Consider the following 57,671-nt stretch of genomic DNA (forward strand, 5'->3'; position numbering starts at 1 on the left):
GGTCTTGTTCACCTGCGCGGACATACCCTTTTCGTTCGTACATCTCAATCAGCCACGGATGCTTATCCGCTGTTCCGAGTGAGACAAACGGAACCTTTAACGTATCTCGGAGGATTGTTTCCTCCAGCCATTGAAGCAGCTTTGTTCCGATTCCTTTTTTACCGGTGTCAGGGTCCACAGCGAACCACCAGATATGCGGAACGCCATACGGTCCCGGCTGCTGTCCCCATGGCATTCTTAAGGAGATGGTCGCGATGATCCGCCCGTCTTCTTCCATGACGTAGCAGGCGTTTTTCCGGATATTTTTCAGCACCAAATCCAAATCCGCATGAGCGGCGGCAAAACGAATGCCGAGCTTTCGAATCGGTTCATAAGCCCGCAATGTCAGCTCGAGAAGCTGTTCAGCATCACGTTCAACTGCAAGGCGATATTGTGGCTTCATCTAGCGTTCCTCCTTACTTTGCATAGCGGTTGACCGGCTTTTCCAAACCGAAGTGCTCTCTTAATGTTGTGCCTTCATATTCTTTTCTGAACACGCCGCGCTCCTGTAAAATCGGAACCACTTGATCAACAAACACTTCAATTCCTTCTGGTAGAAGCGGAGGCATGATATTAAACCCGTCACACGCTTCCTTATCCACCCATTCCTGCATCTTGTCAGCGAGCTGCTCCGGCGTGCCGACGAAGATATGGTGTCCTCTGGAGCCTGCAACGTATTTGTAAAGCTCGCGTATCGTCATATTGTCCCGTTCAGCCATTTCCTGAACAAGCTTGAAGCGGCTCTTCACCGCATTGGAAGCTTCTGCGTCAAGCTTCGGCAGCGGCCCGTCAAGCGGATACGCAGACAAATCAATTCCGCCTAAATAATTTTGGAGAATTTGCAGACCGACGGATGGAATAATCAGGTCTTGAAGCTCCTTGTATTTGGCTTTCGCTGCTTCTTCGGTATCAGCAATGATCGGGAAAATACCCGGCATGATGGCGATTTTCTCTGGATCACGTCCGAATTCCGCAGCCTGTTCTTTAATGGATTGATAAAATTCTTGAGCGGATTCCAGGTGGTTTTGCGCTGTGAAGATCACTTCTGCTGTCCTGGCAGCCAGCGCTTTTCCGTCTCCTGATGATCCTGCCTGGATAATGACTGGCTGGCCCTGCGGCGTTCTTGAAACGTTCAGTGGCCCGCGAACCGAGAAATATTCTCCTTTGTGGTTCAGCTCATGCATTTTTTCCTTCTCAAAGAATTCACCTGTTTCTTTATTGCGGATAAAGGCGCCCTCTTCCCATGAATCCCAAAGCCCCTTTACAACCTCGACAAATTCCTCTGCCCGCTTGTAGCGCAAATGGTGTTCAAGGTGTTTTTCACCGCTGAAATTCAGCGCTGTTGATTCAATCGATGAAGTGACGACGTTCCATCCGGCACGGCCGTTGGACAGATGATCCAATGACGCAAACTGTCTGGCAATGTGAAACGGCTCGCTATATGTAGTGGAGGCTGTTGCTGTCAGTCCGATTCTTGATGTGACCTGCGCCAGGGCAGAGAGCAAGGTGAATGGCTCAAACCTTGTTAATACATTTGGATGTGATTTACTGTCAATTGATAGGCTATCTGCTAAAAACAGCATATCCAGCTTGCCCCGCTCCGCTGTTTTCGCAAGCTCTTTAAAATAATCCAAATTCATGCTCGCATCTGAAGGCGCGTCAGGATGCCGCCAAGACGCGACGTGATGGCCTGTGCCTGCTAAAAATACCCCTAATTTGATTTGTTTCTTTTTGCTTGTCATGGCGATACTCCTTTTATCATGTTTTAGGCTGAATAATCCGAAAAATAAACTCCTATATTCCTAGTCGTTTAATATGAATAAATCAAAATGTACCTTTGTCTTGGACGTTTGTCAATGAGTTAAGATCAAATTTTTCTTTTTAAGCTGAAAAGAATCTCGCAGCATCATGGAGCGGCATTTGTGCAACCTGTATCCTTACAAAACAGCCTGATGATGCTGAGACTCGTTTTGATTCAAAGTTTTATATAAATGCATATCTGTACTTCCGACCATACGCGTTTTGCCGCCGCTTTTGCTCTTTGCTAATAAACGCACGTGATCGCCGTCGCAGATCGGTCCACTTTGACTCATTCAGAAGCTGAGACATCGCATAAAAAAATGAGCTGATCCCGGATTCATACCGAAATCAGCTCATTGTATCTTAATTAAGTTCTAGAATACTTTCTTCCGCTTTAGCAGAAAACACTTTAGGCTCAAGGCGGTCTAGGTCTTCATGAAATAAACTTACTTTTTGGATTTGCCGATTGTCGTAGTGGTGAAAGTAGTAGTTTCCCGTGTCGCTGCACATCACAGAAGTGTATTGCGTATAATCAATTTCGTCTTCTTCCGTTATCACAACACCCTTGGGTATCGCCATGTTTGCCAAAAGCTGAAAAGCTGCTGATACACCTTTCGTTTCATCTGCCGCAGGCTCTAGATGTTCTTTCAGAAAACAAGCTCTGACAAACCGTGAAGGCGGTGTATAATCTCCCGGCAGCCCCACTGTACCCGAGCCTTGGCCAAAAGCGGACAGCATCAATCCGCCCAACTCCTTGCTCTCGAATTGTTTCGGCCGTAATCCTATATATTGCCGAAGATTGGCCACATGCCATAAAAAGTCGGGGCTGTTCGTCATGACACCTGGTTGATTGTCATAGATTTTGATGCCGTCTGCTCTCGGTTCGATCGTCAGGCTGCGTCCCGTCCGGTCTGACAATATCCAGTGCAGCGGTAAAACGGTATCCAATAGATCTAATTTCTTCTCCACAATCGTTAAAGAGTGGATCTTTTCTTTTACGTCATCCAAAGACTTACAAACTGATAGCGCCCATGTTACAAATTCATGCGGGGCAATATGAACGCCGTCTCCCCGAAGCGTTTTTTCGTACTCCGCATATCCCATAAAATAAAGCGTCGCACAAGATAAACCGCTTTCATTAACTCCGTCGGCAAATAATATATTTCCAAGTTTTCTCCCCATACCGATAAACGCGTACTGTGTTTGATGCACCTTTCCGTCAGCTTCACTCTTCCAGCTGTAACGGCGCGGATAGAGAATGACCTCCGTCCCCAGCTGAAATGCAAAATCCATTGTTCTCGCTAATAAATGATTCCGGTCAGCAGTTTCCAATGTAAGACTTGTGCACATCTGATTCAGTCCCCTTTCCATTCAGGCTAAAATCATACATTTTGTGAACAACTTGTTTTATCAGCATAACGAAAGACAAAGAGATTCGTCAAAAGATTGACATCACCTTCCAACATAAAGACGAAGAGATTCTTTCAATGTACTATGCTGATGTTTATGGTGAAAGCTTCCTTTTTATTTTTACTAGCCCCTGCTGTATCAGAGCCAATCAGAAAAGTTGCAGTTTCATGATCAATCGCTGATATTATAAGGCAGCAGGAAAAGAAGTTGTAGCGTCCATTCCGCAAAAAGGCCTCATGGCGCTTACAGACCGGCCGGGCACAACATAACAAAAAATCCAGCCTAAAAGGCTGGATTTCATTATTATTTCGCCAAAACAAGCTCGTGAATCGCATGCGCGACACCATGTTCATTATTGGAGCGTGTTTGAAAGTTCGCGGCTTCCAATACTTCTGGGATGGCGTTTGCCATGGCCACCCCGCAGCCCGCCCATTCGATCATTGTCAGGTCATTCCCGTTGTCGCCTATGCTCATGACTTCAGCCTGCTCGATTCCGAGCAGCTGTGCCAGCTGGCGTACAGCATTTCCTTTGCTGGCTTCCGGGTGCAGAATTTCGTAAAAGAACGGCGCGCTTCTGACCATTGTATATTTTTCACTCACGTCTTTTGGAATCGACGTAATGACGCGGCTTAAGTTCTCCGGTTGATCAATAAACATCACTTTCGGGATGAGGATATCTTTAGGCACCTCGTCAATCTTGCGGAAATGAAGCGGCACCTGTGTCACATAGGATTCGTATACGGTAAATTCGCTAATATCCCGGTTAGGCGTATACAAATGAGATGAATCAAAGAAATGCATCGGCGTCTTCAGCTCTAAGCTCAGGTCATATAATGAAGCCAAATCATCATAGCCGAGAGACAGCTCTGAGACCACTTCATTTGTATGCGTATTTTGAACAAGCGCTCCATTATACGCGATGACATAGTCGCCTTCTTCAATTAAATTCAGTTCATCTAAGTATCTCCGCACACCCCCGATAGGCCGGCCGGTGCAAAGCACGATTTTGACACCTTCCGCTTTTGCCGCGTGAAGCGCGTCGCGGACCTCCTCTGTTACTTCATGATGATCATTTAAAAGTGTTCCATCCATATCAATTGCAATGAGTTTGTACATCCTGCATCTCCTTCATGTCGTTTTCAGTCTATAGTCCCATCATATCGTTTTTCCTTTTTGATATTCAACCGGAAGAGATGGTTTTCTCCGGATTCTGTTTAGACGCCGCCCTTGTCTTCGGATACGTTTTCGTGGTTCCCGCTTTCTTTCTGTTTTCACGACGTTTTCTGCTTTTTTCTGTTTCATCAGCATAAAGCCGGCAGCTATAAACGGAATGCCGGTTATATTCAAGATGGCAAGCTTCACACCCGTCGCGATGAAAAAGAACCCCCATGAAGATGCAGGATTCCGTCTGATCATAACGTAAGCCGCCATTTCCAGAACGATCAGGATGGCATGAAGCACGATGCCATAAATAAGCAATACAAGGGCAAAAAACAACACATAATTCACGATTGCCCCTGAGTACACCATAGCGCGCATCATTTGTATAAACGATAAGGACTGCATGGAGCCGCTGATAACATTAGGGTTATAGATCGTATAGTCACTAAATAAATGTTTGACCTTGAGAAAAGCCCATAATATAAATATCCACTGAATGATATGTAAAACAAGTCCCGCTGCCACCAGTCTTTCAGCTTTTTTATTTCTCATCTTTTTCCTCCCTGCCGGTCTTTGATTCGATTCTTGTCATCGTTTTTGTCTGTCCATTTTGCTCCCATATCAACGTCCCGTTTTCTCCTCTTTTCAGTGTGCTTTTGAGCGGATAATAGGGGCCGAGATACTGAATCTCGATAGACCCGTCAGCGCTTTGGGAAATCACCTTGTATGCCATAAAAGGCAGCTGAACCTCTCCTCTTCCTTCCATCACTTCCGTTTCCACAACCTCGTCTTTGGTAAATGTGACCGTTGCTGATTTCACGCCGTCCGTTGGCCCGGGAGCAATTCCCTCATCCCACGTTCCGTAATAAAACGGCGTCTCTTCTTTTTGCTGCTGGCAGCCGGATACCATCATGCATACAGCAATAAATAACAAAATGCCATATTTGTTTTTCAAGGAGATCCCCATCCTTTCCTCCTTTTTTTAGGCGAATGCCGTGGCACTGTGCCAATGACTACATAAGTTATAAGGAATTCACCCACAAGGAGATTGATCATAATGAACCCTTATCAATATTACAGCCCACAGCTGCCTCAGCAGGAACCTTACTATAGCCACTATGAATACAGCCCTTATCCACAGCAGGATATATACGAGCCATACCAAATGGAAAGACAGCCTGCATTGGAAAGAAGAATCGCAGCACTTGAACGGCAAAATGAACAGCAGTCGAGAGAATTAACCCGTCTGACAAACGAAGACCGCCGTCAAAATCGGGAAATTGCACGGATTGCCGAACAGGTCAATCAGCTAAGCCAGGCTGTTGAACGCCATACACGCCGCTTAAATCGGCTCAATCAGCGCCTCCGCACAGTAGAAAACAGACTGAATATCCCATTTACTGCAGGAGAAGGCGGTTTCTGAGCAAACGAAGAAAAAAAGCGGAATACGATTCCCCCATTTCAGGGTTTCGTTTTCCGCCATTCTTATATGTTAAAACGGAACATTTACATAAAAAGGGTTTGTACCCAGTATACAATCTTTACCGTTTTCATTCAAAGACAGAGGGGCCGAGGAAAATAATTGTAGTTCCTCTTTTACAGAATTTCTTTTCATGCCAGTTGCATGATAATACCGACTCACGTCAATCGATCACATGGAGGAATGATTTATGCATCATACACAACACGGCTTGCAGCAGCTGAACCAATGCCGCCAGACTGCTCAGCAGCTCATTCAGCAAACACAGCAAAGCAGCCAGCAATACCGCCAAATGCTTCACCAGGAGCAGCAAAACATCCAAATGCTGCAGCAAATTCTAAACCACGAACAACAAGCAGCACATACGATTCAACAAGCGCTGCACGGACATGACATGGCGATTCAAAAATGCCAGCAGGTTGTCAACATGTGCAACCAAATGCAGCAGGAACTTACTGGACAATCCAGCGTGATGAATACGAATGTGTCTACACTTCCATTCGGCCAAAATACGCCATTTCAACAGCAATCCTACCAGCAGTAGGATAGAAAAAGCTCAACACAATGCGAGTGTTGAGCTTTTTTCTTACTGTTCTTTGCGAATATGTATATCCTGAATAGACTGTTTCGGCGCATGAAATCTGCTTTCGGCTTCACTTCTTGCCTCGGCAAAAGCCCGTGCCTCCACATGATCCTTGTAGACATCCAGCTGAATCAAATATAGCGGGCGCACTTTAAAGCCGTGAATAATGGTCGCAGCCCACAACGGGATCACAACAAAAACACCGGGCAGATCGGGCAAAACAAAACCAAACGCAAAAATGAAAAAATAAATGATTCCGTACATAATCCACTTTCTATTTCTAACCTTGATGCCAATAAATAAAAAGGCAAAAAAACTGGTAATGGCAAAAGGCATGAAAATAAACAGCATCCACCAGCTATGCAGCCATTCCCAAGCGGCACCTCTTTTTGTAATTCCCATATTTTCCTCCTCCTATTTACCTATAATAATCGATTAGGCATACCGCGTCACCTATAAATGAAAAAACGTTCTTCCTTGAAAATAGTGATAGACGGAGAATGGGTTTCTTGCTATATTATTAATTGATAATGATAATCATTACTAATCTATTTACATACATATTGGGAGGGTTTTTGATGAAAAAGAACACATTGCTCGTGGGCATGCTTGTGCTGCTTCTCATGTTTGTCAGCGCTTGCAGCGGCACGGCTTCTAAAGGGAGCTCAAGCGATTCTGCTTCCGAAAAAACAGAAATGAGAACATACAAATCACCTAAAGGGAACGTCAACATTCCTGCACATCCAAAACGCATCGTCACTGATTTTTATGCCGGTGAATTGCTTTCTGTCGGGGCCAATGTAGTCGGCTCAGGCTCGTGGTCATTTGATAATCCGTTTTTAAAATCAAAGCTGAAAAATGTGAAGGATGTCGGTGATCCAATCAGCGTTGAAAAAGTGATGGAGCTTCAGCCTGACCTCATTGTTGTCATGAATGATGAAAATGTCGATAAATTAAAGAAAATCGCTCCGACTGTTGTCATACCTTATAACACAGCGAAAAACGTCGAGGACACAGTCAGCATGTTCGGAGATATCGCAGGTGCGAAAGACAAAGCAACCTCATTTATGGCTGACTTTAACAAAAAAGCGGACGCGGCTAAAAAGAGAATTGCCGGCGTCATCGACAAGGATGCGACCTTCGGCATTTATGAAAACACAGACAAGGGCGAATTCTGGGTGTTCAATGACAATGGCGGACGCGGCGGCCAAGCTGTATACAATGCGCTCGGGTTAAAAGCGCCTGAAAAAATTGAACAAGATGTCATCAAAAAAGGAGAGATGAAACAGCTCTCTCAAGAGGTGATTCCTGAGTATGCCGCAGATTATATGTTCATTACGGACTACAACCCGAAAGGCGAAAGCAAAACACTCGACAAGCTGGAGAATTCCTCTATTTGGAAGAACCTTGACGCTGTTAAACATAATCGCGTGTTTATCAATGACTTTGACACGTTCTACCCGTACGATCCGATTTCTGTCAGCAAACAGGTGGATATCATCGCTGACATGCTGATCAAACGGGCCGAAGAAAATAAAAAGTAAAGAAAAAGGCACAGTCATGAGGGACTGTGCCTTTTTTATGATTCATTTTAATGCTGACTGTGCGGAGCCCGGCATATCTTCAAACCTGACTTCTTCCCAAGTCTCGACATACTTTCCTTTCGCCTTCACCTTCAAATACGCGTTCTTCCGAAGCTCTTTGCCGGCGAAAAAGGTCACTTCTTCTTTTTTCCCGGATGCATTGTATCCGTCTAATGTATATTCAGTACCGCCCGGGCTAAGATGTCTGCCATCTCGATCAATCTGCACATAGACATCTTGCTGGTGAATAAACGGATTAAATCGGTCTGTAACATCATTATGAAAAAAGAGAAGACCGCATATTACGGCAGCAGCCGCCAAGACGGCCAGGATCGCCAATGCTTTTTTCATCTTTGCACTCCCCTTACTTGTTCATTTTTTTCAAATAATTTGATCGCACCACGAGGAAGAACAAAAGCTGAAAAATGAAAAACCCTCCGATCGTGAGACTGAGCGGCCCCGCTACATCGGAATAGCCTTCGACGGCCAATGTTCTCAGGGCAAACAGCGTATGCATGACGGCAATGACAAATGGAAAGAAAAAGAGAATCGCCAATTGTATCGTCACGCTTTGTGACATTTCACGCTCACTCAGGCCGATTTTGGCCAGTGAACGGTAGCGCTCCCGATCTTCATCTAAATCGGTGAACAGCCTGAAATATAAGAAACTTGCTGCCGCAACAAAGAAGACGATCGCGATAAACAGCCCGATGAATAAACTCAAGCTCGGCAACTGCACCGTATCATAGTAAGTACCGGCTTTTGCCATAAAATCAGAATGCACGTCGATATAGTTGCCGTAAATCTCATTTTTCAAGGATTGGCTGATCCCAAGACTGTCTTTCCAATGATCATAGCTGTAGCCGTATAATGACGCTTTATCACCTAGTGATTTAAGCTGATCAAAGGTTTGATCGTTCACCGCGATGATGGCATTCAATGAAATCAGCGGTTTTTGGACTTCTTTTACCGACAGTTTTTGGTCAGACGGCTTGCCTTTTTGGTTCAGCAGCTTCAGCTGATCCGGCGCTTCATTTTTGAAATTGCGGTCATACGTTCCCGGGAAATAGACAGCCTCATCATTTTTCAGGCCGTTCAGCTTAACATGGAAGTATTTTGATACATCCGATTCGCTGATCATGTAAACAGGGGGAACAGTTTCTCCTTCCTGATAGCGAACATAGGAAACATCTATTTTGTCTTTCTTATACGTAAAGCCGTGTGTTTTCAGTTCATGGTCAATATCTTTCAAATGAGTCTGTTCTTTTGGATTGTTGCTGAAAGATATATACTCCATCTCATAAGCGGACTCTTCAGCCCCGACGGTCGATTTGTACATGGCGAGCACGCCTGTCGCCGTAAACGCAACCGCGGAAATAATGCTGACAATAAAGAACAGGCGGGCGTTGTCTTTTAAACGATAGACAAGATCAGAAACCCAAATGACATTTTTCCCGCGCAAATAAAAGGTTTTCCACTTCTTCAACGCGCGCAGAATCCAGATGCTGCTTTGGCTGAAAAAGAAATACGTACCGATGACGGTGAGCAGTAAAATGATAAACGGTTGAGTCCCGTGAACATTGCCTTTCAGAACCATTCCGTACCCGCCGCAAAGGCAGGCGATGCCGAATAAGGACAGAAGCACGGACGGCTTCGGCTCCGGCTTAATCTTGTCTGTGCCCTTTATTAATTTGATAACGGTATTTGATCTGACAAAAAGGATTGTGAACTGCGATAAAAGGAAAAATAAGAGCAGAAATCCGCCGGCCGTAATGCCGAGCGCTTTCCAAGGCATATACAGAGGCAGCGCGTCCATTTCTAAAATATAAGCGCCGACCGTAAAGAACGTCTTTGAAAAAATGAATCCTCCGATAATCCCGGCTGCAATCGACATGACGCCAATGATCATGTTTTCCGCTGTAATGAGCTTTCTCAGCTGCACCGGCGTAATACCCTGCATAAGCAAAATGCCGAATTCTTTATTTCTCGATTTCAAAAATGCATTAACCGAATACAGAACAAATAAGAAAGAAAAAACAAAGATCATCCATTCCGCAGCAGTTAAGCCTTTTTTGGCGATGTTATTCAGGTAGCCTTCCTTTAATGCCGGATGAAACAGGAACATCGCAAAGGTAAAGAAAATCAAAACGGAAAAGGCGCTGCTTAAAAAGAATGCAAGATAGGCTCTTTTGTTTCTCGTGACGTTTTTATAAGCGAACTGAAGAAAGGTCATTTGCGTTTCCCCCCAGCATAGACAGCACATCAAGAATTTGTTCATAAAAGACTTGGCGGTTTTCTCCGCGGTAAATCTCATTAAACAATTCGCCGTCTTTTATAAATATGACGCGGCGGCAGTAGCTTGCCGCAACCGGATCGTGGGTCACCATCAAAGCCGTGACATGATCATCCCGATTCAGGCTCTGCATCGTTTCCATGACGTCTTTTGACGCTTTGGAATCAAGGTTTCCCGTCGGTTCATCAGCCAGAATGAGTGATGGCTTATGAATGACCGCTCTTGCAATGGCGGCCCGCTGACGCTGGCCTCCGGATACTTCAAACGTCCGTTTGTTAAGCAGGTTTTCGATACCGAGCTTTGCCGCGATGGCGTGCAGTTTTTCTTCCATGACAGACGGCGCTTCTTTTTCAAGCGTTAACGGCAGCATGATATTTTCACCGATCGTCAGCGTGTCCAGAAGGTTGAAATCCTGAAACACAAATCCGAGCTGCTTGCGTCGGAAATGAGCGAGCTTTGTCCGCTTCAGGCGATGCGGGTTTTCTCCGTGAATCAGGATATCGCCTGAATCTGGACGGTCAATCGTTGAAATGATATTCAAAAGCGTTGTTTTTCCGGATCCGGACGGCCCCATCACCGCCGTGAACCCGCCTTCTTCTATTGAAAATGAAATTTGTTTTAAAGCTTGATAGGACACTTGTCCTTTATAGGTTTTATTTATATGTTTGACTTCAAGCATATTCGCCATGAGAATCCTCCTTATGATTTTATTCTTGTTGATCTGGGCTGCTTTCATGTAGTGCCGGGGCATTTAACATAAAAATCCCCTTGACGTAAATCCATGTTATCAAGGGGAAACAAAACGAGCTATGTTGTTTTCTTAACGCAGCCTTACATTTTTGTAAGAAATGAAAATCGAACCGATGTCCCTTCACCGGGAGACGAGCTGATGTCCACCGTATGATTGAGTTTGTCCGTAATTTCTTTGACGAGATGGAGGCCGATTCCCGTAGATTCTTGGTAACGCCGCCCGTTTTCGCCGGTATAATATGGGTCAAACACCCGCTTGATGTCTTGCGAGGGAATGCCGACACCGTAATCTTTAACTTCAAGCACCGTCCTGTCTTCATCGCGGAAGACATTCAGCTCCAGTCTGTCACTCTTGCCTGCCGAATACTTGACCGCATTTGTAACCACTTGGCCGATCGCAAATTTGAGCCATTTTGCATCAGTGTATATCTGATGGTCATCGCGAATGTCCATTTTCGGATAAACGCGGTATTGAATAAAAAATCGTTTATAGCTTTGAATGACTGATTGGAGAAGCTCTGATAAGGAAACCGCTTCGACTTTAAAATCCCGCTCAAACAGGTCGAGCCTTGATGAATAAAGAAGCGTCTCCAGCCCGAATTCAATCTGCCGAACCTCTTTTTTGATTTGTTCAAAAACGGGTTCATCCTCTTCCTGAATGATTAAATTAATGACCGACAGCGGCGTCTTCACTTGGTGCACCCATTGATTCATATACGTCACTCGCGCTTCCAGCTTAGCTTCGGTCTCATGGAGCTTCTGGTGCTGCAGCCGGATTAGCTCCATCTGCTTTTCATATAGCTCTGAACAAAACACTGAAGAACCGAGATACGGGATGTCCGTCCCTTCCTGCTCCGAGCTGAGCCAATGATACACACCGCGGTCTTTGTACCAGCGATAGGCAAGATAGCCCGCCAAAATAAGAAGCTGCACGCCCAATATGTAAAACAGGTGAGAAAAAGAATGAAGACCTGCAAACCAGTAATAAAAGAAGACAAACAGCCCTTGAAGGAGAAAAAGCAGAATCAGCACTGCATGAGACCGGAGAAACAGCTTCATGACTGCGCCCTCAGCTGGTAGCCTTCGCCCCGCACCGCTTCAATAGAAACAGGCGCATTCAGCTCCCGCAGTTTTTTTCTGAGCCGCGTGATATACACGTTAAGTGTATTATCATCGATGAATATGTCGGTGTCCCACGTCTTTTCCATGAGACGGTCCCGACTCGTCACCTTTTCTCCCCGCTCCAGCAGCACTTCCAAAAGCTTGCTTTCTTTTTTAGAAAGCTCGCTTTTTTCATCCTGAAAACGCAGTTCAAAACGTTCCACAAAGAGCTGGACGCCGGCATATTCAACCACTTTCTCCCCCTGCTTTGCGGCGTACTCTCCGTACGCCCTCCGGATCTGGCTTTTGATTTTCGCCAGCACAATATCGTAGGAAAACGGTTTTTCGATATAATCGTCTCCGCCGTTTTCAATCGCCATCACCTGATCCATTTCCCCGCTTCTGGCTGAAATGAAAATGATCGGGCTTGTGGAGTGCTGGCGGATCTGGCGACACCAATAATAGCCGTCATAGGACGGCAGGTTGATATCAAGCAGCACCACATCAGGCTTTTCCCGCAAAAAGACATCAAGAACAGCCGTAAAATCCGCGGCTACTACTGTTTGATATCCGTATTTTTCAAGGTAATTCTGCAATAGTCCGCGAATGTCTTCACTGTCTTCCACAATCATGATTTTATTCAAACTGAACCACTCCCGTTTCTTACACTGCTGCCATCATCATAATCGTTTTGGGCGTACGGACGCAACACCGCGCAAAAAAACCGCCATCCCGGCGGTTTCTGGTCTCTTCAGCCGACCTGCTGCTTAGCTGCTTTACCGGCTGATCCGAACTCTCTCATTTTGCTTCGCACTGTCTCTTCCACGGCTTCAATGCCGGGTGTCATATAGGCGCGCGGTTCGTACAGATCGCTGTTTTCCTGAAACATGCGGCGTGTTTCGTCTGTCCAGGCGACCATACATTCCGTATTGATATTGATCTTCGCGTGGCCGAGCGTGATGGCTTTTTTGATCTGATCCTGCGGAATCCCGGATGCCCCGTGAAGAACGAGGGGAATATGAGTCATGCGGGAGATAGCCTCCATTTCCTTAAATCCGAGATTCGGCTCACCCTGATATTTGCCGTGTACAGAGCCGAGGGCAGCGGCCAGCGCGTCGATATTGGTTTCTTTGACGATCCTCTCACATTCTTTGATATCGGCATAGCGGACCCCGCCGACCAGGCCGTCTTCCATTCCGCCGACCGTGCCGACTTCAGCTTCTACTGACACGCCGTGCTTTGCGGCATAATCGGTGACTTCTTTTGTCATCGCGATATTCTCGTCAATCGGCTGATGGGAGCCGTCGATCATCACTGAGCTGAATCCGGCGTCAATGGCCTGTCTGCAGCGTTCCGCACTGCTTCCGTGATCAAGATGAAGCACCACGGGAACGGTAATCGCCATGTCCTCCATTAACGCGCCGACCATGGCGGCAATCGTTTTAAATCCGCCTAAATAGTGGACCAGTCGATCGGAAGCCGCGGCGATGACTGGTGATTGCTCCTTTTGCGCCGCCTGCAAAATCGCCTTCGTCCACTGCAAACCGTTGATATTAAACTGGCCGATCGCATAATGCTCCCGCTTTGCATCTTCAAGAAGCTCTTTCATCGATACAAAAGCCATGTCCACCCCTCCTTTTTCCATTAGATATTGAAGTATTTTGATACGACGTCCACTGTTGTTTGTTTCGCTGTTTGAATGGCTTCCTCAGCATCCAGCTTATAGTATTCAGGGCGGAAGAGCTCAACCGATACAACATCTGAAAAGCCGATTTCTTTCAGTGCTGATAAGTGGGCATCTAAGTCAATCGCCCCTTGTCCCGGCCAGACGCGGTCTTCATCCGTTAAAAAGCCGATCGGGAAATCTTCGGTATCATCGATATGATAGATGAAGATTTTCTTTCCGTCCGCCTGCTTTAAGCTCTCAATATTTGAACCCATGGCATGGAAGTGAAAACTGTCAAGGACAAGCCCGACATTGTCACGGTTGACTGTGTTTATGATGTCATACGCCTGTTCAAACGTATTGACTGTACATTGCGGGTGGCCGACAAATTCAAGCGCGATTTTTACGCCGTACGGCTCCGCGATATCTGAAAGCTCAGTCAGCACCTCTACACTGCTCTTTTTGATCTCTTCTTTTACAATCTTCTGCTCTGTCACAAGCGGAACGGCTACCACATAGTTCACACCGAGTGTTTTGCACGTTTCCATCATGCCTTTAAACTCAGTGATGATCTCATTATGGCCCTTTTCATCACGATTGTTGAAGAAAACAAGTGCATTTAAGGCAAGCGGCTTGATGTGATGAGTTTGAAAATACTCCGCAAGCTCAGCCAGTGAATGGTCTTCTAAGTACTCCGGCAGCTTATCCATTGTGCGGATTTCAATATAATCATAGCCGTGCTTTTCGCATAGCTCTAAATCCTGTTTAAGGTTTGAGTTTTCCAATGTTGTGGCTTCATTAAAACAAAGTTTCATGTCAGACTCCCCCATCTGCGTGTTAGATATGAAGGGAGTTCGGCAGGAAGGCTGTTCGCCATATCCCGCCGAACTCCATGCTCAGCTTATGCCAGACCTAATTCTTCTTTCATTTTTTTAAGCATAAATCGGCTTGATTCATCCGCTCTTTCGTCGACCCAAGCAAATACGGCATTCGTCGCAATTCCGTCGAACTTCATCTCTCTCAGCTTTCTGAAAATCGTTTCAAAATCAACCTCGCCTTGGCCAATGTCCAAATGCTGGTGAACCGTTACTTTCGCGTCAGGCGGATTGACGATGTAGCGCAAGCCATGAGCCGCTTTATGATTATAGGTGTCTGCAAATAAAACATGTGTGAGGCGGTCCCCGGCTTCGTCAAACATGGTCTCAATGTCGCCTTTGCCGTCATCATAGAAGAACGTATGCGCAGTCGAGTAGACAAGATTGATCCAATCCTTGTCAAGCGCGCGGATCATATCCATCGCACCTTTGTGCGTTTCGATAAAATCGTATGGGTGGGCTTGAAGGTTGAGTTTCATGCCTTCTTTTTCAAAGACTGGGAGAAGCTCATCCATGGATTTGATAAATTTTTCTTCACTTGTTAAAGGATCATACTTTGATCCGCTGAATTCGCTGTTCATCAAATCTACTTCAAGTTCAACCGCAATTTCGATCGCCCGCTTCCAATTGCGCACCGCTGCCTGCCGGCGGTCTTCATCAGGACCCGCCCAGTGGTAAAGCGGAAGAAGCGATGAAAGCTTAACACCTGTATCCCTTAAAAGGCGCTTTAATTGTTTGATCTTTGCTGAATCGACTTTCGGATATTTATAAAACGGGCAAAAATCCTCACGCGGAGACAATTCGATATATTCATAGCCAAGCTCTGCCGTTTTATAGACCGTTTCCTCCAAAGTTAAATCATCACGATACATGGATGGATCTAATGCTAACTTCATATTTTCACTCCTCTGTTTTTTAGTTTTGAACGGTTGTATAAGATTGATAGAATTCCGGTTTTTCTTTCAATTCAACCTTTTCTTTTTGTCCGGATTCTTGGGCCTTCACACAAGCATCCGTTGTAACAGCGGCAATATAGCCGTCCCATGCCGTCGGTCCGCTGACCTCGCCTTTCTTTTGAACCGAATCAATAAAGTCTTGGATTTCCACATCGTACGCAGCCACAAAGCGTCTCTGCCAATCCATCAAAATATCAGTGCTGAATTTGCCTTCTTTTCTCAAGCTGATGCTGGATGGTTCAGGAAGCTTGATGATGCCGTCTTCTCCGACGATTTCGCATTGAATGTCATAGCCGTATTTACAGTTCACATAGATTTCAGCATTGATGACGATGCCGCCTTTTGTTTCAATCACCACGATTTGCGGATCTTTTAAATGCGGAAGCGCGTTTTTTGATTTTTTCGGATAGATGACTTGAACGGACTCGTAGTCATCATTGACGAGCCAGTGGAGTACGTCAATTTCATGAACAAGCGTGTCGACTACAGCCATATCCGTTGTATAGTTATCTCCTACAGTCGGGTTGCGGTGCGCGCAGTGGATCATAAGAGGCTCGCCGATGACATGATTATCGAGCGCTTCTTTCAGCTGTACGTAACCGCTGTCATAACGGCGCATGAAGCCGACTTGAACAAGGCGTTTGCCCACTTTGATTTCTTCTTCGACGATGCGCATGCATCCTTCAGCCGTTGTCGCGAGCGGTTTTTCACAGAATACATATTTCTGGGCTTTAATCGCTTTCAGCACGCTTGACTCATGCGCAGGCCCCCAGCTTGTCACTAAGACAGCGTCTACATTTTCGTCTGCAAGCAGGCTGTCATCATTCGGATACACCGTCGCGTTTAATTGGTATTGCTCAACGACCTTTTGTGCAGCTTCTTGATTAACATCCGTTACAGCTACGATTTCTGCGCCGGACAGCTTGTTCGTAATGCGATTAATATGTTCTTTTCCGATTGCTCCAGTTCCAATTACGCCAATACGTAAACTCATTGACAGCCACTCCTTCTGTTGGTTACATGATTTTGCTTTCTGTTCCTTGCTTTACTTGGCTTCGAGGAGATCCGTAGAGTTCCTCTTGAATTTGTTCAAGCGACTTGCCAGACGTATTCGGCGCAAAGAGCAGCCCGATGATCATGCTGGCCGTCACACATCCGAGTAGAATTGCAGCCATCGTTCCAATGCCAAAATTGGTGATAATCATTGGGACAAACAGACTCCAAATCCCTATTGAAATACGGACAAGGAAAAACATCAGTCCCTGTGCGGAAGCACGATATTGCGTAGGGAAGATTTCACTCGCCCATAACTGATAGTTCGCTTGCTGCCCGGCCCCGTTATTAATGCCGATCACAACAATAAACAGGAGCAGAATCGGCAGGCCTTCAACCGGCAGCAGAAACAGTGTCCAGCCGATCACCGCCATAAAAGCGGCGATTCCAAATACGGTTTTTCTATGTTTGTCGGCAAAGGGCATGAAGATCAAAGCGACCCCCAATCCTGTGAAAATAAACAGCCCCATTTGCAAAAGATTGGCCATGTTGGCAGAAACACCGCCGACCTGCTGATAAATGTATGGCATAAAGAAGCCCATGACCCCGGCGGCTAAGTTCCAAATCAAGTACACACCCATCAAAAACAGGATGCTTTTGAGATACATAGGCTTGAGCAAATCAAAATACGATGTCTTATTCAATACAGCCGCCTTCTCTGTTTGAGCATCCTCCGGCTGATTTTTTGACTGCCAGGCATCTGACTCCGGAAGCCTGATTCTCAGGATGTACGTAATCAGCGCAATCACAAGCAGATGGGCAAATACGATTTTATTCCCCAAGAGGCCCAAATCACCAACCAGTACAGAGAGAAGCAGCACAACAACTGCCCCCGCAGCCCAAGCGACTTGTGCCACGCCACAATGACGGGCCCGATTCTTCTTTGGCGCATTTTCCGCAATAATGGTCCATGATGCGGTAATATCAGCTCCTACCGATAAACCGATAATCATGTAACCGCTTAACAACATGGGGAAATTAACCCCAAATAAAACCAAACAAATCCCTAGTGCATAAACCAGCAGACTATTGGTGTAAACAGCCTTCCGTCCGACTTTATCAGCCAGAAACCCGCCGAGCAGCGCGCCGACAGCAGCAGAAATCGCGTTTGCGCTCAGGGCGCCGAGCAGCCCGATCTGCGCATCGGACAGCTCAAGGTAACTGACCCATAACGATAAACCGGCAGAGCCCGCCACAATTGAACCGGCATCAATATAGTTGGCTAACGCTGCCGCGATTGTCCGTTTATTGAAGGCTGAATCTCCATTGGTATTGCCCATATGTTCAGTCCCCATTAAGCCAAATCCAACAACTGCTGATCAATATAGTTTCTCGCGATCAATGCATATTCAAGCGGGTTTGCCACATCGGGGTCCTGTTCAGCTTCAATGACAATCCATCCGGAATAACTGTGCTTTAACAGCAGCTGATATACTTCTCTAAAATCAATGCAGCCGTCACCGGGAACTGTAAACATGCCTTTTAAAAATGATTGCCGGAACGATTGCCCTTCAAGCCTGCATTGTTCCATGACGTTCAGGCGGGCATCCTTAAAGTGCACATGCTTAATGCGGCCGATATGCTTCACAAGCAACCCCATGTAATCGCCGTCAGAAATATACGCATGGCCTGTATCATAGAGGAGGTGCACATGCGCAGGGTCTGTTCCTGTCATCAGGCGGTCCACTTCTTCCGCTGTTTGGACACCAGTGCCGAGATGGTGATGATAGACAAGCTTCAAGCCATGCTGATCGGCAATTTTGCCAAGGTGATTCAGCCCTTCGCAAAGCCGCTCCCATTCATCATCTGTAAAGTGCGGCTTCTCTGTGAACACGTTTTTCTCCAAGCTTTGCACGCTGTAGGTTTGTTCAGAGACAACTGCGACATCCGCGTTTACTTGCTGCAAATACTCACAATGCAGGGTAAAGGCCTTTGCCGCTTCACCAAGTCCGTCACGCAAAATAAAACTGCTGAACCATTTGCCTGCAATGCGTAAATTCCGAAGCTTCAGCTCTTTGTTCAGGATGGCAGGTTCGGGGAAAAAGCCCCCGACCTCCGTGCCTTGAAAACGTGCGACAACGATATCACTTAACAAATGCTGAAGTGTATTTCCCGCTCCAATTTCAGGCATGTCATCATTCCGCCACCCAATGGGAGCGATCCCCCACAGGATTTCATTTTTGCCCATCTATGGTGCCTCCCCTCTAATACTGCTTCGCAGATTCCAGCTTTTTCTCTTTTGCTTCGTAGGCTTTCTGAACGCTTTCTTGTTCAGATACCTCTGCCACTCCGACATGCCACCAGCTGTCATATCCGTCCGTCATTGTTTTTGGCAGAACCTTCATTTCTATTAATGTTGATACTTCCTGTTTCTTCGCATCCTCTAACGCCGCTTTTAATTCTTCTACTGTGTTCGCGCGGTAGGTTTTCGCGCCGTATCCCTCAGCGACTTTCGCGTAATCGACATTCAGGATTTGGTTGTCGTCTGTGCGGAACTCGCAATAGTAGCTGCCGCTGCCGTGATCCATTTGCAGGTTGTTGATGCATCCGAATCCCGAGTTGTCAAAGAGCAGCACATTGATTTTCTTGTTGTACTGAATCGCCGTAATCAGCTCGGAGTGAAGCATCAGGAAGCTGCCGTCTCCGACAATGGAATACACTTCTCTGTCAGGATGAGCCAGTTTAAGACCGAGTGTCCCTGACACTTCATAGCCCATGCAAGAATATCCGTACTCCAGGTGATACGTATTCGGAACATTAGAATGCCACAGACGCTGCAAATCTCCTGGAAGTGAGCCTGCTGAACAGATGATGACGCTGTCTTCAGGAATCGTCTCATTGATTGTCAGCAATGCCGTTGTTTGCGGAAGCTCAGTATTCAAGGCGTCGGCATATTCATTCAGAACCTCTTGAGAGAAATGATGTTTGATTTCCGGATCAAATGCTTCCCGCTTAAACGTCACTTTGCTGAGGCGTTCGCGTTCAGCGAGCCATTCGTCCTTCAGCTCCCGGATCGTTGTGCCGAACACGCTCTCATAGCCTGCAAGCAAGCCGTGCAGTTTGCTAAGCGTCACTTTCGCATCCGCTACCACTTGGAATGCATCAAGTTTATACGCCTGCATTCGGCTGACATTAATGTTCAAAAACTTCGCTTTATCAAAATCAAAAGCGGTCTTAGAGGATGTCGCAAAATCTGTATACCTTGTGCCGATGCCGATAATCAAATCAGCTTGGCGGGCCGCTTTATTTGCTGCAAGTGTACCTGTGATGCCCATTCCGCCAAGGTTGTTCGCAAAATCAGCCTCAACAGTAGACTTTCCTGCCTGTGTTTCAACTAACGGAATGTTATAGGCTTCAGAAATGGCAACCAATTCATCCCGCGCACCGGAGTATTTTGCGCCTCCGCCGACGAGGATCACAGGTTTTTTGCTGGATTTAATCAGCTCGGCCGCACCTTGAAGCTCACGCTCGCTCGGCTGCATGCGATCAATATAGTGAACCCGTTTGACGAAGAAACTTTCATCAAAATCGTATGCTTCCCCTTCAACATCCTGAGAAATACAAATCGTTGCCGGACCTGCTTTTGCCGGATCAGTCATGACTTCAAACGCGCGCAGCAAACTGCTCATGAGCTGCTCAGGGCGCGTAATGCGGTCCCAATATCTCGATACAGGTTTCAATGCATCGTTTGTTGTAATCGCCGCACTGTATTCTTGCTCCATTTGCTGCAGTACAGGGTCTGGCTGTCTTGTCGCAAATGTGTCTGCCGGAATCAAGAGAACTGGGATATTGTTTGCCAATGCAGTACCGGCTGCCGCCACTAAGTTAGCCGCTCCCGGTCCGACGGATGTAGACACCGCATATATTTTTCTTCTCAGCATTTGCTTGCTGTACGCCATGGCCGCATGCGCCATTCCTTGTTCATTTTTCCCTTGATAGACTTTCAAATGGCCTGCATCCTGCTCAAGCGCCTGCCCGATCCCCAATACGTTTCCATGGCCGAAAATCGTGAAAATCCCTTCGACAAAAGGCTCTTCTTTTCCATCAACATGGATGTACTGCTGGTTTAAGAATTTAATCAGCGCCTGTGCTGTTGTTAAGCGAATTTTCTTACCCACAAACGATCCCACCTTTACTCGATCTTTTTCAATTATGACTGTGCTTCAATAAGCTGTACGATTTCATCCGCAGTCGGCATCGCTTCTGACGAACTGTGCTTGCTCACCACAATGGAAGCTGAAGCACTGCCGTATTTCAATGCCGTTTCGATGTCTTTTCCGGTGACAAGGCCATAGATAAAGGCTGACGCATAGGAGTCACCGGCTCCAAAGGTTTTCAGCACTTTTGTCTTGTACGCTTGGGCGCGGAATACCTCGCCGGATTTGCTGTATGCGTAAGAGCCTTCGACGCCGTGTTTGATGACAACGAGGTCGGCTGAATGGCCAAATAAATGATTGACGGATTCCTCATTGCTTCCGCCTGTGCGGTTTTCCATCACATCAAATTCATCACGTGTGCCGATGACGATATCAGACTGCTCGGCAACCAAAGTGTAGTAAACGGCTGTTTCATCCGCTGACTGCCACGTATATGGCCGGTAATCCAGTTCGAATACCACCTTGACCTGATGCTTTTTCGCGTATTGAACAGCTTTTAACACCGCTTCCCGTGACGGGCTTTTGGCGAGCGCTGTCCCGGAGACAAGCAGCATTTTCGCATTTGCGATATAGTCCTCGCTTACCTCTGAAGGCTCAAGATAAAGATCCGCCACATCATCGCGATACATTAAGATGCTGCATTCTTCAGGGCTGAGGATTTCTGTAAATGCAAGGCCTGCTTTGTGTCCATCTTGATCAACAATCATCTGTGTAGTATCCACGCCGGTCTTTCTCATATAGGACTCTATGAATCTTCCATGCTGGTCATCTGGAATTTTGCCGATGAAGCCCGCTTTTAAGCCAAGCTTCGCGCTGCCGATCGCGATATTCGCAGGTGAACCGCCGACATATTTCGAAAATGTCATCGTTTCTTCCATTGGGCGGTTGTATTCGACTGCGTTCAGATCAATACATGCCCGGCCGATGGCAACAATATCAAAAGCCTTCTCTTCATTGAATATATACTTCATCGTAAACAGCCACTCCTCACTTGTTAACGTTCTAAAATCCACTCATGCGCCGGGTCATTATGAAACTTCCATTTCCGCGTCGGCCCTGCCATGACATTTAAATAGTAGGATGTGTATCCGTCCGGCACACCTACCGGGTGGTATCCCGCAGGAACGATGACAACGTTTTCATTTTCTACAGTCATTGTCTCATCAATAGAACGGTCATCTGTGTATACGCGCTGAAACACAAAGCCCTGCCCCGGGTCTAACTCATGGTAGTACGTTTCTTCTAAGAAAGATTCTTCCGGCAAGTTGTCTTGATCATGTTTGTGAGGCGGGTAGCTGGACCAGTTGCCGCTGTCTGTATAGACTTCAACCACTAATAGGCTGTTAGCTGAAGGGTCTGAATCCGGAAGAATGTTATGAACAGTACGTTTGTTTGAAAACTTCCCGCGATGCTCAATTCCGTTGTCTTCCGCTTTGATTAGCTTTGTCGGCAGCTGTTTTTCCGATGGAGAATAGCAAAGCGCCACTCTTGCGTTGCTGACCGCTGTAATCTCAAATGCACGGTCATTTGACATATAGACGCTGTCTGTCGGTTTTCGTTCGAATACGCTTTCACGCGTGCCGATATTCTCAAAAGTCGACTCATAATCCGTCACTGTAATTTTTCCCGTTACCGCCACAATACAGATTTCTTGTTTTTTCAATTCTTCTGCATAGCTGGAACCGGAAGCTAGATCTAACACCTTAAACTCTACATAAGTGAGATCAGAGTTGGATTTCGTTACTTCGTGCACCAATTTGACTCCATTAGACACTTCATGCGACTGCGGCTTACGCAACAAATAACTCATAGTGAAGCCCTCCTCTTTCTATTGGCAGAATGAGTCCGAACAGCGCACATGGACGCCGTTCGGCTTTTCGTCGTTTAGTTGAAATCAGGTTCCGGATATCTCGCCGTAACCACTTTTTTACGCGTATAGAAGTCGACGCTGTCTTTTCCGTTCGCATGCAGCGTCCCAAAGAATGAAGACTTCCAGCCTGAGAATGGGAAGAATGCCATTGGAGCCGGCACACCAAGGTTGATGCCGAGCATTCCCGCATCAATGTTTTCACGGAAATAGCGGATTGCGTTTGCGTTGGATGTAAACAGGCAGGCGCCGTTCGCAAACTCAGACTTATTGGCAATTTCAATCGCTTCTTTCAGGTTTTTCACACGGATGATAGATAAAACCGGAGCGAAAATTTCATCTTTCCAGATCGTCATCTCTGTTGTGACATTGTCAAAGATCGTCGGGCCGACAAAGTAGCCGTCGTCAGACACATTTTCACGGCCGTCACATACGAGTCTCGCGCCTTCTTCAAGGCCTTTTTCGATATAGCTGAGCGTGCGTTTCTTGTTGTCTTCGCGAATCACCGGTCCTAAGAACACACCGTCATCAAGGCCATTGCCGATTTTAATGTCCGCCACTTTTTCCTGCAGCTTCGCCATAAATTCATCAGCGATACCTTCTTCAACCGTCACAACCGCACAAGCCATGCAGCGTTCACCGGCAGAACCGAAGGCAGCACCGACGATGTTTGTGACCGTGTCTTCAAGATGCGCGTCGTTCAAGACAATCGTATGGTTTTTCGCGCCGGTCAGAGATTGAACGCGTTTTAAGTGTTCGCTTCCTTTTTTGTAGACGTATTCGCCGACCGGCTTGGAGCCTACGAATGAAATCGCTTTAATTTCTGGATGCTCGAGGATGCCGTTCACAACGTCATGCGCACCGTATACGACGTTGAATACCCCTTTCGGAAGGCCCGCTTTTTCAAAAAGCTCAACCAACTTCTCTGTTAACAGCGGTGTCCGCTCTGATGGTTTTAAAATAAATGTGTTGCCGAGTGCGATCGCCATCGGGAACATCCAGCAAGGGACCATCATCGGGAAGTTGAATGGCGCGATTCCGCCGACAACTCCGATGGGGTAGCGGTAGTTGGCCGCTTCAACGTCCGTTGCGATGGAAGCAAGCGAATCACCCATCATCAGAGAAGGTGCTCCAGCGGCGAACTCTACGTTTTCAATCCCGCGTCCCACTTCACCTAAAGCTTCTTTTGTGTTTTTTCCGTTTTCAATGGTAATCAGATGAGCCAGTTCTTCTTTATGCTGGGACAGCAGCTGCTGGAAGTTAAATAGAATTCTGGCGCGGCGCGGAACCGCCACCTTTGACCATGTTTTAAATGCTTCAGCCGCTGTTTGCGCTGCGTAATCAATATCCTCTTTTGTAGAAATCGGCACTTGGCACAGTACTTCTTTCGTCGCCGGGTTGACGACATCTTCATATTGATCTGTTTTGCTTTCAACCCATTCACCGTTGATGTAGTTTTTTAATTTTCTGATTTCTGCCATTCTTATTGCCTCCTTCATTAGTAAACACATACACTTGTATGGATGGTTCAGAATAGATTCGTATCAATATCCACTTTTCAGTAAGCCAAGAATTAAACGCTTTCAAAAAAACCAAAAAAATAAATGGCGGATGTATATTTACATACAAGCAACCATTTCATGCACATCAGGTTACTTTTTGGTCATTTCTTGGTTATATTCTAATCGTATAATACCCATAAGTCAATCATAAACACTACATTTTTTCATTATTTTTATGATATTAATCTTTTAATCAATGAGAAGAGTGACGAGAAGTCCATCGAATCTTGCGAAAGATATATAACGATGTTATCATTTTTTAAGCAACTATTGATTAACTTTTGGTTTTTATTATATATTTATGTTACGTAAAGATTCAAGAAGGAGTTTTTGATATGAAACTGATGCGGATTCAGGAAATGGAGGAGTACATTTTATCGCATGGCACTGTTTCCTTAGATGAGCTGTGCCAAGTGTTCAATGTCTCCAAAAACACAGTCAGACGTGATATCAACAAGCTAACAGAAAAGGGTGCGATAGAAAAAGTATATGGCGGCGTAACATCTATTGAAAAAACCGCATTAGTTCCTTTTGAAAATCGCACCATTCAGCACCAGGATGAAAAAACAAAAATCGCCCATTATGCTTCCCGTTTTATTGAAGATCACGATTTGGTCTTTATTGATTCAGGAACGACGACAAAGTCTATTCTTGATACGCTTGACCCTGCCAAAAATGTCACCATCTTAACCAACAGTTTAGACATTATCAATGCGGCATCAGCTTTGAAGAATATCAACTTAATCATTATCGGAAACAACTATAAGAGAAAAACCCGCTCCTTTGTCGGCATGGACGACCCGGCTATGCTTGATAAGTACAATATCAACAAAGCCTTTATGTCCGCTACCGGAACGACGCTGACACACGGTTTGACCAATTCAGATCTGCTGGAGTATGAAATTAAAAAGAGGATTTCAGAAAAAGCAAAAGAAGTGTATCTATTGGCTGACCATTCTAAATTTGGAAAATCAACGCTTCTGACGTATGCACCGTTTGACAGGCTGCATTGCATTGTGACCTCTCAGCCATTAGACGACGAGTACACGCAATACTGCAATGAGCATCAAATCGGCATTCATCTGGCCTAACGTTTACAATAGTGTTGAGAGTTTATCATCCATTTTATTCTAGGAGGCAGATCATGAAAAAAGCGAAGCTCGGAAAATCAGACTTGCAGGTATTCCCTATCGGATTAGGAACAAATGCTGTCGGAGGACATAACCTCTACCCGAACCTGAATGAAGAAACCGGAAAAGAATTGGTGCGCGAGGCGATTCGTAATGGCGTGACCATGTTAGACACCGCTTATATTTACGGGATCGGCCGTTCCGAAGAATTAATCGGTGAAGTGCTGCGTGAATTCAACCGTGAAGATGTTGTCATCGCAACAAAAGCCGCTCACAGAAAACAAGGCAATGACTTTGTCTTTGATAATTCACCAGCATTTCTTAAAAAATCAGTTGATGAAAGCCTGAAGCGCTTGAATACCGATTATATCGATTTGTTCTACATTCACTTCCCTGACGAACATACGCCGAAGGATGAAGCCGTTAACGCACTTAATGAGATGAAGAAAGCCGGAAAAATCCGCTCCATCGGTGTATCCAATTTCTCTTTAGAGCAATTGAAAGAAGCAAACAAAGACGGTTTGGTAGATGTATTGCAAGGCGAATACAACCTGTTAAACCGTGAAGCGGAAAACACATTCTTCCCGTATACGAAGGAGCATAACATTTCATTTATCCCTTACTTCCCGCTCGTATCTGGTTTATTGGCAGGAAAGTATACAGAAGATACAACGTTCCCTGAAGGCGACCTGCGCAACGAACAGGAACACTTCAAGGGCGAGCGTTTCAAAGAAAATATCAGAAAGGTCAACAAGCTTGCGCCGATTGCTGAAAAACACAACGTGGATATCCCTCACGTCGTATTGGCTTGGTATTTAGCAAGACCGGAAATTGATATTTTAATCCCTGGAGCAAAACGTGCCGATCAGCTGATTGATAACATCAAAACAGCCGACGTGACGCTTTCTCAAGAGGATATTTCGTTTATTGATAAGCTGTTCGCATAAGAGAAAACAGCCTTCCATTGGGGAAGGCTGTTTTTTTGCGCGATAAATTCCTAGAAGCAAAATCTTACAAAAAGAGCCATACATCCGATAAAATAAAGGTAGTTGAATCTCAGAAAGAAAGTGATGAAAAAGCAAAAGCATACAATGTTAATCTCACCTAGAAATATAGACTCATATCAATCAAAAAAGCTGATCCAGCTTCTTTGATTCGCAGCTCAGAATAGCGGGCCGTTTCGGCGGTCTATGGAGGAAACAGAATGAAACTTAAATATGTAAAAGCCTTAGTCGCAGTAATTGTTGCTTTAGGTGTACTGCTGCCATCAACGATTTCTCATGCAAAAAGCTTTAGCGGCCGCTCATCATCTAGTTACAGCAGCCGAAGTTCAAGCTCATCATACAGCGGAAGCTATAAATCCAGCCCGAAGTCAAGCTACAGCTCAGGATCAAGCTCCTCAAGCAAAAAATCCAAGACGTCTGATGATTCATCATCAATTTCACTGAAAAAGAAGCCTTCGGAAAAGGCAAGCTCATCAAGCGCTAAAAAATCGTCAGGCACCTTTTCCGGCGCTACATCAAAAGTAAGCGGAAAGACATACAGCGGGAAAACGACTAAAGCCTATGTTGGCGGACGATATGTTTCAGTCAATCATTACTATCACGCAGGTTTCGCGCCATCAGGATGGTTTGGATATTATAGCGGATTTACAATGGGGATGTTCATGATCAGCATGATGCACCCATGGGGTTACACCTATCATCCAGTCGGAGGCCCAGGCTATGTTTCTTATGGCGCTTCCCCCATTGCCTGGATCGTTGATATCATCGCTTTAATCATTATTTTCATCATTGTCATCGCACTGATTCGCGCATTTAAAGCACCGAAGACGTACAGAAGGAGATTTTAGGCAATGAGATTAATATTAAATGAGCAAGAAATGGTAGACGGAATTTGCGTGTATATTTCCAATGAAGAAGATATCTGCCCTGAAGACGTTGAAGTAAAAGAACTATCCTACAACAAGCGTACAGGATTCTTCGCTGAAGCCACGTTTGGCCTGCACCACAAGCAGCTTATGTCAGATGACATTTCGGAAGGCATTATTCAGTTCTTAGAGGAATACCACAACTTCAATCCAGACGTTACCGTCGTTGAATTGCAATTTGATAAGAAAAAAGGCTTCTCCGCCTTGGTTTTCGTCAACGAGGACGAGTAAAAACCAAAACCTTACTCCGCGCGAGTAAGGTTTTTTTGATGCTTTTCCCCTCCGGCCCATGAAAGGCAGGTACAGAAACAGCATGTTTTCCGATAAATAGGAAGAGCATCGGCCCCCTTTCAGTATAATATCCTAAAAGAAAAATCGTTTTTGTTTTGTAAGTTATATTTACAAATGATCATTTCATTATGCTGTTGTAAACCACGTATATAGATAAGCTGTTGTCCCTTCATAACCAAACACCATGAACAAATTCCAATCATCATAGATGACGACATGCCTGCTTTCATCCATAAACAGCGACTCATCAATTTGAATACCGTTATTTTCATAGGTATGGATTCGCTGTAAAGCAGATGCTCCGTCAATTTCGGAAAAAATCCCATGCTCTATTACCGGTTCCAGTATGTTCGTTAATACAGCATCTCTAGTTTTCTCTATTGCTGCTCTGTTCCATTCCCGGCTTGCTTCGGCATACTCTTCCCTCTCTAGTAATAAACAAAAGACATCTTCAATTGATTTATCTTCTGGCCTTTCAGCTGTTAAGTAAAAAACGAATGATTCTGAATCAGGCTGGCGAAATTCCTGAATGCTGATATGCGGTAAAACATCCAATTGGCTGCTGCATACTTTCTTAAGCTTTTGCTTTTCCAACATAAAAAAGCCTCCTTATATTCATATCCTTGCGTAAAAAAGGTTTTGGCGCTTACAATAATTTTGAAAGGAATGATCACAATGGCAAATGCTCAATTCCCTCTTATCACACATAACCTATCTGTCGATCTTGTGAATACTGAAATCGTAAGCTATGATAAACGGCACGAGCTCATCCCGTCAGAAAAAGACCTGATGACATGGTTTAAAATAATGGGAGAAACTGCTCCTTTTCTCAGTTCTTTGACGCTACAGGAAGTCCGGGGACGATTGCAGCGGATTCATCAATTCCGGGCTGAGTTGAGAAAACACTTTGAGTATATCGCCGAGGGCAGTGAACCTTCCCCAGCTTTTATCTCTTTCCTGCAAGATCAAATCACCGCCGCTCCTTTTTCTTATCAAATCATAGATGACAAACTTGCCCGCATTCCGAATGGAAAACCAGATGATTCCATTTTATCGCTTATCGCTTACGATGCGTTATGGCTGATTCACACAAAAGAAATCCAACAGCTGAAACGGTGCGCAAATGAAAAGTGCATTTTGCTATTTCTTGATAAAACAGGGAGACGAAAATGGTGTTCCATGAAGATATGCGGCAACAGACATAAGGTCTCACGCCATCAGAAAAAAATAAATCATGAGTAAGAATCCGTTCCCCAGCGAACGGTTTTTTTATTGATCCGAAAAACTAACCCCTAAAAATAAAATTGACAGGTTATTGTTTACCTATTATTCTAAATATACTGGAGGGATAAATTTGGAAAACAACTTCTTTTTAAAAATGAAAGGGACAGGAAAGACGCCTTTACGGGTAAACGGCAAAGACGCTGTTACAGGGCTTATCGGAGGATTTATAACCATACTGACACTCGCTTCGCTGACCGCTTATACATCAAGCTTATGGTTAATGGCGCCTTTTGGAGCAAGCTGTGTGCTCGTCTTCAGCGCTTGGAATGCTCCATTATCACAACCGAGAAATGTGATTGGCGGCCATTTTATTTCCGCGCTTACCGGGATTGTTGTCCTTCACATATTCGGCGCCCATCCATGGACCTTTGCATTGGGGACAGGGCTTGCCATTTGCTTGATGATGCTGACCAAAACCACTCATCCTCCTGCCGGCGCCGACCCGATTGTTGTTATTCAAGGGGCATATGCTTGGAGTTATTTAGTATTTCCCGTGCTCATTGGGTCTGTCATCATCGTGATTATCGCTCTCATTATTAATAACTTACGCAAAAATCGCCAATACCCCGCCTTTTGGCTTTAAAGTTTCCGTTTTTTCAAAACAAATGTTTCAAATGAGATAGGAAATGGGTACTAATCTATTAACTTTGTTACATATTTTTAGTTACTCATTGGCTCAACAACTGAGGAGGAGACATTTGTGAAGAAAGACACAAGGAAATATATGATCTACTTTTTCGGCGCTTTAGGGGGACTGCTTTACGGTTACGATACAGGCGTTATCTCCGGGGCACTCCTGTTTATCAATAACGATATTCCTTTAACGACATTGACAGAAGGATTGGTTGTCAGCATGTTGCTCCTTGGCGCGATTTTCGGTTCGGCCTTGAGCGGCACATGCTCAGACCGCTGGGGCAGGAGAAAGGTTGTATTTGTCCTTTCCATCATTTTCATTATCGGAGCGCTCGCTTGCGCATTTTCTCAAACAATCGGCATGCTGATTGCATCTAGGGTGATTCTCGGATTGGCCGTCGGCGGTTCAACGGCGCTTGTGCCCGTATATCTTTCAGAAATGGCACCGACAAAAATTCGCGGTACACTCGGCACAATGAACAACTTAATGATCGTCACAGGAATTTTGCTCGCCTATATCGTGAACTACCTGTTCACACCGTTTGAAGCGTGGCGCTGGATGGTCGGTCTGGCCGCGGTGCCTGCCGTGCTTTTATTAATCGGCATCGCATTCATGCCGGAATCGCCAAGATGGCTGGTGAAGCGCGGCCGTGAAGAAGAAGCGAGACGAATCATGAACATCACTCATGATCCCAAAGACATCGAAATGGAATTGGGAGAGATGAAGCAAGGAGAAGCAGAGAAAAAAGAAACAACACTCAGCGTCCTAAAAGCCAAATGGATTCGCCCTATGCTTCTGATTGGCGTCGGCCTTGCCATTTTTCAGCAGGCGGTCGGCATTAACACGGTGATCTACTACGCGCCGACCATTTTTACGAAGGCCGGTCTTGGCACGTCAGCTTCCGCACTCGGCACAATGGGAATCGGCGTCCTTAACGTCATCATGTGTATCACTGCCATGATTTTAATTGACCGTGTCGGACGCAAAAAACTTCTGATCTGGGGAAGTGTCGGCATTACACTGAGCCTTGCTGCTTTATCAGGCGTGCTCCTGACACTGGGGCTTTCCGCATCAACAGCGTGGATGACAGTAGTCTTTCTCGGCGTCTATATCGTCTTTTACCAGGCGACATGGGGTCCGGTAGTGTGGGTGCTCATGCCTGAGCTCTTCCCATCCAAAGCGCGCGGAGCCGCGACAGGGTTCACGACTTTGGTGTTATCGGCAGCCAACCTGATCGTGTCGCTCGTCTTCCCGCTGATGCTAAGCGCAATGGGCATCGCATGGGTCTTTATGGTTTTCTCAGTCATTTGTCTTCTCTCATTTTTCTTCGCTTTCTACATGGTGCCGGAAACCAAAGGGCGAAGCTTGGAGGAAATTGAAGCAAGCCTGAAAAACCGATTTAAAAAGAAGAAAAGCACCCAAAACCAAATGCTAAATGAGCGTACATTATAAAAAAAGGAATCGTCTCCTTATGGGACGATTCCTTTTTCTGTTTACACCATGACCTTGCAAATATTGTTCGTAAATTCAACAGGGTCCTGAATCGGCAGGCCTTCAATGAGAAGCGCCTGATTGTATAAAAGGTTTGTGTACAGGCTCAGCTTATCTTTATCCTGTGCAAACGCGTCTTGGAGCGTTTGGAATACCTCGTGATTCGGGTTAATTTCCAGCACTTTGTCCGCCTTTACATTTTGGCTGTCAGGCATTGCGTTTAAGATTTTTTCCATCTCAATTGTCACTTCGCCGTCAGCAGCAAGGCAGACTGGATGTGATTTAAGCCGTTTTGAGATTCTGACGTTTTTCACCTTGTCTGACAGAATGTTTTTCATTTCCTCAAATAGATCCTTATACTTGCTTTCCTCTTCCTCGGACTGCTTCTGATCGTCATCCGTATCTATGCCAAGGTCTCCGCTTGATACGGATTTGAATTCTTTTTCCTGATAAGATGCCAGCATTTTAATCGCAAACTCATCGATGTCCTCAGTAAAGTAGAGAATTTCATAGCCTTTATCCGCCACCATTTCCGTTTGCGGCAGTTTCTCAATGCGATCGTATGAATCACCAGTCGCGTAATAAATGTATTTCTGCTCCTCTGGCATTCTGGAAACGTACTCATCTAAGCTGACCAGTTTTTTCTCTTTTGAAGAGTAGAATAATAGGAGATCCTTCAATTGATCCTTATTCGCGCCAAAATCATTGTACACGCCGAATTTCAGCTGTCTGCCGAACGACTTGTAGAACGTCTCGTATTTCTCGCGGTCTTTTTTCAACAGGCTTTGCAGCTCGCTTTTGATTTTCTTGCTGATGTTTTTCGCGATCAGCTTCAGCTGGCGGTCATGCTGCAGCATTTCTCTGGAAATGTTCAGCGACAGATCCTCAGAATCGACCATGCCCTTCACAAAACTGAAGTGATCCGGAAGCAGATCTGCGCACTTATTCATGATCAGCACGCCATTGGAATACAGCTCCAAGCCTTTTTCATATTCCTTGGAATAGTAGTCAAACGGCATGTTCTCAGGGATGAATAGAATCGCGTTGTAGCGAACCGCTCCATCCACACTGATATGAACGTGTGTCAGCGGTTTATCAAACCCGTAATGCTTTTCAGCATAAAATTTTTCGTAGTCCTCATCTGTCAGCTCGCTTTTGTTCTTTCGCCAGATTGGCACCATGCTGTTGACCGTCTGCTCTTCCTGCACCTCTTCAAACTCATTTTCGCTGCCTTCCTTCGGCTTATTAATGGTTGTGTCCATTTTGATCGGGTAGCGAATGAAGTCGGAGTACTTCTTGATGATCGCTTTTAAACGATATTCCTCTAAAAACTCGTCATAGCTGTCATCTTCTGTGTTCTCTTTGATTTTCAGGATAATGTCTGTACCGACAGAATCTTTTTCACACGGTTCAATCGTATAGCCGTCTGCACCCGCAGACTCCCATTTATAAGCCTCATCGCTGCCAAGCGCCTTACTGATAACTGTCACGACATCGGCAACCATAAATGCCGCGTAAAAACCGACACCGAACTGTCCGATAATATCATGCCCGTCTTTCAGCTCGTTTTCCTTTTTAAACGCGAGGGAACCGCTTTTTGCAATCGTGCCAAGGTGCTGTTCCAGCTCATCCTTTGTCATTCCGATCCCCGTATCAGAGATGGTTAATGTTCTCGCATCTTTGTCAGCCGCGACCTTTATGTAGTAACTGTCTTTATCAAACGTAAGCGCATCGTCCGTCAGCGCTTTGTAATAGATTTTGTCAATTGCATCACTCGAATTGGAGATTAACTCGCGCAGGAAAATTTCTTTTTGGGTATAAATGGAGTTAATCATCATATCCAGCAAGCGTTTAGATTCTGCTTTAAACTCTTTTTTCGCCACTCTTGATCGCTCCTTTAACGTTATGTAAACCCTTTTCAGCATCTATTTATCACATACGGTGACAATTGTCAATTAGATTGATAGATGCATATATATGTAAATTTAACATTAGTTGGGCTTGTTTTCACTCTTTTTCACACTCTTTCTAATAAAAAAAGAGAGGCTTCATCATCCTCTCTTTTTTTCTGGGTCATTCCAACGGCCAAACTCCCGCTTCATCCATATATGCACCGGGTAGAAAAACAAACCGAACGGTATCAAAAACAATAGATTATGCCATGAAGCATTCAGAAATGCGCTTGCAGTCACCGGAAACGTAATCTCTTGCAATACAAAAGAGATGACAGTCAGCACAACAAATGCAGCTGGAATGGTCACGAAGCAATAAAATGTAAGCTCCTTCTTATGCTGTACCTTCAAACTTACAAACCTCCCAACAATTTCTAATCCATTTTAACATATGCTGGCATTTCTTTTCTCGCATGTTTATCACTGCACATAGCGGGAAGACAAATAGTAAAAGGAGGTCTCGTATCATGGGAAGACTTGAAAACAAAACAGCATTGATCACAGGCGCCGCGACAGGCATTGGTCAAGCGACGGCAGAGGTTTTTGCCAATGAAGGCGCGCGCGTGATCATCGGAGATATCAATACAGATCAAATGGAAGAAACAGTGGACGCAATCAGAAAAAACGGAGGACAGGCAGAATCCTTCCACCTCGATGTGTCAGATGAAAACAGTGTGAAAGCTTTTGCTGACCAAATCAAGGATGCATGCGGAACGATTGATATTTTGTTTAATAATGCCGGCGTTGATCAGGAAGGCGGAAAAGTCCACGAATATCCCGTTGACCTGTTTGACCGCATTATCTCCGTTGACCTGCGCGGCACGTTCCTTTGCAGCAAATATCTGATTCCGCTCATGCTCGAAAAAGGAGGCTCCATCATCAACACCTCCTCTATGTCAGGCCGGGCCGCGGACCTCGACCGCTCTGGCTACAACGCGGCAAAAGGCGGAATCACCAACCTGACAAAGGCGATGGCCATCGACTACGCACGAGACGGCATCCGCGTCAACTCCATTTCGCCGGGTACGATCGAAACCCCGCTGATTGACAAATTAGCAGGCACCAAAGAACAGGAAATGGGTGAAACATTCCGCGAAGCCAACAAATGGATCACGCCGCTCGGGCGCCTCGGCCAGCCGAAGGAAATGGCAACAGTAGCGCTGTTCCTCGCGTCAGACGACAGCTCATACGTTACAGGAGAAGACATCACCGCAGACGGCGGCATCATGGCATATACATGGCCTGGGAAGATGCTGATTGATGAGAAGTGGAAGGAAGAAACGAAATAGACATGCTGCGCAATTTTATGCGTTAATTAACAAAAAGGGAGCTCAACCTGAATCATCAGGTTAAGCTCCCTCTTCTTTTTTCCAAGTGAAAAACAACTACATATTGCATTTATCCATATATATTTTACAATGAATTTAGCATTTATTGGAGATTAACAGGGATGAATATTTTTAACCTTGCTTTATATCTTATCTATTTAACTGTGTACTTTTCGAGCTAAAAATACCAAAAGTTCAATGAATACTTAAAGTATATCCCTTATTAGGGTTACAGTAGTATAAAAATAAATTTGACAGAAAGGTCAAGCAATTTATGTCGCAAAACAAACTATTATTTTTACTCTTTTCATTTTCTTCTATCATTCACTTGCTCTTCAATACGATTTTAGATCCTACTTCAAGCTGGAAATCTTGGTCGGTGAACATTGCTCTGATTCTTTTGGCCCTTCTATTTTTAAATCTCACCTTGAAAGAACAAGTGACAAAACGACACAAAAGCCCGGACTGAGTATCCGGGCAAATGGATATCCGTTAGAAACGTTACCTCTCTAAGACTTCCTTTTCAAAACCTACTGAAGTTACTCCGCAGGCTGATTTTCTCGTTTATAGCAAAACAACCTTATACTTCTTCACATCCAAAAACTGCAAAAACTCCCTCGCCAGCACTTCAGGCGGATGCGCCTTCCCTTCATCCAGCCGATACAAAATCAGCCCGATAATCATTGCGGATACATAATGGGCATAAAGCTTTTTCTCCGCGTGAATATCAATTTGCTGATGGAGATAAAACGATTTTAGCGCTTTGAACATATTAGGTATCACATGAGGAACACTCCATTCCCGATTAAGAAAATGGACAATGGGCATGTTTGATAAATCAGAAAGCAGGTTGGCGAGCGCCTTCTCTGCCTCCTTTAAGGAAAACGTATTCGGGCTGGAGGCAATCGTCAGGTGATCAATGATCTCCGCACATGATCGCTGTATCATGGTTTGGAGCAATTCCTCTTTATTGGCATAGTGATCATAAAAAGTTGCGCGCCGGATATTGCTTTTACGCGTAATATCCGAAATCGTGATGCCCGCGTAGTCTTGTTTCTCCGCCAATACGTCCAAAAATGCCTGCTGGAGCGCCTCTCTCGTTCGAACCACCCGCCTGTCGATTTGCTTGTCCTTCTCTCGCTCTTCTGGCACAGCTTGTCCAAACAGCCAATAAAATCTCTTTTGAGAAACAAGCTCCCATACCTTTTGGCTGATAGCTTCCGGAGTCGCGGCCGCATCCTCATTCAGCCAATACAGGATAATTGCGTACGTATACAAAGCCCGGTAATGTCCGTAAATGTCCCGTTCGATCGGCGTCAAATTCACATGGATCGGAGCCAGCAGCACATCATGCTGAAACACATCCTTAAAAAAACGATGGAAATGCCCTCTATTCATCATCACTGAAAAAAAGGATCGATGCTCGTGAACAAAGGACAGCGTCGGATGCACCGTTTGCCGTTTTTTGTTCAAATGGAGGGTATCCATATGACTGAAGGCCTCAAAAAGCGCTTTGCCCAGCCCTTCCTTCATGTCTTCGATCAAATCCTCAATGATTGAAAACTTATCCTCATAATAAAGGTAGAGCGATCCGCGGCTCACTTTGGCTCTTTCAGCTATTTCTTTCATTGTGATATGTTGAATATCTCTTTCTTCCAATAAAGCCAGCAGCGCTTGTTTCACTTGAGCTTCGGCAGATTCCGACACAAAAGACACCTCCAATCATTAGACAGATGTTCGATATATGTACGGTAACGTATAGATGGTTCACCGTTGTCTTTCTTATAAAAAAGGTACCACCTTATAATAGGTCCGAGAAAAGAAGAAAGCAAATGAGGGGGATCTTACAATGGAACAGCAAGTAAAGGACGACATTCAGCGTGTCTTTCAGCTTCAGAAAAAACAGCAAAGAGCCTTGCGTGCTTCAACAGCAGAACAGCGCAGAGAAAAGCTTCAGCGCTTTTTAAATTCCGTCATCGCTCATGAAGAAGAAATCATTGATGCGATCCGCAAAGACGTCCGCAAACCGTATCACGAGGTCAAAAAAGCGGAAATCGAAGGAACAAAAAAAGCGATCAGAGATAATATGAACAACCTGGAACAATGGATGGCGCCTAAGGAAGTCGGTTCATCGTTAAGCCCTGACGCAAACGGGATTCTTATGTACGAGCCAAAAGGCGCAACACTCATCCTCGGCCCGTGGAACTATCCGTTTATGCTGACGATGGCGCCGCTTGCTGCTTCTCTCGCAGCCGGAAACAGCGCGATTGTAAAGCTGTCCGATTTTACGATGAACACAAGCAACATTGCCGCTAAAGTGATAAGAGACGCTTTTGATGAAAAAGAAGTCGCGATTTTTGAAGGAGAGGTTGAGGTGGCAACCGAGCTTCTTGATCAGCCGTTCGACCATATTTTCTTCACTGGAAGCACAAATGTCGGGAAAATTGTCATGACAGCGGCTGCCAAACACTTGGCATCTGTCACACTTGAGCTTGGCGGCAAGAGCCCGACGATCATTGACAGTGAATACGATCTGATGGACGCAGCAAAAAAGATCGCCGTCGGGAAATTCGTAAACGCCGGCCAAACCTGCATCGCACCTGATTACCTGTTCATTAAAAAAGACGTTCAGGACAGGTTCGCGGGGATTTTACAAACAGTCGTCAACGCTGGATTTATGGAGGATGATCATACCCCAGACCGCAGCAAATTTACGCAGATCGTCAATGACCGCAACTTCAACCGCGTCAAAGATCTGTTCGACGATGCCATCGAAAAAGGGGCGGAAGTGGTGTTCGGCGGCGTATTCGATGCCAGCGACCGCACGATCTCACCAACCGTTTTGAAAAACGTCACGTCTGACATGAAAATCATGCAGGAGGAAATCTTCGCACCGATCCTGCCAATGATGAACTATGAAGACATCGACGAGGTCATCGATTACGTAAATGACCGCGATAAACCGCTTGCACTTTATGTGTTCAGCAAAAACCAAGACCTGATTGACAACGTCCTTCAGCACACGACATCAGGAAATGCCGCCATCAATGATGTTGTCGTTCACTTCAGCGACGTCAACTTGCCGTTCGGCGGCGTCAACACAAGCGGAATCGGCTCCTATCATGGGGTATACGGATTCAAAGAGTTTTCTCATGAGAAGGGTGTATTGATTCAAGCCGCTAAATAATTGTAGTGAAGAGAATCTGCATTAACTTGCAGGTTCTCTTTTTATCATTCTATTAACCTAAAGACAAAAAGGTAAAATAAAGAAATGTATAGTGATAAAATACCATTTTCACTACGAGACCAAATTCCTCTAGTATATCTCATTGAAACCACACAGCCTCTAACGTATAATATCCCAGAAAACCTCAAAGGAGAGAATATTATACATGGAAAAGCCAGCTGGATTTTGGATTCGGGCAGTTGCCTCTATTATTGATGATTTAATTATCTATTTTTTTGCTTTTATTATGATCCAAATTAACACCTTCATTGTCCTGCCTCTCATTGATGCAGGAAGCTCCTATATGACAGAAGATCAATATAAATTTTATATCCTGATATTCGGTACGATCCCTGTTATCGCCATCATATATATCTTCGGCATTCTTTATTATAGCTTGCTGACTTCTTCAAAAATGCAAGCAACACTAGGCAAAAAACTTATGGGTATCATCGTTGTCAATCAGTATGGCGAGCGAATTTCATTTTGGCACAGCTTTGGCCGTTCTTTCGCTTACATACCATCAGGAATTTTGTATATCGGTTACATTATGGCGGCTTTCCCCTCTAAACTGGCATTACACGATTATATTTGCGGGACAAAGGTGATCTATAAAAATAAACATCTTGATTGATACCAAAAACAGGCTGCCGAGATCACCTCGCCAGCCTGTTCTGCTATTTCCCAAAAGCCATCAGCTTCGTATAGCTTCCAATATAAAGTGTTCCGTCCTCAGCAAGCTGCGGAGATGACACGACGTTGCTGTCGGTTTGATAGCTCCATAATTCATTGCCGTTTGCGTCCGCCGCATAAACCTTCATATCATCTGACCCGAAATAAACCGTTCCTTTCGCGTCAATCAGCGGCGCCGTTCTGACAGGGCCGTCTGTGTAGAATGACCAGTTCATATCCCCGTTTTTGCTGATGGAAAACAGCTCGCCGCTTCCTGAGCCGATATAGATGTTGCCGTTATGGTCGATCGCAGGCGATGAACTTGAGAACCCGTTGAGCGGGAATGTCCATTTTAAGCTGCCTGTTGACGAATACGCATACAGCTGTCCGTCTTGGTTGCCCGCATAAACGGTGCCATCCTTATCAATCACCGGATATCCTTTAAACGCATTTGACGTCGTTCTGGACCATTTCACCTGTCCGGTTCCAGAATTGATCGCATAAAACACGTTATTGTATGTACCGACATACACGGTGCCGTTTTTGGCAAGCACCGGCACAGAGCTGACGACACCATTTGTTTTCAACTTCCAGCGCTCTGTCCAAGTTGATTTGGACGTCGGTTTGATCGCGTGAACATAATTATCAAGTGTTGAGAAGTACAACGTGCCGTCTGAACCGATCACCGTTTCAGAGCTTGGCCCGCCGCTTAACGGAACCGTTGTTAAAATCTCACCCGTTTCCTTGTCGATAAAATAAATCTTTTTATCATAAGATGCCAGATAGATAACGCCGTTGGTTCCGAGTACAGGGGATTGTGTGAACGTTTTTCCCAAATTGCCTGTCACCCATTTGACTGAGCCGTCCGGATTAAAGGCTTTCATTTCCCCGTCTCTGGAATGAAGATATACTGTGCCGTCTCCGTCAATCACAGCCCCCGCCCCATTCTGCGGAGTCGTTCTGATGTCGTTTTGCCATTTCAGCGTCCCGTCTGTATTTCCGGCGAACCGGCTTTCGCGTGACCAGTTAAACATGGCAGGCGCCATCGCTTGTACATCATATCTTCCTGTCAAAAAGCCGGATGCTTCATTATTTTGAGAAAACACCGTTTCCGCCGCATAAGCAGCTGCCGGCTGAAGCACTTTGGCAACGGGCACATCAGAAACAGCGCCGGCAGAAACAGCAGCCGCCACCGCAGCTCCCGCTATCAGAGTTTTCATTCGAAATGACTTAACCATCATTGAGACCCCCATTATATGTATTTTCTAATATGTGACCATCATAACATATTCATCCATTTTATCATTCTACTTCACAAAACCATCACAAACTAGAAAACTATGTAAGAGTATGCGCAGACGTTTTTTCAGCACCCGAACGAAATGCAGCCACAAACCAAATAACATTGACAGCAGCCGCAGCGAGACTAACCCCGACTACAAAAATCACCTCAGAAAGCAGGTGGTCACTAAAGAAACTAAACATCAAGCTAAAACCGGCCGAAGACAAATGGATCAGCAGCCCAAAGCCGCAAAGCACCGCCATGACATATCTCATCGCATCTACTCCGAGCATATAAATGAGAAAAGGAATGAAATACAAGACAAGGATCATCCCGACAGATGACCACATGCCAACTGAATTAAACTGATTGGACGCCGCTCCCGTTCCGGCCAGCGGCGAAAGTGAAGCCGCCACGATCACAGCGCAAAAAAGAAACGCAGAAATGGCTGTAATGATTGCCACGCTGTTTTTTCTAGACATCAAACTCCTCCTCAGATAGAAATATTAACCTTTTCATTATAAGGGAGCTGAGTAGAAAATTCATTATTTATTAATAAATTCCAGAATGCACAGGCAAATGCTACGCTTCTTTCTAGTATATTTATATAGTAGAAAACAAAGGATAAAAGACTCGTTTTTCTGTAATATCAGGATTTTATCACCCTATCATATTGCATGCACTTGTTTTTCAAAGTATACTATTCCAGATTAATTCAGAGGAGAGAGAAAAATACATGGAAAAACCAGCAGGATTTTGGATTCGTTTTTTAGCTTATTTTATTGACGGCATTATTGTATCTGTTCCTAGTTATATTATTCTATTTATTATCAATTCTGTGTTTGTAGCTGGGGCGGTGGCAGCAAACCCTTACATGACCCAAGAGGAGTATATGGTGACATACATGACGATTGCATTTTTGCCTACTATGCTGATCATGATCGTCATCAGTGTGTTATATTACGGACTGTTCACAGCATCTAAAATGCAGGGCACACTCGGCAAAAAAATTCTTGGCCTGAAGGTGGTCAATGAACAAGGTGAACGGGTTTCTATCGGCCAGGCAATTGGCCGTTACTTTGCCTATATCTTATCTGGAATCATCTTTTATATTGGATTTATCATGATCGCCTTTGGTGAGAAAAAAGGCCTGCATGACATCATTTGCAAAACACGTGTCGTGTATAAATAATACAAAAAAGTCTAGCGCCAATAGGCGTCTAGACTTTTGTTTTCTTTACAATAGGCTGCCACGACAGATACGTAGCGCTTCTCCACAGCCACTCAAACGGCCCCATCCGAAAGACACGAAGCCACAGGTGGCTGAAGACCATTTGAACGGCACAAACAGCAATCGTAATGAGCACACCGGCAGCAGGGTACACTTTTCCATATAGCCCCAAACCATAATGATAGAAAATCCAAGTACATACAATAGACTGCATCAGATAATTGGTAAATGCCATCCTCCCGACAGCGGAGAATGATTGCAGCACTGTTCTCACGCTTGTTTTACGATAAAGATAGACAACCGTTATGACATAGAAAAACATGAGAAACGGCGCGCCAATCAGCAGAAATAGTTCCTTTTCCATTACACTGTACAGCACTTGGGCACCGATGCCGATGATAAACCCGGCCATCCATAATCTTTTTAATCCTTTCCGATGCTTTTCCGGTTCGTGCAAATACCGTGACTTTGCCGCCGCAGCTCCCAGCAAAAACATGCTGAAATAAGGAATGGATGCAAAGAAGAAGTTAAGCGGATTATACGTAAGCATGCCGTTTGTAGACATATATACAAGACGATCGTGGATCCTCTGTTCTGCAATGTCCCTCAGACTGCCGCTTCCATAAACATACATCGCTTGCTTTGCCTGCTGCGTTACCGCTTGTACCCATTCCTGTCCGTATGATTGATCAAAACTTGTCAACATGAACGGCAGGGAAAACAAAAGATATAAAGTGACCGCCCATATCAGCAGTGTTTTCGGCTTTGCTTTTCGAAACAAGAGCAGGACAAAACCGAGCAGGGCATATTCTGTTAAAATATCCCCGTCCCATATCAAAAAGGCATGAATCGTTCCAAACAAGAGAAGCGCTGCTAACCTTCTCGCATATAACGGAACAAACCGCCTCCCTTTGTTTACGGCTCTCTCCATCATGACAACCATGCCAAATCCAAATAAAAAGGAAAACAATAAAATACATTTTGTTTGGATGAAGAATTTCAGTATGGCGGCGGCAGCAAAATCGGCTTCAGACCACTTATCTGTGAAAAAATTCTCTTTTCCAAGCATAGACAAATACATATCCGGATAACTGAAATGTGCCAGATTGACAAATAAGATGCCGAAAATTGCCATTCCTCTCAGCACATCAAGCACACCGATCCGCTCATTTGCCAAAGTCGGCTGTAATGAAGACATAGCCATCACGCTCCTTTTTTCTGTACCTTTAGAGTATGAAAAAAAGGAGCACGGAACCATCGATTTAGGTGTCAGGCAGTCATGAAAACCTTACAATCCTGTCATCTTTATGGTTTCATTATCTTTAAATCCAACGCTTCAATATTCTGCATAACGCGATCAAAGCGCAAAGCCTGAGGCTCACTTGGGAAAATGTGGCCTTCATAAGGGTCGCCTAACATCCGGAAAAACGGTTCAAATAATCCTGGAACCAAGACACCCACCATCTTTGTATAATGAGAATCCAGTCGATAGGAGTGAACGGTATTTGCAGGGACATGCAGGAAATCTCCCGGGTTCAGCTGAATTTCCTGGCCATCTGCCCACATCGTCATCTGCCCTTTAAGGCAATAAAATGTTTCTGTATGATGTTCATGGTAGTGATCAACGATTCGGTCGCCTTTAGGGCCGTCCGATACTACGACGATAAACTGGCCGTCTGTATTTTTTTGGGCAGCCACAATACGGTGAAGCTGATCTCCCGTCAATAATCGATCTCCTTCTCCAGATTCAAGAACGTATGGAACGGCTCCATCTGGCAGCTCTGTAAGTTCCGCTAATGTTGCCGAACATGCAGGCTTTTCTTCATCCAGAAATACAATGTCCGCTACAGCGGCAGCTTCTGCAAATCGCTCGTTTGTGACTTCTTCGCTTGCGAACGGCGGATGTTCAGCGTGATTATACGGATTCCCAATCACGGAATACATGTGGGCTGCGTTTCCTTTCATCGTGTAAGACACCAGTCTTGTTCTGTGGCTCTGCATCCGGTAGCTGTGCGGTATCCCCGCCGGAATGTTGGCATAATCACCTGATATCAGTAAATAGTGTTCTCCATCAAGCGTCAGCTCAAGCTTCCCGTCCAAAACGAGAATTCCTTCATGCGTATTCTTGTGGACATGAAGCGGAAAGGCATCTCCTTTTCCCCCGGAAAGCAGCACGATCTCAAACAGGTCGCCCGTGCTCCTTCCATTCGCCATCACCGTGGCAACCTGTCTGCCGAACAGATAACGCTCGCCTTCCCCGCTCCGGAGCAAATACGGCATTTTTTCTTTAGGCAATGAATGTTTCCATAATGTTTTCATAAATCGTTTCCTCCAATTTAGACCAGTCTATATACTATAACTTTCTGACTAGACCGTTCTATATAATTGTAGGAGAAAGGATAACAAAATGCTACCCTTTTTTTCTCACCAGCACTGGTATTTGTTCGGCAATGAGAAGAAGGGGCGTTTTGTCTTTATTCGTTAACGAAAGCATGATACCGCCCTCAATCATCGAATTAATCAGCATTCCAAGCTGATTTGCCTCTTCTTCTGCAAACCCGTTTTCCATTAATTTTCTGGCAAAAACCGCTTCCCAGCTTTGAAACACCTTCATGCAAACCGTCCGCAGCGGTTCACTGATTAACGCTGTCTCACTCGCCAGCAAACCGACTGGAATACCTGTAATGCTTTCTGTGTTGTCGAATTGGCTGGCTGTTTTTTTGATAAAAAACTGAATCGCTTCTATTGGATCAGAGCACTCCTCCATGCTTTGCTGTATCAGATGTTCAATCAATTTCCCTGTATATGTAACCGCTTCAATTGCTAATTCTTCTTTGCCATTCGGAAAAAAATGATAGAGCGATCCCTTAGGAGCACCGCTTTCTTTCACAATCTGGTTCAAACCTGTCGCGTGATATCCTTGCAGCTGGAACAGACGTGACGCCGTGTGAAGGATTTTTTCACGTGAATCTCCTCTGCTAGTCATTAAAACATTCCCTCCTAGGTATGGTAGAGCGACTTATATAATATAAAAAAGAACCCTGTGATTGTCAAAAGGGGTAAGACCCTCCCGGATGGGGTAAATGTTAAAAAACAGCCTCTAGGAGGGATCTCAATGGCAAACGATTATTCAGTCACGAATACAGAACAGATTGAACAACAGAACCCCGGCTTGAAAACGAAGATCAAACTGAAAAAACTCAAGGATCAAGTGATTGTCATTACCGGCGCTTCAAGCGGTATCGGACTTGTCACGGCGAGAATGGCAGCTGAAAAAGGCGCAAAGGTCGTGGCAGCAGCGCGAAATGAAGATGCGTTGAAGGAGCTCACTGATGAACTTAAGGATAAAGGACACGACGCCATATGGGTGAAGGCGGATGTCGGAAAAGAAGAGGACGTCAACCGCATCGCCGAAACCGCAATCAGCACATTTGGCCGCTTTGACACATGGGTTAACAATGCGGCCGTCTCGACTTTCGGACATGCCATGGATGTCACCGTTGAAGACATGAAGCGGCTGTTTGACACAAATTTCTGGGGGCCCGTTTACGGAACAAGAGCTGCTGTCAAACACTACACCGGCAGAGGCGTGCCGGGCGCACTTATTAATGTAGGAAGCCTGTTCGGAGACAGGGGAACGGTCATTCAATCCACGTATGCGTCAGCCAAATTCGCGCTTCACGGCTGGACGGAAAGCATCCGAATGGAACTCGAAAAGGAACAGGCGCCCGTCTCGGTAACGCTCATCCACCCGGGCAGAATCGACACACCCTATAACGAGCACGCCCACAGCTACCTTGACAAACAGCCGGCTCATTACCGCTCCATGATCTATCCGCCGGAAGCAGTCGCCGAAGCCATCCTGTTTGCCGCCGAACACCCTAAGCGCGACATGTATATCGGGTCACAGGCAAAAGCCATCGCCATGCTGGGCGCGCTTTTCCCTCGTCTGACCGACAGACTGATGGAAAAAATCATGTATCACAGCCAGCATGCCGAAAGACCGTCCAACCCGCGAGAAGAAAGCGCGCTTTATGAAGCGGGCTACGGCATGCATGACAGGGGCACAAATAAAGGATGGATGCGGTCAAGGAGCTATTACACGAAGGCTGCGAAGCGCCCGATTGTATCGGCGGCTGTTGTTGCCGGACTAGTGGCTTGGGCTGCCGCCAAACGGTGCAAATAATCTCTGCCCATAAGAAAAACCCATGCTGTTCCATCGAACCATGGGTTTTTAGCTGTTAATCAATAAAAGCCTTGTTCATACGCTGCAGCAGCTCGCCGAATATCTCTTTTTCCTGTGTTGACCATTCTTGCAGCATCTGTTCATAACGTTCAAGGCGCTTTTGCTGATCGGCTTTTAAAATTTGTTTACCGAGTTTTGTAATGGTAAACAGGCTGACTCTCCCATCAGATGGATCTGAAAAGCGATGGATAAGCTCCTTTGCCTCTAATGCAGCTGCTTGTCTCGAAAGAGTAGAAATATCAAGCTTGAACGATTCTGCCAATTCCTTTACACGAGCAGGGCCAAACTCATCCAATTGTCTCAGCAATAAGTACGAAGATCTCTCTAACTTCCCTGTTCTTTTCTCTGATTGATCCAGATAAACGGCTCTCCTGATAAAAGTCGTCAGCTCATATTCAATTAATTCAACTGGATTTTGTTTTCGCAATCGCTCTCGCTCCCCATTCCAATCTCCGTCATTGACAACATCATATATACTTGTATAATACAAATGTATATTAACTGAATGAATACAAGTCGTTATATGACCAAATCAATTATTATACTTGTATAGTACAATCATATAAATAGAAAGTAAAGCGATTCCTCAGAACCATCCTAGAAGCAAGTCACCAGAAAGGAGGAAGCTGTTCTCATTGGAGAGCAGCACTTGATGTGAAAGTCATACGAGTTATCTTGCAAGTGTTGATATTATATGTATTTTTTATGATCGGGGAAGCCCTTCAGCACCTGTTTCATTTACCTGTGTCAGGAAGCATCGTCGGATTGGTATTGCTGCTGATCTGCCTGGGCCTCCGTATTGTCCCCGTCTCCATCATTGAAGACGGAGCAGGGTTTTTATTGTCCTTTCTTCCATTATTGTTCATTCCGGCCATGACAGGAGTGATGAACTATCCGTCACTTATTTCATTCAATGGTCTGATGCTGCTGATTACAGTCGTACTCAGCACCATCGTCACCATCATTGCGGCTGGATTCGCCAGCCAGCTATTAGAGAAAAAAGCAAAAAAACGTGAGGAGAAAGAGAAATGCAGCAAGCATGTATCGCAATCATGATAATTCTTTTAACAGTGGCCGCTTATGTAGTGATGGCCAAACTTTATAAGCGATTCCCGCTTCCATTTCTGATCCCTGTTCTGACAACGACCATATTGATTGTAGCGGTTTTGATCATGTTCCATGTTTCGTATGAAGGCTATATGATCGGGGGGAAATGGATCAATTCTTTGCTTGGGCCGGCTGTTGTGGCGCTGGCCTATCCGCTTTATAAACAATGGCATATCATTGTCAAACATTACATTCCCATTCTAGGCGGCGTCCTGGTCGGATTATGCATGGGAATGATCAGCGGGCTGGTCTTCGCAGAAGCATTCGGGATTGATCATGATCTTTTATTATCCATACTGCCAAAGTCGATCACAACCCCTGTCGCTATTCAAATCGCCGCTGGTCTAGGAGGCGTCCCTTCCATGACAGTCGTATTTGTCATGATAGCGGGTTTTTCAGGCGTCATCCTCGGGCCGCTTTTCCTAAAATGGCTTCGCATACGCAGCTCCCTTGGACAAGGCATTGCACTAGGAAGCGCCTCCCATGCGCTAGGCACCTCCAAAGCATTGGAATATGGGGAACTGGCCGTATCCATGAGTTCCGTCTCCATGACGCTTTGTGCGGTGCTCGGCTCATTCTTCGGCCCAATCGTCGTCTGGCTGTTTCATATTTAACAAGAAAGACTGCCCCGGCGGAGGGCAGTCTTTCTTCATCTATTTTACATTGTTATTAGAGATAGCATCATAAAAGTAAGCTGGCATTTTTCCTGTTTATTTTAGTTCTCCGATATCTCTTAAATACTGTTCACGCTCTTTTTTATCGGGGTATGCGGTTTTGATATATTCTTCTTTTTCTTTCTTGGTGTATTCGCTCCAATCTGTAAAACGATTACCTACATCCTCAGGGTAACTCATTCCGTCCACTTTATTGGAATCATAAATTAAATCTGCTGAGAAGTAAAACTTATCTGGCTTGTCATTTATATATCCATTTACTATTATTCTTCCCATTGGGTTTATTTCAATTTTATCCTCGAAAGTAATTGTTTTAATAAAATTGTGTATATCTTCTTTTTTAAGATGTTCTTTAATTTGTGGTTTCATCTTTTCTGCATATTCTTCTGCTTTTTCTTTATCGCTTTTTTCATCTTTTTTCACTTCCTGTTTACCTCCAGTCTCTTCTGTTGTCTGATCTGATATATTCATTTTTTTTACTATCCCATAAGAAATACCCAATACAATAACCAATACGATAGAACTTATTATAAGTATTTTTTTTACAAACGACATGGTATTTCATCCTTTTTTAATTTATTATACAATATATACAAGTTTTTGGAGAGTGAAGAAATGTCTAGAAAAAAGAATTCACTTACAGACGAAGATTATAATAAAGCATCAAGTGCTGCATATAATCTTAGAAACTATCATATTGGTACTAATATTGAGATAAGTAATGGACAAAAGTTATATGTAGTTGATTATAAAAAAACGAAAAAAGGGCTTGATGCCCTTACTTTAGTATCCGAAAAAGAATACAAAATTTCCAATCATGGAAAAAACAAAGAAAAAATCCAAAACGCCATCATCGCATACCGCGGATCAGAACCCATCAGCCCCGGCCAATTTCAAGATACAATAAAACAATATCGTGATGAGCGGGAACAGCTTATTAAAGAAGTAGAGAAAAAAGGAATCAACATTCCTGAAGATGAAGATGGTTCCTTTTATGACTCAGCAAAAGGGCTTCGTGAATATTCAAATGAGATTTTGCAGGATTGGCTGCACATGGACACTAGTTATTTGGTGGGCAAAAAACCATTTGATGACGGGACAGAGAACCAAGCCATTCAGGCGGATCAATATGCAAAAAAAATACATAAAGACTTTAAAAATGCTGACATTCAAGTCACCGGTCACTCATTAGGCGGTTCTAACGCAAGCTATGCAGTCGTGATGAATGACTTTATCAAACGTGGCGTTACTTTCGAGAACCCAAACATATATGAAAACCTGCCTGAGGATGTCAAAGCCCGGGCGTTAAAAGGGGATTTCCGCAGCCGCTTAACAGAATATATTAATTTAAATGATGGTTTATCATTGCTGAATCGTGATGCCGCTGAAGTGGGTCAAGTGAAAGTAATGTATGACGAGGCTTTGCCGAATGGTGTACAAAATAATGGTCTCCCTAATGAAGTGAAAATGCTTGGGCTTGCTCTTAAACATTACGGCAATCAATCTCTTGATGTCACATTATTTGTTGAAGCATTAATGGGGAGTCACGGTCTGGACCGCTATAACTTCAATTCAGACGGCTCTGTCCAAACTGTAGATGATGTGTTAAAAAACAATCCAGAGTTTGCGGTAGCGATGCTTAAGCAAATGAAATCAACGAATGTAAAAGGCAATACAGGTGTTTCAATTCTCATTAAGTCACATGTATTAATGAATACAAGCACACAGTTAAAACATATCGCTGAATCAGAATGGTCTAAGATTATACGCCAAATTGAAAGAATTGATGACATCGTAAAGGATTCTATTGAGGATGTCAGGAACATGCATACACGAATGGTTGGTTTTGGCACATATGATGAATTATCAATTTCTGATGTCGATGATTTGATCAATAAGCTTAAAATGAACAAACCGCATCACCTTTTTTACTCAAAAGAAAAGTATGATCAGGCTGTAGATGCAGCACTTCATTTACAGCACTTGCTTCATATGGTGTCAGATGACCTTGGCCATATGGGACACGCTTACCATGATGCGGATCTGGCAGCGGCCAGCCGGATGGGGATTTCGTAAGGAGAGAAAGAGACATGAATTTTATGAATAAAAAACCAACAGATGCAGACCGTTTTATGCAAAGTGTGACGAGCCAGCATTCAAGCACCTCGCTTTTTTCAAATGCCCATCTAGATACATCTGAAATGACACCGGAACAATTGGCGGTGTACAAAGAGAAGAAAAGACAAGAACAAAAATTGGCGCTGATGAATTCAATCAAGAAACAACTAAGCTATGCTCTCCAGGAAGACCGCAAACACTTGTCTTCAATCCTTGATAGCATCACAGATGCCGAGCAGGCTGTTAAGACAAAGCGGGAAATGCTCGACCATCATATGTCAGGAAAAGCGATTGACAGTGTCACTGATAAAATGAAGGGTCAATTATCATTTGATAAAGTTCGTGCTCATGTGTCGAGTGCAGTAAATTCCATTGGCTTATAGAATAAAGAAACCAAAAGCCGGCAAATTGCCTGCTTTTTTGCTTTCTCCAGACTGGCATAGAGCTGTCTTACATAAGATATGTTTATCATTCACAAAATGAGGGTAATTCTTTCGTTGCACGATTAACATAAAGGAGGTTCAAATGGACCACTTAGACTTGCATCATATTTTCGAACTGGGTTTTTTGCTGGTTATGATCGCAGCCGGAATCACTGCGATTGCCAAGAAGTGCAGGCAGCCTTATCCCATCGCACTGGTGATTGTCGGAACGATCATTGGACTTGTACATATTCCGCTCTTAGAACCGCTTAAAGATTTTATTACTGAAGGAGAAGTCTTTAACTTTGTCATCATAACACTATTCTTGCCGGCTTTATTAGGAGAAGCGGCGCTGAAACTTCCTTTTTCCCATTTGAGAGAAAACAAACGGCCCGTTCTGGCACTGGCTTTCGGCGGTACACTCATCTCGTTTCTGATCGTCGGCTTTTCTTCCATGTGGCTTATGCATCTGGCTATTCCAGCGGCGTTTGTTTTTGCGGCGCTGATGAGCGCGACTGACCCCGTGAGTGTGCTGTCCATATTCAAAAGTGTCGGCGCGCCGAAAAAGCTTTCGATCGTCGTTGAAGGAGAAAGCCTGTTCAATGACGGGCTGGCGGTTGTGCTGTTCAACATTTCCGCTTTTTACTTGATGACATATCTGGATCTCGGCATCCAAGGCGCCGGTTTAGGCCTGTGGGAGTTTGTCAAAGTGATTTCTCTCGGCCTGATCATCGGAGGCATACTTGGATATGTCTTTTCCCAGCTCACCAAGTATTTTGATGATTACCCTTTAGAAATTATTTTCAGTATCATTCTGTTTTACAGTTCATTTCTATTGGCGGAAATGGCAGGTGCCTCCGGGGTAATCGCCGTTGTTGTCGCCGCTCTTATTTTCGGTAATTATGGCGCCAACATCGGCATGAGCCCGACGACAAAGCTGAATATCAATAACTTTTGGGACGTCGCCGCCTTGCTTGCGAACTCCCTTGTCTTTCTAATGGTCGGACTTGAGATTACGAGAATTGACCTCACTGATAAATGGGGTTTGGCCGTTACGGCGATTGTGATTGTGCTCATCGCCCGAAGTGCCGCCGTCTATATCAGTCTGGCCTTTATCAAAAACTTTCCGGCTTCATGGCAGCATACGATTAATTGGGGCGGGCTGAAGGGTTCTCTATCCATCGCACTGGTGCTGAGCCTGCCGAGAGACTTTCCGGGGCGTGAAGACATTCTTGTGTTCGCCTTCAGTGTTGTTTTATTCTCCCTCGTTGTCCAGGGCCTCAGCATCAAACCGCTTCTTGAACGGTTAGGCGTGAATCAAAGGGATGAAGGCAATCAGGAATATGAGGAACTGCTAGCAAAAGGACATCGCTTAGAAACCGCCATCAAAGAAGTCCAGCAATCCAAACATCATTTGCTTATACACGAAGCTGTCTCCAGCGAACTGACAGACCAATACAAAGAAGAGGTCAGCCAGCTGCATCAACAAACAAATCAATTATTCGAAACGTACCCAGAACTCAAAAACAAACAACAAACCATTTTGAAGAAACATTCGTTATACGCCCAATACCAAGCGATTGAAAACCTATCAAAAGAAGATATCATCTCAAACGAAGTGGCTGAGCAAGAGCAAGCCCGGATCATTGATGAAATCGTTCGTTTGGAAGACGATCATTAATACACAAAAAAGCAGACTGTCAGCAGTCTGCTTTTTCCTTTATGATCTAAAAAAATCAATCAGCGGCTGAAAATCCTTAGACAAATCAACGTCATTCGGCTCTGCTTGAAGCAGGCGGTCAATCATGCGCTCCAGCTCCTCAACATCATTCTTATCCGTATACTCAATGAAGTTTAAGCCTTCAAGCCAATCTCGGTATGAATGTTTGGCTTTGCCATAGCTGTTCCCGAAGACAAGGCAAGGTGTTTTCGTGATAATCGAGAAAATCATCGCGTGAAGGCGGTCGGTAATCACCAATTTACTGGAGCCGATGCGGTCCAGCATCTCCATAAAATGCTTTTCACGATCGGCGTAATCGATGGTGTCGACCGTATCCAGCACCGTATCGGTACGCTCCGTGTAAGTTGTTTTTTCTGCCCATTTCTTCATCTGTGAAATAAAATCTTCGTCAGTCACTTTCTCCTTATCCGCTCTTAAAATAAAGAGAACGCCGTCCCGCTCGAGCTCTCGCGGCACAATATCCAAGGAAAGCACCATGTCCGGTGTAAAGATCACATTGGAGTTGAAGGTCTCTTTCACCACATCGAGCGTTTGCGTCTCGCGCGCAGCAATCGTTAAGTTTGTATTTTGATGGTACGCATCCTGTGTTTTTTTCTTTTCCTTCTGCCCTTCCTCTGTATCCTCAAAATAAACGGATTGTGGCAAAGAAATCGATTTGTAGTCTTTAAACGCCGAGAAGACCTTTCTTCTGTCTTCCTCAATATCGAGATATAGGTTTCCTAAGTTCCCTCCGCCTGTAAAGCAGACAATATCGTCTTCACGAATGATCTCCTTCACCAGTTCAATGCCCTCATCCGTCGCATAATCCATAATTTCAATGTATTCATAATACGGAAAATGATTTTTGATAAATTTCTCTTCCGCATACGCAATCGCTTGGTCGCCAATATTTGTGTAACTAGGGGAACCAAACAAAAATACTTTTCGTTTATCATGTAACAGAGCTTCCGGCTCCACATTTGGCGCAATGCCTTTAACTAGTTTTTTGCCTTTAATTTCTTGTACAGTCATATCTGCGTCCTCCTTCTGGGATGAATTCCTCATTATGTGTTAACTGTCTCTACCCCAAAAGAAGGATGGCTATGCATTGGCATGTGCACCGGCTATATCAAAAACATCGTTTTCGCCAATTTGATAGACGCCGCGATATCCCGCGCCGTTCTTTCCATATATTCCGCGGCATGTTCATACGCGTCTTCTAGAGGCACGGCTCCGGGAACGATGCTGAAAAGCGCATCGATGCCGTGCTGGTAGACGGCATCACTGTCCGGTGATATTGATCCCGCAATGCCGATGACGGGCACATCGTATGATTTAGCCGCCTTAGCTACCCCGATCGGCGTTTTTCCGTGAACCGTTTGGCTGTCAATCCGGCCCTCACCGGTAATTACAAGATCTGCATCTTGAACGATATTTTCAAAATAAACCGCTTCAAGAACGATATCAATGCCTCTTTTCAAATCAGCCTGAAGAAAAGTCAGCAGGCTCCACCCAAGACCGCCCGCTGCACCGGCGCCCTCTCTTTCTCGCAAGGTTGCTCCGAGCGCTTTTTCTGTGATATCAGCGAAATGGCTTAGGTTCTGTTCTAGTACATCCACCATGTCGGACGTCGCGCCTTTTTGCGGCCCGAAAACAGCCGTAGCTCCTTTTGGCCCTGTCAACGGATTATCCACGTCACACGCGACTTCCAGTTTGACATTCTGCAACCTGGGATCAAGCCCGCTAATATCTATTGATGCAAGCTGTGATAGCGCGCCGCCCCCTGGGCCGATCTCGCGTCCTGAGTCATCAAGAAGCCTTCCGCCCAATGCCTGGATCATTCCGGCTCCTCCATCGTTCGTGGCGCTCCCCCCGATTCCGATGATCAAACGCTCCGCTCCCGCATCAAGAGCCGCTTCAATTAATTCTCCCGTTCCTTTTGTTGTAGTGACGAGCGGATTTCGTTTATCAACGGGCACCAGATGCAGCCCTGAAGCAGCAGCCATTTCAATCACAGCTGTTCTCCCATCACCCATCATGCCAAAAAACGCTTTTACCGGTTCTCCCAGCGGTCCTGTCACAACCTGCTCTATGACCCTTCCATTTGTAGCATCAACGAGCGACTGAACGGTTCCCTCGCCGCCGTCCGCCATCGGCAATTTTCTGTAATCAGCACCCGGAAAGACCGATTTGAAACCTCTTTCTATCGCGTCGGCGGCCTCCAAAGCTGATAAACTTTCCTTAAAAGAATCAGGTGCAATGATGATTTTCATCCAAATCGCCTCTTTCAAAACATGATTCATTAACCTATTGATCTCCAATGTACCATACTTCCACTGGAAATAAATACTATATAATATGGTAAAAATTTAATTAAAAATTAGAAATGAAAGTGTTTGCATAAAAGAAACATTCACGTTATCATACTTGTATACAAGTATACTCCTTGAGTGAGGAAGGTGAGTGTATGCTAGATTCCAAAGACCTGTTGTATCCCGCAAAGTGGCTCTCAAAAGCGTCAACCGGGGTTCGTGTCGCATACGAGCTGAGAATGCGGATCGTTTCAGGCCTGATTGAAAGCGGTACCATTTTATCAGAAAATACGATTGCCGCCGAGTTTTCAGTAAGCCGTTCGCCGGTTCGTGAAGCACTAAAAATACTCGCATCCGAAAAAATCATCCGCTTAGAACGAATGGGAGCGGTCGTAATTGGTTTAACTGAGAAGGAAATCGCGGAAATTTATGATGTGCGTTTACTATTAGAAACATTTGTCTTTGAACGGCTCGTCAAAATAGACATTGAGCCTTTAGTTAAGGATCTCAGCAAAATTCTTGAAATGATGAAAGTTTCAATCAAATATGAAGACGCTGACGAATTTTCATTTCAAGATGTGCTGTTCCATGAAACGATAATCAGAGCCATCGATCATTCATACATTCAAATGATCTGGAACAATCTAAAACCTGTCATGGAAAGCTTTATTCTTTTATCCATGCGGGTACGGTTAAAGGAAAAATATGATGACTTCACAAGGATTTTAGATAACCATGAGCTTTATATTCAAGCCATCAAAACAAAGGATAGGGCGCTGATGATTCAGTCACTTCACCAAAACTTTGATGATGTGCAAGAAAAGGTAGAAGACCTGTGGCTCTCACAACAAATGCTGGCAAAAGGAGCTGAATACAACAATGACTAGTTATATGTTAGGAATCGATATCGGCACAACAAGCACAAAAGCTGTGCTGTTCAGTGAAAACGGAAATGTGGTACAGAAAGAAAGCATCGGCTACCCGCTCTATACACCGGACATCTCAACAGCTGAACAAAATCCGGAAGAGATTTTTCAGGCCGTCATCCAAACAACAGCGAGAATTACAAAACAGCATCCCGAAAAACAGATCTCTTTCATTTCGTTCAGCAGCGCCATGCACAGCGTCATTGCAATCGACGAAAATGACAAGCCGCTGACGCCATGCATTACATGGGCCGACAACCGAAGCGAAAGCTGGGCGCATAAGATCAAAGATGAATTGAACGGACATGAGGTGTACAAACGGACGGGAACACCGATTCATCCGATGTCACCGTTAAGTAAAATTGCCTGGATCACGAATGAACGGAAAGAAATCGCTTCCAAGGCAAAAAAATATATCGGCATCAAAGAGTACATGTTTAAACAGCTGTTCAATGAGTATGTCATCGATTACTCCTTGGCATCAGCGACAGGCATGATGAACCTGAAAAGCTTGGATTGGGACGAAGAGGCACTGTGCATCGCAGGCATTACGCCGGATCACTTATCCAAACTCGTGCCGACAACCGAGATCTTTCAGCACTGCAGCCCAGAAATAGCGATTCAGATGGGAATCGATCCGGAAACGCCTTTTGTCATCGGGGCCAGCGACGGCGTGCTCTCCAACCTCGGCGTCAACGCCATTAAAAAAGGCGAAATCGCCGTCACCATTGGAACAAGCGGCGCCATCCGGACAATTATTGACAAGCCGCAAACCGATGAAAAAGGGAGAATTTTCTGCTACGCCTTGACGGACAAGCATTGGGTGATCGGGGGACCTGTGAACAATGGGGGCATCGTCCTTCGCTGGATCAGAGACGAGTTTGCCTCTTCCGAAATCGAAACAGCGACACGGCTGGGCATTGATCCATATGACGTGCTGACGAAAATTGCCCAACGCGTCAGACCCGGTTCTGACGGTCTGCTGTTCCACCCATATCTCGCCGGAGAACGTGCTCCGTTGTGGAATCCAGATGTACGCGGCTCCTTTTTCGGCCTGACTATGTCGCATAAGAAAGAGCATATGATACGTGCGGCATTAGAGGGCGTCATTTACAACCTGTACACGGTGTTCCTGGCGTTAACAGAATGCATGGATGGCCCGGTAACCCGCATCCAAGCAACAGGGGGATTTGCAAGGTCGGAGGTTTGGCGCCAAATGATGTCGGATATCTTCGAATCAGAGGTTGTCGTTCCGGAAAGCTACGAAAGCTCATGTCTCGGCGCCTGCATTTTAGGCCTGTATGCGACAGGAAAAATCGATTCTTTTGACGCCGTGTCCGACATGATCGGCAGCACATACAGACATACGCCGATCGAAGACTCAGCCAAAGAGTACAGAACATTAATGCCGATTTTCATCAATCTATCAAGATCCTTAGAAAATCAATATACGCAAATTGCAAATTATCAGAGGGGCTTAATCACACACAAATAGTACATGACATGAAGGGGAGGGCATTACCATGCCGTTAATCATCGTTGCACTTGGGATCTTAGCATTACTATTTTTGATTATGGGCTTAAAACTAAACACTTTTATTTCCCTGCTGGTCGTATCGTTCGGCGTGGCACTGGCACTCGGGATGCCGTTCGATAAAGTTGTCAGCTCCATCGAACAAGGAATAGGGGGGACTCTTGGCCACATCGCGCTCATCTTCGGACTCGGTGCGATGCTGGGCAAGCTGATCGCGGATTCAGGAGGCGCACAGCGCATTGCGATGACGCTCGTTAACAAATTCGGTGAGAAAAATATTCAATGGGCTGTTGTCATTGCCTCATTCATTATTGGGATTGCGTTATTTTTTGAAGTAGGACTCGTTCTATTAATTCCGATTGTCTTTGCGATTTCAAGAGAATTGAAGATTTCTATTTTATTTCTTGGAATCCCGATGGTCGCGGCACTATCCGTCACGCACGGTTTTCTGCCGCCGCACCCGGGACCAACGGCGATCGCTGGTGAGTATGGCGCAAACATTGGAGAGGTGCTGCTGTACGGCTTTATCGTTGCTGTTCCGACAGTGCTCATCGCAGGACCGTTATTTACAAAGTTCGCGAAAAAAATCGTTCCTGCATCATTTGAGAAAAACGGCAATATTGCATCACTCGGCACACAAAAAACGTTTAACCTTGAAGAAACACCCGGCTTTGGAATCAGTGTCTTTACTGCAATGCTCCCGATTATCATCATGTCGGTCGCGACCATTATCGACCTGCTTCAAGAAACAATCGGGTTTGCAGATAATGGCGTTTTAGCTTTTATCAGATTGATTGGAAACGCGTCGACTGCTATGATTATTTCGTTATTGGTTGCAGTCTATACAATGGGGATCAAACGCAACATTCCAGTCAAAACTGTGATGGACTCTTGTTCAACTGCCATTTCACAAATCGGCATGATGCTTTTAATCATCGGAGGCGGCGGCGCCTTCAAACAAGTGCTGATCAACGGCGGTGTTGGCGATTACGTAGCAGACTTATTCAAAGGAACGGCATTATCGCCAATCATTCTGGCATGGCTTATCGCAGCGATCCTGCGCATTTCTCTAGGTTCAGCCACTGTTGCCGCGCTAAGCACAACGGGTTTGGTCATACCGTTATTGGGGCATTCTGATGTTAACCTGGCGTTAGTCGTGCTTGCAACAGGCGCCGGAAGTGTCATCGCTTCACACGTCAATGACGCCGGCTTCTGGATGTTCAAGGAATACTTCGGATTAAGCATGAAAGAAACATTTGCCACATGGACATTGCTGGAAACCATTATTTCCGTTGCTGGACTGGGATTCATTTTATTGTTAAGTTTAGTTGTATGAAATTAAGAAGGAGCTGTAACACATGTTGAATACGATTGGTGTCATAGGCTTAGGCGTAATGGGAAGCAACATCGCCTTAAACATGGCAAATAAAGGTGAAAACGTCGCTGTCTATAATTACACCAGAGATCTAACGGACCAGCTTGTTCAAAAGCTGGATGGACAATCTCTCAGCCCGTATTACGAGCTAGAGGACTTTGTTCAATCGTTAGAGAAACCAAGAAAAATCTTTTTGATGGTCACAGCGGGTAAACCCGTAGATTCCGTCATCCAATCATTAATGCCTTTGCTTGAGGAAGGCGACATCATCATGGATGGAGGAAACTCCCACTATGAAGACACAGAAAGAAGATATGACGAGCTGAAGGAAAAAGGGATCGGCTACCTAGGAGTCGGCATTTCCGGCGGTGAAGTCGGCGCATTAACAGGGCCTTCCATCATGCCGGGCGGAGATCGCGACGTCTATGAGAAAGGCGCTCCTATCCTGAC

Annotated in this window: 59 protein-coding genes (2 of these 59 only partly in view); 24 read left to right on the forward strand and 35 right to left on the reverse strand. The window is 45.0% G+C overall.

Translation table 11 applies throughout. The features are described 5' to 3' along the window. From snaB to MY9_RS20125, 6 genes are all read right to left on the reverse strand, one after another. On the reverse strand, window positions 1-442 hold the 5' portion of the coding sequence (gene snaB, locus MY9_RS20100) for a sulfur-containing aminoacid acetyltransferase SnaB (RefSeq protein ID WP_014665997.1). 56 nt of this gene lie to the left of the window's left edge; only the first 442 of its 498 coding nucleotides appear in the window; the start codon lies at window positions 440-442; its stop codon lies beyond the left edge, outside the window. A 13-nt stretch (window positions 443-455) separates the two neighbouring features. Further along, window positions 456-1,781: an LLM class flavin-dependent oxidoreductase gene (locus MY9_RS20105; protein ID WP_014665998.1), complete on the reverse strand. Its 1,326-nt coding sequence runs from the start codon at window positions 1,779-1,781 to the stop codon at window positions 456-458. Window positions 1,782-2,202: 421 nt separating this feature from the next. Continuing rightward, window positions 2,203-3,189, reverse strand: a complete 987-nt coding sequence (locus MY9_RS20110; RefSeq protein ID WP_014666000.1) for a choloylglycine hydrolase family protein — start codon at window positions 3,187-3,189, stop codon at window positions 2,203-2,205. A 363-nt stretch (window positions 3,190-3,552) separates the two neighbouring features. Further along, entirely contained in the window at window positions 3,553-4,365 is an 813-nt protein-coding gene (gene yidA / locus MY9_RS20115) for a sugar-phosphatase (RefSeq protein WP_014666002.1), read from the reverse strand. Between the two features lie 39 nt (window positions 4,366-4,404). After that, complete coding sequence (locus MY9_RS20120) at window positions 4,405-4,962, reverse strand: hypothetical protein (protein WP_014666003.1); 558 nt, start codon at window positions 4,960-4,962, stop codon at window positions 4,405-4,407. Further along, the gene (locus MY9_RS20125; RefSeq protein ID WP_014666004.1) at window positions 4,952-5,377 is read right to left on the reverse strand and encodes a DUF3255 family protein; all 426 of its coding nucleotides are present in this window, start codon (window positions 5,375-5,377) and stop codon (window positions 4,952-4,954) included. Before MY9_RS20125 ends, MY9_RS20120 begins: the two co-directional genes overlap by 11 nt. A 90-nt stretch (window positions 5,378-5,467) precedes the next feature. Here MY9_RS20125 and cotNE point away from each other — a divergent pair, with 90 nt between their 5' ends. Both cotNE and MY9_RS20135 read left to right on the forward strand, forming a co-directional pair. After that, window positions 5,468-5,833: an inner spore coat protein CotNE gene (cotNE, locus tag MY9_RS20130; RefSeq protein ID WP_014666005.1), complete on the forward strand. Its 366-nt coding sequence runs from the start codon at window positions 5,468-5,470 to the stop codon at window positions 5,831-5,833. Between the two features lie 247 nt (window positions 5,834-6,080). Further along, window positions 6,081-6,434: a hypothetical protein gene (locus MY9_RS20135; RefSeq protein ID WP_014666007.1), complete on the forward strand. Its 354-nt coding sequence runs from the start codon at window positions 6,081-6,083 to the stop codon at window positions 6,432-6,434. 42 nt (window positions 6,435-6,476) lie between these two features. On the opposite strand, the gene MY9_RS20140 is transcribed toward MY9_RS20135, so the two are convergent. After that, the gene (locus MY9_RS20140) at window positions 6,477-6,875 is read right to left on the reverse strand and encodes a hypothetical protein (protein WP_014666008.1); all 399 of its coding nucleotides are present in this window, start codon (window positions 6,873-6,875) and stop codon (window positions 6,477-6,479) included. A gap of 176 nt (window positions 6,876-7,051) precedes the next feature. Here MY9_RS20140 and MY9_RS20145 point away from each other — a divergent pair, with 176 nt between their 5' ends. Further along, the gene (locus tag MY9_RS20145; RefSeq protein ID WP_014666009.1) at window positions 7,052-8,017 is read left to right on the forward strand and encodes an iron-hydroxamate ABC transporter substrate-binding protein; all 966 of its coding nucleotides are present in this window, start codon (window positions 7,052-7,054) and stop codon (window positions 8,015-8,017) included. 42 nt (window positions 8,018-8,059) lie between these two features. Here the strand turns inward: MY9_RS20145 and MY9_RS20150 are convergent, their stop codons facing one another. The 15 genes from MY9_RS20150 to iolA form a co-directional block, all read right to left on the reverse strand. Then, a complete protein-coding gene (locus MY9_RS20150) occupies window positions 8,060-8,407 on the reverse strand; it encodes a YxeA family protein (protein WP_014666010.1) in 348 nt (115 codons plus the stop codon). A gap of 13 nt (window positions 8,408-8,420) precedes the next feature. Further along, window positions 8,421-10,289, reverse strand: a complete 1,869-nt coding sequence (gene yxdM, locus MY9_RS20155) for an ABC transporter permease YxdM (protein WP_014666011.1) — start codon at window positions 10,287-10,289, stop codon at window positions 8,421-8,423. After that, a complete protein-coding gene (yxdL, locus tag MY9_RS20160) occupies window positions 10,264-11,037 on the reverse strand; it encodes an ABC transporter ATP-binding protein YxdL (RefSeq protein ID WP_014666012.1) in 774 nt (257 codons plus the stop codon). The genes yxdM and yxdL overlap by 26 nt, the downstream gene beginning before the upstream one ends. A 143-nt stretch (window positions 11,038-11,180) precedes the next feature. Next, window positions 11,181-12,158: a two-component system sensor histidine kinase YxdK gene (yxdK, locus tag MY9_RS20165; protein ID WP_014666013.1), complete on the reverse strand. Its 978-nt coding sequence runs from the start codon at window positions 12,156-12,158 to the stop codon at window positions 11,181-11,183. Further along, window positions 12,155-12,844, reverse strand: a complete 690-nt coding sequence (gene yxdJ, locus MY9_RS20170) for a two-component system response regulator YxdJ (RefSeq protein ID WP_014666014.1) — start codon at window positions 12,842-12,844, stop codon at window positions 12,155-12,157. The genes yxdK and yxdJ overlap by 4 nt, the downstream gene beginning before the upstream one ends. Before the next feature lie 107 nt (window positions 12,845-12,951). Then, a complete protein-coding gene (gene iolJ, locus MY9_RS20175; RefSeq protein WP_014666015.1) occupies window positions 12,952-13,824 on the reverse strand; it encodes a 6-phospho-5-dehydro-2-deoxy-D-gluconate aldolase in 873 nt (290 codons plus the stop codon). Between the two features lie 20 nt (window positions 13,825-13,844). Beyond that, window positions 13,845-14,681 carry a 2-keto-myo-inositol isomerase gene (gene iolI, locus MY9_RS20180; protein ID WP_014666016.1) on the reverse strand — a complete coding sequence of 279 codons (837 nt, stop codon included), beginning with the start codon at window positions 14,679-14,681 and terminating at the stop codon, window positions 13,845-13,847. 86 nt (window positions 14,682-14,767) lie between these two features. Then, window positions 14,768-15,637, reverse strand: a complete 870-nt coding sequence (locus MY9_RS20185; RefSeq protein WP_014666017.1) for a sugar phosphate isomerase/epimerase family protein — start codon at window positions 15,635-15,637, stop codon at window positions 14,768-14,770. Window positions 15,638-15,656: 19 nt separating this feature from the next. Next, the gene (iolG, locus tag MY9_RS20190; RefSeq protein ID WP_014666018.1) at window positions 15,657-16,691 is read right to left on the reverse strand and encodes a bifunctional inositol 2-dehydrogenase/D-chiro-inositol 1-dehydrogenase; all 1,035 of its coding nucleotides are present in this window, start codon (window positions 16,689-16,691) and stop codon (window positions 15,657-15,659) included. A gap of 22 nt (window positions 16,692-16,713) precedes the next feature. Then, entirely contained in the window at window positions 16,714-18,030 is a 1,317-nt protein-coding gene (iolF, locus tag MY9_RS20195) for a myo-inositol transporter IolF (RefSeq protein WP_014666019.1), read from the reverse strand. Window positions 18,031-18,044: 14 nt separating this feature from the next. Then, window positions 18,045-18,938: a myo-inosose-2 dehydratase gene (iolE, locus tag MY9_RS20200; protein ID WP_014666020.1), complete on the reverse strand. Its 894-nt coding sequence runs from the start codon at window positions 18,936-18,938 to the stop codon at window positions 18,045-18,047. Between the two features lie 16 nt (window positions 18,939-18,954). After that, window positions 18,955-20,868: a 3D-(3,5/4)-trihydroxycyclohexane-1,2-dione acylhydrolase (decyclizing) gene (gene iolD / locus MY9_RS20205; RefSeq protein ID WP_014666021.1), complete on the reverse strand. Its 1,914-nt coding sequence runs from the start codon at window positions 20,866-20,868 to the stop codon at window positions 18,955-18,957. A 32-nt stretch (window positions 20,869-20,900) separates the two neighbouring features. Continuing rightward, complete coding sequence (gene iolC, locus MY9_RS20210) at window positions 20,901-21,878, reverse strand: 5-dehydro-2-deoxygluconokinase (protein WP_014666022.1); 978 nt, start codon at window positions 21,876-21,878, stop codon at window positions 20,901-20,903. A 23-nt stretch (window positions 21,879-21,901) separates the two neighbouring features. Beyond that, window positions 21,902-22,717 carry a 5-deoxy-glucuronate isomerase gene (iolB, locus tag MY9_RS20215; protein ID WP_014666023.1) on the reverse strand — a complete coding sequence of 272 codons (816 nt, stop codon included), beginning with the start codon at window positions 22,715-22,717 and terminating at the stop codon, window positions 21,902-21,904. A gap of 74 nt (window positions 22,718-22,791) precedes the next feature. Next, a complete protein-coding gene (gene iolA / locus MY9_RS20220) occupies window positions 22,792-24,255 on the reverse strand; it encodes a methylmalonate-semialdehyde dehydrogenase (protein ID WP_014666024.1) in 1,464 nt (487 codons plus the stop codon). Window positions 24,256-24,671: 416 nt separating this feature from the next. Here iolA and iolR point away from each other — a divergent pair, with 416 nt between their 5' ends. The 4 genes from iolR (at window position 24,672) to MY9_RS20240 (ending at window position 27,627) form a co-directional block, all read left to right on the forward strand. Then, the gene (gene iolR / locus MY9_RS20225; protein ID WP_003227050.1) at window positions 24,672-25,427 is read left to right on the forward strand and encodes a myo-inositol utilization transcriptional regulator IolR; all 756 of its coding nucleotides are present in this window, start codon (window positions 24,672-24,674) and stop codon (window positions 25,425-25,427) included. Between the two features lie 53 nt (window positions 25,428-25,480). Beyond that, window positions 25,481-26,413: an aldo/keto reductase gene (locus MY9_RS20230; RefSeq protein ID WP_014666025.1), complete on the forward strand. Its 933-nt coding sequence runs from the start codon at window positions 25,481-25,483 to the stop codon at window positions 26,411-26,413. Window positions 26,414-26,670: 257 nt separating this feature from the next. Beyond that, window positions 26,671-27,318: a hypothetical protein gene (locus MY9_RS20235; protein WP_014666027.1), complete on the forward strand. Its 648-nt coding sequence runs from the start codon at window positions 26,671-26,673 to the stop codon at window positions 27,316-27,318. A 3-nt stretch (window positions 27,319-27,321) separates the two neighbouring features. Then, complete coding sequence (locus MY9_RS20240) at window positions 27,322-27,627, forward strand: DUF2653 family protein (RefSeq protein WP_014666028.1); 306 nt, start codon at window positions 27,322-27,324, stop codon at window positions 27,625-27,627. 186 nt (window positions 27,628-27,813) lie between these two features. Here the strand turns inward: MY9_RS20240 and MY9_RS20245 are convergent, their stop codons facing one another. Continuing rightward, complete coding sequence (locus tag MY9_RS20245; RefSeq protein ID WP_014666029.1) at window positions 27,814-28,284, reverse strand: hypothetical protein; 471 nt, start codon at window positions 28,282-28,284, stop codon at window positions 27,814-27,816. A 69-nt stretch (window positions 28,285-28,353) separates the two neighbouring features. Here MY9_RS20245 and MY9_RS20250 point away from each other — a divergent pair, with 69 nt between their 5' ends. The 3 genes from MY9_RS20250 (at window position 28,354) to MY9_RS20260 (ending at window position 31,057) form a co-directional block, all read left to right on the forward strand. Next, entirely contained in the window at window positions 28,354-28,929 is a 576-nt protein-coding gene (locus tag MY9_RS20250) for a CGNR zinc finger domain-containing protein (protein ID WP_014666030.1), read from the forward strand. Window positions 28,930-29,065: 136 nt separating this feature from the next. Then, complete coding sequence (locus MY9_RS20255) at window positions 29,066-29,554, forward strand: HPP family protein (protein ID WP_237711729.1); 489 nt, start codon at window positions 29,066-29,068, stop codon at window positions 29,552-29,554. 117 nt (window positions 29,555-29,671) lie between these two features. After that, complete coding sequence (locus MY9_RS20260; RefSeq protein WP_014666032.1) at window positions 29,672-31,057, forward strand: sugar porter family MFS transporter; 1,386 nt, start codon at window positions 29,672-29,674, stop codon at window positions 31,055-31,057. 41 nt (window positions 31,058-31,098) lie between these two features. Here MY9_RS20260 and htpG read toward each other — a convergent pair whose 3' ends face one another. After that, window positions 31,099-32,979, reverse strand: coding sequence for a molecular chaperone HtpG (gene htpG, locus MY9_RS20265; RefSeq protein ID WP_014666033.1), 1,881 nt, complete (start codon window positions 32,977-32,979; stop codon window positions 31,099-31,101). Between the two features lie 168 nt (window positions 32,980-33,147). Next, on the reverse strand, window positions 33,148-33,399 hold the full coding sequence (locus tag MY9_RS20270) for a hypothetical protein (protein WP_014666034.1): 252 nt from the start codon (window positions 33,397-33,399) through the stop codon (window positions 33,148-33,150). 116 nt (window positions 33,400-33,515) lie between these two features. On the opposite strand from MY9_RS20270, the gene MY9_RS20275 reads away from it, so the two are divergent. Then, on the forward strand, window positions 33,516-34,337 hold the full coding sequence (locus MY9_RS20275) for an SDR family oxidoreductase (RefSeq protein WP_014666035.1): 822 nt from the start codon (window positions 33,516-33,518) through the stop codon (window positions 34,335-34,337). 603 nt (window positions 34,338-34,940) lie between these two features. Here MY9_RS20275 and MY9_RS20280 read toward each other — a convergent pair. Beyond that, the gene (locus MY9_RS20280; protein ID WP_014666037.1) at window positions 34,941-36,083 is read right to left on the reverse strand and encodes a TetR/AcrR family transcriptional regulator; all 1,143 of its coding nucleotides are present in this window, start codon (window positions 36,081-36,083) and stop codon (window positions 34,941-34,943) included. Window positions 36,084-36,225: 142 nt separating this feature from the next. On the opposite strand from MY9_RS20280, the gene MY9_RS20285 reads away from it, so the two are divergent. Continuing rightward, window positions 36,226-37,563: an aldehyde dehydrogenase family protein gene (locus MY9_RS20285; RefSeq protein ID WP_014666038.1), complete on the forward strand. Its 1,338-nt coding sequence runs from the start codon at window positions 36,226-36,228 to the stop codon at window positions 37,561-37,563. 205 nt (window positions 37,564-37,768) lie between these two features. Then, window positions 37,769-38,236 (forward strand): RDD family protein, encoded by a 468-nt coding sequence (locus MY9_RS20290; protein WP_014666039.1) that lies wholly within the window; start codon window positions 37,769-37,771, stop codon window positions 38,234-38,236. Window positions 38,237-38,279: 43 nt separating this feature from the next. On the opposite strand, the gene MY9_RS20295 is transcribed toward MY9_RS20290, so the two are convergent. Both MY9_RS20295 and MY9_RS20300 read right to left on the reverse strand, forming a co-directional pair. Beyond that, on the reverse strand, window positions 38,280-39,512 hold the full coding sequence (locus MY9_RS20295; protein WP_041521461.1) for an outer membrane protein assembly factor BamB family protein: 1,233 nt from the start codon (window positions 39,510-39,512) through the stop codon (window positions 38,280-38,282). A 100-nt stretch (window positions 39,513-39,612) separates the two neighbouring features. Beyond that, on the reverse strand, window positions 39,613-40,038 hold the full coding sequence (locus MY9_RS20300; RefSeq protein ID WP_014666041.1) for a DUF5391 family protein: 426 nt from the start codon (window positions 40,036-40,038) through the stop codon (window positions 39,613-39,615). A 254-nt stretch (window positions 40,039-40,292) separates the two neighbouring features. Between MY9_RS20300 and MY9_RS20305 the strand changes: the two genes are divergently transcribed. Next, window positions 40,293-40,748, forward strand: coding sequence for an RDD family protein (locus tag MY9_RS20305; protein WP_014666042.1), 456 nt, complete (start codon window positions 40,293-40,295; stop codon window positions 40,746-40,748). A gap of 28 nt (window positions 40,749-40,776) precedes the next feature. On the opposite strand, the gene MY9_RS20310 is transcribed toward MY9_RS20305, so the two are convergent. From MY9_RS20310 to yxaF, 3 genes are all read right to left on the reverse strand, one after another. After that, window positions 40,777-41,985 carry a DUF418 domain-containing protein gene (locus tag MY9_RS20310; RefSeq protein WP_014666043.1) on the reverse strand — a complete coding sequence of 403 codons (1,209 nt, stop codon included), beginning with the start codon at window positions 41,983-41,985 and terminating at the stop codon, window positions 40,777-40,779. Window positions 41,986-42,092: 107 nt separating this feature from the next. Beyond that, on the reverse strand, window positions 42,093-43,106 hold the full coding sequence (locus MY9_RS20315; RefSeq protein WP_014666044.1) for a quercetin 2,3-dioxygenase: 1,014 nt from the start codon (window positions 43,104-43,106) through the stop codon (window positions 42,093-42,095). Between the two features lie 91 nt (window positions 43,107-43,197). Beyond that, window positions 43,198-43,773, reverse strand: coding sequence for a transcriptional regulator YxaF (yxaF, locus tag MY9_RS20320; protein ID WP_014666045.1), 576 nt, complete (start codon window positions 43,771-43,773; stop codon window positions 43,198-43,200). A gap of 129 nt (window positions 43,774-43,902) precedes the next feature. Between yxaF and MY9_RS20325 the strand changes: the two genes are divergently transcribed. After that, on the forward strand, window positions 43,903-44,973 hold the full coding sequence (locus MY9_RS20325) for an SDR family oxidoreductase (protein ID WP_014666046.1): 1,071 nt from the start codon (window positions 43,903-43,905) through the stop codon (window positions 44,971-44,973). A 55-nt stretch (window positions 44,974-45,028) separates the two neighbouring features. Here the strand turns inward: MY9_RS20325 and MY9_RS20330 are convergent, their stop codons facing one another. Beyond that, entirely contained in the window at window positions 45,029-45,460 is a 432-nt protein-coding gene (locus tag MY9_RS20330; protein ID WP_014666047.1) for a MarR family winged helix-turn-helix transcriptional regulator, read from the reverse strand. 227 nt (window positions 45,461-45,687) lie between these two features. On the opposite strand from MY9_RS20330, the gene MY9_RS20335 reads away from it, so the two are divergent. Together MY9_RS20335 and MY9_RS20340 are read left to right on the forward strand one after the other, a co-directional pair. Next, a complete protein-coding gene (locus MY9_RS20335) occupies window positions 45,688-46,089 on the forward strand; it encodes a CidA/LrgA family holin-like protein (RefSeq protein WP_041521462.1) in 402 nt (133 codons plus the stop codon). Next, window positions 46,062-46,754, forward strand: a complete 693-nt coding sequence (locus MY9_RS20340) for an LrgB family protein (RefSeq protein WP_014666049.1) — start codon at window positions 46,062-46,064, stop codon at window positions 46,752-46,754. Before MY9_RS20335 ends, MY9_RS20340 begins: the two co-directional genes overlap by 28 nt. A 96-nt stretch (window positions 46,755-46,850) precedes the next feature. Here the strand turns inward: MY9_RS20340 and MY9_RS20345 are convergent, their stop codons facing one another. After that, window positions 46,851-47,369: a DUF1433 domain-containing protein gene (locus tag MY9_RS20345; protein ID WP_014666050.1), complete on the reverse strand. Its 519-nt coding sequence runs from the start codon at window positions 47,367-47,369 to the stop codon at window positions 46,851-46,853. A 60-nt stretch (window positions 47,370-47,429) separates the two neighbouring features. On the opposite strand from MY9_RS20345, the gene MY9_RS20350 reads away from it, so the two are divergent. The 3 genes from MY9_RS20350 to MY9_RS20360 all read left to right on the forward strand — a co-directional run bounded on the left by MY9_RS20350 (window position 47,430) and on the right by MY9_RS20360 (window position 51,035). Further along, window positions 47,430-48,890 (forward strand): DUF2974 domain-containing protein, encoded by a 1,461-nt coding sequence (locus MY9_RS20350; RefSeq protein ID WP_014666051.1) that lies wholly within the window; start codon window positions 47,430-47,432, stop codon window positions 48,888-48,890. A gap of 14 nt (window positions 48,891-48,904) precedes the next feature. After that, window positions 48,905-49,315, forward strand: a complete 411-nt coding sequence (locus tag MY9_RS20355) for a hypothetical protein (RefSeq protein WP_014666052.1) — start codon at window positions 48,905-48,907, stop codon at window positions 49,313-49,315. Between the two features lie 142 nt (window positions 49,316-49,457). After that, window positions 49,458-51,035, forward strand: coding sequence for a Na+/H+ antiporter (locus MY9_RS20360; protein WP_014666054.1), 1,578 nt, complete (start codon window positions 49,458-49,460; stop codon window positions 51,033-51,035). A gap of 39 nt (window positions 51,036-51,074) precedes the next feature. On the opposite strand, the gene MY9_RS20365 is transcribed toward MY9_RS20360, so the two are convergent. Further along, complete coding sequence (locus tag MY9_RS20365) at window positions 51,075-52,106, reverse strand: polysaccharide pyruvyl transferase family protein (protein ID WP_014666055.1); 1,032 nt, start codon at window positions 52,104-52,106, stop codon at window positions 51,075-51,077. Window positions 52,107-52,198: 92 nt separating this feature from the next. Continuing rightward, window positions 52,199-53,347, reverse strand: a complete 1,149-nt coding sequence (locus MY9_RS20370; protein WP_041521545.1) for a glycerate kinase — start codon at window positions 53,345-53,347, stop codon at window positions 52,199-52,201. A 194-nt stretch (window positions 53,348-53,541) separates the two neighbouring features. On the opposite strand from MY9_RS20370, the gene gntR reads away from it, so the two are divergent. The 4 genes in view from gntR to gnd are tightly spaced (at most 28 nt apart) and all read left to right on the forward strand, a layout consistent with a single transcriptional unit that may run on beyond the window. Beyond that, the gene (gene gntR, locus MY9_RS20375) at window positions 53,542-54,273 is read left to right on the forward strand and encodes a gluconate operon transcriptional repressor GntR (RefSeq protein ID WP_014666057.1); all 732 of its coding nucleotides are present in this window, start codon (window positions 53,542-53,544) and stop codon (window positions 54,271-54,273) included. Further along, window positions 54,266-55,807 carry a gluconokinase gene (gene gntK, locus MY9_RS20380; RefSeq protein WP_014666058.1) on the forward strand — a complete coding sequence of 514 codons (1,542 nt, stop codon included), beginning with the start codon at window positions 54,266-54,268 and terminating at the stop codon, window positions 55,805-55,807. Before gntR ends, gntK begins: the two co-directional genes overlap by 8 nt. A gap of 28 nt (window positions 55,808-55,835) precedes the next feature. Continuing rightward, window positions 55,836-57,182, forward strand: coding sequence for a gluconate permease GntP (gntP, locus tag MY9_RS20385; RefSeq protein ID WP_014666059.1), 1,347 nt, complete (start codon window positions 55,836-55,838; stop codon window positions 57,180-57,182). A gap of 22 nt (window positions 57,183-57,204) precedes the next feature. Then, window positions 57,205-57,671, forward strand: partial view of a decarboxylating NADP(+)-dependent phosphogluconate dehydrogenase gene (gnd, locus tag MY9_RS20390; RefSeq protein WP_014666060.1) — the beginning only. Its footprint extends 940 nt past the window's final position; 467 of the gene's 1,407 nt are visible here — the first part of the coding sequence; its start codon is at window positions 57,205-57,207; its stop codon lies beyond the right edge, outside the window.

Source organism: Bacillus sp. JS, assembly GCF_000259365.1.
Classification (GTDB): domain Bacteria; phylum Bacillota; class Bacilli; order Bacillales; family Bacillaceae; genus Bacillus; species Bacillus stercoris.

Coding starts and splice junctions, on each gene's coding strand:
- MY9_RS20105 (WP_014665998.1), bottom strand. CDS start 1,781: ATGACAAGCAAAAAGAAACAAATCAAATTAGGGGTATTTTTAGCAGGC.
- MY9_RS20110 (WP_014666000.1), bottom strand. CDS start 3,189: ATGTGCACAAGTCTTACATTGGAAACTGCTGACCGGAATCATTTATTA.
- yidA (WP_014666002.1), bottom strand. CDS start 4,365: ATGTACAAACTCATTGCAATTGATATGGATGGAACACTTTTAAATGAT.
- MY9_RS20120 (WP_014666003.1), bottom strand. CDS start 4,962: ATGAGAAATAAAAAAGCTGAAAGACTGGTGGCAGCGGGACTTGTTTTA.
- MY9_RS20125 (WP_014666004.1), bottom strand. CDS start 5,377: ATGGGGATCTCCTTGAAAAACAAATATGGCATTTTGTTATTTATTGCT.
- cotNE (WP_014666005.1), top strand. CDS start 5,468: ATGAACCCTTATCAATATTACAGCCCACAGCTGCCTCAGCAGGAACCT.
- MY9_RS20135 (WP_014666007.1), top strand. CDS start 6,081: ATGCATCATACACAACACGGCTTGCAGCAGCTGAACCAATGCCGCCAG.
- MY9_RS20140 (WP_014666008.1), bottom strand. CDS start 6,875: ATGGGAATTACAAAAAGAGGTGCCGCTTGGGAATGGCTGCATAGCTGG.
- MY9_RS20145 (WP_014666009.1), top strand. CDS start 7,052: ATGAAAAAGAACACATTGCTCGTGGGCATGCTTGTGCTGCTTCTCATG.
- MY9_RS20150 (WP_014666010.1), bottom strand. CDS start 8,407: ATGAAAAAAGCATTGGCGATCCTGGCCGTCTTGGCGGCTGCTGCCGTA.
- yxdM (WP_014666011.1), bottom strand. CDS start 10,289: ATGACCTTTCTTCAGTTCGCTTATAAAAACGTCACGAGAAACAAAAGA.
- yxdL (WP_014666012.1), bottom strand. CDS start 11,037: ATGGCGAATATGCTTGAAGTCAAACATATAAATAAAACCTATAAAGGA.
- yxdK (WP_014666013.1), bottom strand. CDS start 12,158: ATGAAGCTGTTTCTCCGGTCTCATGCAGTGCTGATTCTGCTTTTTCTC.
- iolJ (WP_014666015.1), bottom strand. CDS start 13,824: ATGGCTTTTGTATCGATGAAAGAGCTTCTTGAAGATGCAAAGCGGGAG.
- iolI (WP_014666016.1), bottom strand. CDS start 14,681: ATGAAACTTTGTTTTAATGAAGCCACAACATTGGAAAACTCAAACCTT.
- MY9_RS20185 (WP_014666017.1), bottom strand. CDS start 15,637: ATGAAGTTAGCATTAGATCCATCCATGTATCGTGATGATTTAACTTTG.
- iolG (WP_014666018.1), bottom strand. CDS start 16,691: ATGAGTTTACGTATTGGCGTAATTGGAACTGGAGCAATCGGAAAAGAA.
- iolF (WP_014666019.1), bottom strand. CDS start 18,030: ATGGGCAATACCAATGGAGATTCAGCCTTCAATAAACGGACAATCGCG.
- iolE (WP_014666020.1), bottom strand. CDS start 18,938: ATGGGCAAAAATGAAATCCTGTGGGGGATCGCTCCCATTGGGTGGCGG.
- iolC (WP_014666022.1), bottom strand. CDS start 21,878: ATGAAGTATATATTCAATGAAGAGAAGGCTTTTGATATTGTTGCCATC.
- iolB (WP_014666023.1), bottom strand. CDS start 22,717: ATGAGTTATTTGTTGCGTAAGCCGCAGTCGCATGAAGTGTCTAATGGA.
- iolA (WP_014666024.1), bottom strand. CDS start 24,255: ATGGCAGAAATCAGAAAATTAAAAAACTACATCAACGGTGAATGGGTT.
- iolR (WP_003227050.1), top strand. CDS start 24,672: ATGAAACTGATGCGGATTCAGGAAATGGAGGAGTACATTTTATCGCAT.
- MY9_RS20230 (WP_014666025.1), top strand. CDS start 25,481: ATGAAAAAAGCGAAGCTCGGAAAATCAGACTTGCAGGTATTCCCTATC.
- MY9_RS20235 (WP_014666027.1), top strand. CDS start 26,671: ATGAAACTTAAATATGTAAAAGCCTTAGTCGCAGTAATTGTTGCTTTA.
- MY9_RS20240 (WP_014666028.1), top strand. CDS start 27,322: ATGAGATTAATATTAAATGAGCAAGAAATGGTAGACGGAATTTGCGTG.
- MY9_RS20245 (WP_014666029.1), bottom strand. CDS start 28,284: ATGTTGGAAAAGCAAAAGCTTAAGAAAGTATGCAGCAGCCAATTGGAT.
- MY9_RS20250 (WP_014666030.1), top strand. CDS start 28,354: ATGATCACAATGGCAAATGCTCAATTCCCTCTTATCACACATAACCTA.
- MY9_RS20255 (WP_237711729.1), top strand. CDS start 29,066: ATGAAAGGGACAGGAAAGACGCCTTTACGGGTAAACGGCAAAGACGCT.
- MY9_RS20275 (WP_014666035.1), top strand. CDS start 33,516: ATGGGAAGACTTGAAAACAAAACAGCATTGATCACAGGCGCCGCGACA.
- MY9_RS20285 (WP_014666038.1), top strand. CDS start 36,226: ATGGAACAGCAAGTAAAGGACGACATTCAGCGTGTCTTTCAGCTTCAG.
- MY9_RS20290 (WP_014666039.1), top strand. CDS start 37,769: ATGGAAAAGCCAGCTGGATTTTGGATTCGGGCAGTTGCCTCTATTATT.
- MY9_RS20295 (WP_041521461.1), bottom strand. CDS start 39,512: ATGGTTAAGTCATTTCGAATGAAAACTCTGATAGCGGGAGCTGCGGTG.
- MY9_RS20300 (WP_014666041.1), bottom strand. CDS start 40,038: ATGTCTAGAAAAAACAGCGTGGCAATCATTACAGCCATTTCTGCGTTT.
- MY9_RS20305 (WP_014666042.1), top strand. CDS start 40,293: ATGGAAAAACCAGCAGGATTTTGGATTCGTTTTTTAGCTTATTTTATT.
- MY9_RS20310 (WP_014666043.1), bottom strand. CDS start 41,985: ATGTCTTCATTACAGCCGACTTTGGCAAATGAGCGGATCGGTGTGCTT.
- MY9_RS20315 (WP_014666044.1), bottom strand. CDS start 43,106: ATGAAAACATTATGGAAACATTCATTGCCTAAAGAAAAAATGCCGTAT.
- yxaF (WP_014666045.1), bottom strand. CDS start 43,773: ATGACTAGCAGAGGAGATTCACGTGAAAAAATCCTTCACACGGCGTCA.
- MY9_RS20325 (WP_014666046.1), top strand. CDS start 43,903: ATGGCAAACGATTATTCAGTCACGAATACAGAACAGATTGAACAACAG.
- MY9_RS20340 (WP_014666049.1), top strand. CDS start 46,062: ATGCAGCAAGCATGTATCGCAATCATGATAATTCTTTTAACAGTGGCC.
- MY9_RS20345 (WP_014666050.1), bottom strand. CDS start 47,369: ATGTCGTTTGTAAAAAAAATACTTATAATAAGTTCTATCGTATTGGTT.
- MY9_RS20350 (WP_014666051.1), top strand. CDS start 47,430: ATGTCTAGAAAAAAGAATTCACTTACAGACGAAGATTATAATAAAGCA.
- MY9_RS20355 (WP_014666052.1), top strand. CDS start 48,905: ATGAATTTTATGAATAAAAAACCAACAGATGCAGACCGTTTTATGCAA.
- MY9_RS20360 (WP_014666054.1), top strand. CDS start 49,458: ATGGACCACTTAGACTTGCATCATATTTTCGAACTGGGTTTTTTGCTG.
- MY9_RS20365 (WP_014666055.1), bottom strand. CDS start 52,106: ATGACTGTACAAGAAATTAAAGGCAAAAAACTAGTTAAAGGCATTGCG.
- MY9_RS20370 (WP_041521545.1), bottom strand. CDS start 53,347: ATGAAAATCATCATTGCACCTGATTCTTTTAAGGAAAGTTTATCAGCT.
- gntR (WP_014666057.1), top strand. CDS start 53,542: ATGCTAGATTCCAAAGACCTGTTGTATCCCGCAAAGTGGCTCTCAAAA.
- gntK (WP_014666058.1), top strand. CDS start 54,266: ATGACTAGTTATATGTTAGGAATCGATATCGGCACAACAAGCACAAAA.
- gntP (WP_014666059.1), top strand. CDS start 55,836: ATGCCGTTAATCATCGTTGCACTTGGGATCTTAGCATTACTATTTTTG.